Source organism: Halomonas sp. IOP_14 (assembly GCF_021021315.1).
In the GTDB taxonomy this organism is placed as follows: domain Bacteria; phylum Pseudomonadota; class Gammaproteobacteria; order Pseudomonadales; family Halomonadaceae; genus Vreelandella; species Vreelandella titanicae.
Window position 1 is genome coordinate 226,697 of record NZ_JAINWD010000001.1, and the last position, 57,671, is coordinate 284,367.

At 53.2% G+C, this 57,671-nt stretch carries 52 protein-coding genes and 3 tRNA genes (2 of these 55 running past the window's edge); 40 read left to right on the top strand and 15 right to left on the bottom strand.

Going from position 1 to position 57,671, the window contains the following annotated elements; all coding sequences use genetic code 11:
- A protein-coding gene (gene wrbA / locus K7H09_RS01100; RefSeq protein WP_041158170.1) for an NAD(P)H:quinone oxidoreductase crosses the window boundary here: on the top strand, nt 1-81 show its final stretch. The gene continues 519 nt to the left of window position 1, outside the view; the window shows 81 of its 600 coding nt (coding positions 520-600); its start codon lies beyond the left edge, outside the window; the stop codon is at nt 79-81.
- Nucleotides 82-187: 106 nt separating this feature from the next.
- Here wrbA and K7H09_RS01105 read toward each other — a convergent pair whose 3' ends face one another.
- Nucleotides 188-1,216: an SMP-30/gluconolactonase/LRE family protein gene (locus K7H09_RS01105; RefSeq protein WP_041158169.1), complete on the bottom strand. Its 1,029-nt coding sequence runs from the start codon at nt 1,214-1,216 to the stop codon at nt 188-190.
- A gap of 160 nt (nt 1,217-1,376) precedes the next feature.
- Nucleotides 1,377-2,450, bottom strand: a complete 1,074-nt coding sequence (locus K7H09_RS01110) for a tartrate dehydrogenase (protein ID WP_009287642.1) — start codon at nt 2,448-2,450, stop codon at nt 1,377-1,379.
- Nucleotides 2,451-2,606: 156 nt separating this feature from the next.
- On the opposite strand from K7H09_RS01110, the gene K7H09_RS01115 reads away from it, so the two are divergent.
- Nucleotides 2,607-3,548: a LysR family transcriptional regulator gene (locus tag K7H09_RS01115; RefSeq protein ID WP_041158168.1), complete on the top strand. Its 942-nt coding sequence runs from the start codon at nt 2,607-2,609 to the stop codon at nt 3,546-3,548.
- A gap of 11 nt (nt 3,549-3,559) precedes the next feature.
- Here K7H09_RS01115 and K7H09_RS01120 read toward each other — a convergent pair whose 3' ends face one another.
- Complete coding sequence (locus tag K7H09_RS01120) at nt 3,560-4,096, bottom strand: lipocalin family protein (protein ID WP_022522704.1); 537 nt, start codon at nt 4,094-4,096, stop codon at nt 3,560-3,562.
- A gap of 129 nt (nt 4,097-4,225) precedes the next feature.
- On the opposite strand from K7H09_RS01120, the gene K7H09_RS01125 reads away from it, so the two are divergent.
- Together K7H09_RS01125 and K7H09_RS01130 are read left to right on the top strand one after the other, a co-directional pair.
- Nucleotides 4,226-4,654 carry a secondary thiamine-phosphate synthase enzyme YjbQ gene (locus K7H09_RS01125; protein ID WP_039859676.1) on the top strand — a complete coding sequence of 143 codons (429 nt, stop codon included), beginning with the start codon at nt 4,226-4,228 and terminating at the stop codon, nt 4,652-4,654.
- A gap of 77 nt (nt 4,655-4,731) precedes the next feature.
- Nucleotides 4,732-6,978, top strand: coding sequence for a glycosyltransferase (locus K7H09_RS01130; RefSeq protein WP_041158167.1), 2,247 nt, complete (start codon nt 4,732-4,734; stop codon nt 6,976-6,978).
- Here K7H09_RS01130 and K7H09_RS01135 read toward each other — a convergent pair.
- From K7H09_RS01135 to K7H09_RS01145, 3 genes are all read right to left on the bottom strand, one after another.
- Nucleotides 6,960-7,664 carry a TVP38/TMEM64 family protein gene (locus K7H09_RS01135; RefSeq protein ID WP_022522707.1) on the bottom strand — a complete coding sequence of 235 codons (705 nt, stop codon included), beginning with the start codon at nt 7,662-7,664 and terminating at the stop codon, nt 6,960-6,962. The two genes, K7H09_RS01130 and K7H09_RS01135, sit on opposite strands and share 19 nt — an antisense overlap.
- Nucleotides 7,665-7,761: 97 nt before the next feature.
- A complete protein-coding gene (locus tag K7H09_RS01140) occupies nt 7,762-8,700 on the bottom strand; it encodes an ABC transporter substrate-binding protein (protein ID WP_041158166.1) in 939 nt (312 codons plus the stop codon).
- A 64-nt stretch (nt 8,701-8,764) separates the two neighbouring features.
- Nucleotides 8,765-9,946: a TauD/TfdA family dioxygenase gene (locus K7H09_RS01145; protein ID WP_022522708.1), complete on the bottom strand. Its 1,182-nt coding sequence runs from the start codon at nt 9,944-9,946 to the stop codon at nt 8,765-8,767.
- Between the two features lie 137 nt (nt 9,947-10,083).
- On the opposite strand from K7H09_RS01145, the gene K7H09_RS01150 reads away from it, so the two are divergent.
- The 4 genes from K7H09_RS01150 (at nt 10,084) to K7H09_RS01165 (ending at nt 13,652) form a co-directional block, all read left to right on the top strand.
- The gene (locus K7H09_RS01150; protein ID WP_022522709.1) at nt 10,084-10,947 is read left to right on the top strand and encodes a LysR substrate-binding domain-containing protein; all 864 of its coding nucleotides are present in this window, start codon (nt 10,084-10,086) and stop codon (nt 10,945-10,947) included.
- Between the two features lie 104 nt (nt 10,948-11,051).
- Nucleotides 11,052-12,500: an alanine/glycine:cation symporter family protein gene (locus tag K7H09_RS01155; RefSeq protein ID WP_022522710.1), complete on the top strand. Its 1,449-nt coding sequence runs from the start codon at nt 11,052-11,054 to the stop codon at nt 12,498-12,500.
- A gap of 202 nt (nt 12,501-12,702) precedes the next feature.
- A complete protein-coding gene (locus K7H09_RS01160) occupies nt 12,703-13,311 on the top strand; it encodes an FMN-dependent NADH-azoreductase (protein ID WP_041158165.1) in 609 nt (202 codons plus the stop codon).
- 41 nt (nt 13,312-13,352) lie between these two features.
- Entirely contained in the window at nt 13,353-13,652 is a 300-nt protein-coding gene (locus K7H09_RS01165; RefSeq protein WP_022522712.1) for an MGMT family protein, read from the top strand.
- Between the two features lie 160 nt (nt 13,653-13,812).
- On the opposite strand, the gene K7H09_RS01170 is transcribed toward K7H09_RS01165, so the two are convergent.
- A complete protein-coding gene (locus tag K7H09_RS01170) occupies nt 13,813-15,381 on the bottom strand; it encodes a bifunctional GNAT family N-acetyltransferase/carbon-nitrogen hydrolase family protein (RefSeq protein WP_041158164.1) in 1,569 nt (522 codons plus the stop codon).
- A gap of 42 nt (nt 15,382-15,423) precedes the next feature.
- Nucleotides 15,424-16,338, bottom strand: a complete 915-nt coding sequence (locus K7H09_RS01175) for a DMT family transporter (RefSeq protein ID WP_009287651.1) — start codon at nt 16,336-16,338, stop codon at nt 15,424-15,426.
- 180 nt (nt 16,339-16,518) lie between these two features.
- Here K7H09_RS01175 and K7H09_RS01180 point away from each other — a divergent pair, with 180 nt between their 5' ends.
- The 5 genes from K7H09_RS01180 to K7H09_RS01200 all read left to right on the top strand — a co-directional run bounded on the left by K7H09_RS01180 (nt 16,519) and on the right by K7H09_RS01200 (nt 25,047).
- On the top strand, nt 16,519-18,540 hold the full coding sequence (locus K7H09_RS01180) for an NADPH-dependent 2,4-dienoyl-CoA reductase (protein ID WP_039859679.1): 2,022 nt from the start codon (nt 16,519-16,521) through the stop codon (nt 18,538-18,540).
- Between the two features lie 306 nt (nt 18,541-18,846).
- Nucleotides 18,847-19,893 carry a threonine aldolase family protein gene (locus tag K7H09_RS01185; protein ID WP_009287653.1) on the top strand — a complete coding sequence of 349 codons (1,047 nt, stop codon included), beginning with the start codon at nt 18,847-18,849 and terminating at the stop codon, nt 19,891-19,893.
- Nucleotides 19,894-20,186: 293 nt separating this feature from the next.
- Entirely contained in the window at nt 20,187-22,109 is a 1,923-nt protein-coding gene (locus K7H09_RS01190; protein ID WP_009287654.1) for a PrkA family serine protein kinase, read from the top strand.
- Between the two features lie 38 nt (nt 22,110-22,147).
- Nucleotides 22,148-23,434, top strand: coding sequence for a YeaH/YhbH family protein (locus K7H09_RS01195; RefSeq protein ID WP_009287655.1), 1,287 nt, complete (start codon nt 22,148-22,150; stop codon nt 23,432-23,434).
- Between the two features lie 44 nt (nt 23,435-23,478).
- Complete coding sequence (locus tag K7H09_RS01200; RefSeq protein WP_159177036.1) at nt 23,479-25,047, top strand: SpoVR family protein; 1,569 nt, start codon at nt 23,479-23,481, stop codon at nt 25,045-25,047.
- Nucleotides 25,048-25,270: 223 nt separating this feature from the next.
- Here K7H09_RS01200 and K7H09_RS01205 read toward each other — a convergent pair whose 3' ends face one another.
- Complete coding sequence (locus K7H09_RS01205; protein ID WP_022522716.1) at nt 25,271-25,585, bottom strand: high-potential iron-sulfur protein; 315 nt, start codon at nt 25,583-25,585, stop codon at nt 25,271-25,273.
- Between the two features lie 348 nt (nt 25,586-25,933).
- On the opposite strand from K7H09_RS01205, the gene K7H09_RS01210 reads away from it, so the two are divergent.
- The 6 genes from K7H09_RS01210 to K7H09_RS01235 all read left to right on the top strand — a co-directional run bounded on the left by K7H09_RS01210 (nt 25,934) and on the right by K7H09_RS01235 (nt 34,856).
- Nucleotides 25,934-26,209 carry an Lrp/AsnC family transcriptional regulator gene (locus tag K7H09_RS01210; RefSeq protein ID WP_008958975.1) on the top strand — a complete coding sequence of 92 codons (276 nt, stop codon included), beginning with the start codon at nt 25,934-25,936 and terminating at the stop codon, nt 26,207-26,209.
- A 105-nt stretch (nt 26,210-26,314) separates the two neighbouring features.
- A complete protein-coding gene (locus tag K7H09_RS01215) occupies nt 26,315-27,160 on the top strand; it encodes a DNA/RNA non-specific endonuclease (RefSeq protein ID WP_039859681.1) in 846 nt (281 codons plus the stop codon).
- Between the two features lie 211 nt (nt 27,161-27,371).
- Nucleotides 27,372-27,986 carry an NBR1-Ig-like domain-containing protein gene (locus K7H09_RS01220; protein ID WP_230803232.1) on the top strand — a complete coding sequence of 205 codons (615 nt, stop codon included), beginning with the start codon at nt 27,372-27,374 and terminating at the stop codon, nt 27,984-27,986.
- Entirely contained in the window at nt 27,983-30,034 is a 2,052-nt protein-coding gene (locus K7H09_RS01225; protein WP_230803234.1) for a TonB-dependent siderophore receptor, read from the top strand. The genes K7H09_RS01220 and K7H09_RS01225 overlap by 4 nt, the downstream gene beginning before the upstream one ends.
- A 254-nt stretch (nt 30,035-30,288) precedes the next feature.
- A complete protein-coding gene (locus tag K7H09_RS01230) occupies nt 30,289-30,957 on the top strand; it encodes a hypothetical protein (RefSeq protein WP_230803236.1) in 669 nt (222 codons plus the stop codon).
- A gap of 452 nt (nt 30,958-31,409) precedes the next feature.
- Nucleotides 31,410-34,856, top strand: a complete 3,447-nt coding sequence (locus tag K7H09_RS01235) for a nidogen-like domain-containing protein (RefSeq protein ID WP_230803239.1) — start codon at nt 31,410-31,412, stop codon at nt 34,854-34,856.
- A 425-nt stretch (nt 34,857-35,281) separates the two neighbouring features.
- On the opposite strand, the gene K7H09_RS01240 is transcribed toward K7H09_RS01235, so the two are convergent.
- The 3 genes from K7H09_RS01240 to K7H09_RS01250 all read right to left on the bottom strand — a co-directional run bounded on the left by K7H09_RS01240 (nt 35,282) and on the right by K7H09_RS01250 (nt 35,651).
- Nucleotides 35,282-35,368 (bottom strand) — tRNA-Leu (locus K7H09_RS01240).
- Nucleotides 35,369-35,413: 45 nt separating this feature from the next.
- Nucleotides 35,414-35,500 (bottom strand) — tRNA-Leu (locus K7H09_RS01245).
- A gap of 64 nt (nt 35,501-35,564) precedes the next feature.
- Nucleotides 35,565-35,651, bottom strand: a tRNA-Leu gene (locus K7H09_RS01250).
- Between the two features lie 249 nt (nt 35,652-35,900).
- Between K7H09_RS01250 and rnr the strand changes: the two genes are divergently transcribed.
- From rnr to K7H09_RS01295, 9 genes are all read left to right on the top strand, one after another.
- The gene (rnr, locus tag K7H09_RS01255) at nt 35,901-38,318 is read left to right on the top strand and encodes a ribonuclease R (protein ID WP_022522722.1); all 2,418 of its coding nucleotides are present in this window, start codon (nt 35,901-35,903) and stop codon (nt 38,316-38,318) included.
- 2 nt (nt 38,319-38,320) lie between these two features.
- Nucleotides 38,321-39,106: a 23S rRNA (guanosine(2251)-2'-O)-methyltransferase RlmB gene (rlmB, locus tag K7H09_RS01260; protein ID WP_009287665.1), complete on the top strand. Its 786-nt coding sequence runs from the start codon at nt 38,321-38,323 to the stop codon at nt 39,104-39,106.
- 219 nt (nt 39,107-39,325) lie between these two features.
- The gene (gene rpsF, locus K7H09_RS01265) at nt 39,326-39,703 is read left to right on the top strand and encodes a 30S ribosomal protein S6 (RefSeq protein ID WP_007113338.1); all 378 of its coding nucleotides are present in this window, start codon (nt 39,326-39,328) and stop codon (nt 39,701-39,703) included.
- A gap of 33 nt (nt 39,704-39,736) precedes the next feature.
- A complete protein-coding gene (gene rpsR / locus K7H09_RS01270; protein WP_008958980.1) occupies nt 39,737-39,964 on the top strand; it encodes a 30S ribosomal protein S18 in 228 nt (75 codons plus the stop codon).
- A 12-nt stretch (nt 39,965-39,976) separates the two neighbouring features.
- A complete protein-coding gene (locus K7H09_RS01275; RefSeq protein ID WP_133730237.1) occupies nt 39,977-40,828 on the top strand; it encodes a hypothetical protein in 852 nt (283 codons plus the stop codon).
- A gap of 15 nt (nt 40,829-40,843) precedes the next feature.
- Nucleotides 40,844-41,290 carry a 50S ribosomal protein L9 gene (gene rplI / locus K7H09_RS01280; RefSeq protein ID WP_022522724.1) on the top strand — a complete coding sequence of 149 codons (447 nt, stop codon included), beginning with the start codon at nt 40,844-40,846 and terminating at the stop codon, nt 41,288-41,290.
- A 276-nt stretch (nt 41,291-41,566) separates the two neighbouring features.
- On the top strand, nt 41,567-42,955 hold the full coding sequence (gene dnaB / locus K7H09_RS01285) for a replicative DNA helicase (protein WP_009287667.1): 1,389 nt from the start codon (nt 41,567-41,569) through the stop codon (nt 42,953-42,955).
- A 107-nt stretch (nt 42,956-43,062) separates the two neighbouring features.
- The gene (locus K7H09_RS01290) at nt 43,063-43,356 is read left to right on the top strand and encodes a hypothetical protein (protein ID WP_022522725.1); all 294 of its coding nucleotides are present in this window, start codon (nt 43,063-43,065) and stop codon (nt 43,354-43,356) included.
- 185 nt (nt 43,357-43,541) lie between these two features.
- Nucleotides 43,542-43,844: a DUF6482 family protein gene (locus K7H09_RS01295; RefSeq protein ID WP_022522726.1), complete on the top strand. Its 303-nt coding sequence runs from the start codon at nt 43,542-43,544 to the stop codon at nt 43,842-43,844.
- Between the two features lie 15 nt (nt 43,845-43,859).
- Here the strand turns inward: K7H09_RS01295 and K7H09_RS01300 are convergent, their stop codons facing one another.
- Nucleotides 43,860-44,258, bottom strand: coding sequence for a thiol-disulfide oxidoreductase DCC family protein (locus K7H09_RS01300; protein ID WP_138800491.1), 399 nt, complete (start codon nt 44,256-44,258; stop codon nt 43,860-43,862).
- Nucleotides 44,255-45,844 (bottom strand): cryptochrome/photolyase family protein, encoded by a 1,590-nt coding sequence (locus K7H09_RS01305; RefSeq protein ID WP_230803241.1) that lies wholly within the window; start codon nt 45,842-45,844, stop codon nt 44,255-44,257. The genes K7H09_RS01300 and K7H09_RS01305 overlap by 4 nt, the downstream gene beginning before the upstream one ends.
- Before the next feature lie 130 nt (nt 45,845-45,974).
- On the opposite strand from K7H09_RS01305, the gene hemH reads away from it, so the two are divergent.
- The 12 genes from hemH to rloA3 all read left to right on the top strand — a co-directional run bounded on the left by hemH (nt 45,975) and on the right by rloA3 (nt 56,999).
- Complete coding sequence (gene hemH, locus K7H09_RS01310; RefSeq protein WP_022522729.1) at nt 45,975-47,066, top strand: ferrochelatase; 1,092 nt, start codon at nt 45,975-45,977, stop codon at nt 47,064-47,066.
- A gap of 230 nt (nt 47,067-47,296) precedes the next feature.
- A complete protein-coding gene (locus tag K7H09_RS01315) occupies nt 47,297-49,636 on the top strand; it encodes a putative monovalent cation/H+ antiporter subunit A (RefSeq protein WP_027960148.1) in 2,340 nt (779 codons plus the stop codon).
- A complete protein-coding gene (locus tag K7H09_RS01320) occupies nt 49,629-50,060 on the top strand; it encodes a Na+/H+ antiporter subunit B (RefSeq protein ID WP_022522731.1) in 432 nt (143 codons plus the stop codon). Before K7H09_RS01315 ends, K7H09_RS01320 begins: the two co-directional genes overlap by 8 nt.
- Nucleotides 50,061-50,078: 18 nt before the next feature.
- Complete coding sequence (locus tag K7H09_RS01325; RefSeq protein ID WP_022522732.1) at nt 50,079-50,426, top strand: Na+/H+ antiporter subunit C; 348 nt, start codon at nt 50,079-50,081, stop codon at nt 50,424-50,426.
- Nucleotides 50,423-52,027: a Na+/H+ antiporter subunit D gene (locus K7H09_RS01330; RefSeq protein ID WP_230803243.1), complete on the top strand. Its 1,605-nt coding sequence runs from the start codon at nt 50,423-50,425 to the stop codon at nt 52,025-52,027. Before K7H09_RS01325 ends, K7H09_RS01330 begins: the two co-directional genes overlap by 4 nt.
- Entirely contained in the window at nt 52,024-52,497 is a 474-nt protein-coding gene (locus K7H09_RS01335; protein ID WP_022522734.1) for a Na+/H+ antiporter subunit E, read from the top strand. Before K7H09_RS01330 ends, K7H09_RS01335 begins: the two co-directional genes overlap by 4 nt.
- A complete protein-coding gene (locus tag K7H09_RS01340) occupies nt 52,497-52,766 on the top strand; it encodes a monovalent cation/H+ antiporter complex subunit F (protein ID WP_022522735.1) in 270 nt (89 codons plus the stop codon). The genes K7H09_RS01335 and K7H09_RS01340 overlap by 1 nt, the downstream gene beginning before the upstream one ends.
- Nucleotides 52,759-53,163: a monovalent cation/H(+) antiporter subunit G gene (gene mnhG, locus K7H09_RS01345; protein WP_007113321.1), complete on the top strand. Its 405-nt coding sequence runs from the start codon at nt 52,759-52,761 to the stop codon at nt 53,161-53,163. Before K7H09_RS01340 ends, mnhG begins: the two co-directional genes overlap by 8 nt.
- Before the next feature lie 226 nt (nt 53,164-53,389).
- The gene (locus tag K7H09_RS01350) at nt 53,390-53,524 is read left to right on the top strand and encodes a DUF2256 domain-containing protein (protein ID WP_083868814.1); all 135 of its coding nucleotides are present in this window, start codon (nt 53,390-53,392) and stop codon (nt 53,522-53,524) included.
- A gap of 63 nt (nt 53,525-53,587) precedes the next feature.
- Nucleotides 53,588-55,033: a DASH family cryptochrome gene (locus tag K7H09_RS01355; RefSeq protein ID WP_230803245.1), complete on the top strand. Its 1,446-nt coding sequence runs from the start codon at nt 53,588-53,590 to the stop codon at nt 55,031-55,033.
- 86 nt (nt 55,034-55,119) lie between these two features.
- Entirely contained in the window at nt 55,120-56,388 is a 1,269-nt protein-coding gene (locus K7H09_RS01360) for a lytic murein transglycosylase (protein WP_027960149.1), read from the top strand.
- Between the two features lie 41 nt (nt 56,389-56,429).
- Nucleotides 56,430-56,999: a retropepsin-like aspartic peptidase RloA3 gene (gene rloA3, locus K7H09_RS01365; protein WP_051052079.1), complete on the top strand. Its 570-nt coding sequence runs from the start codon at nt 56,430-56,432 to the stop codon at nt 56,997-56,999.
- Between the two features lie 19 nt (nt 57,000-57,018).
- Here rloA3 and K7H09_RS01370 read toward each other — a convergent pair whose 3' ends face one another.
- A protein-coding gene (locus K7H09_RS01370; RefSeq protein ID WP_009287675.1) for a 16S rRNA (uracil(1498)-N(3))-methyltransferase crosses the window boundary here: on the bottom strand, nt 57,019-57,671 show its 3' portion. The gene runs 61 nt beyond the window's last position; only the last 653 of its 714 coding nucleotides appear in the window; its start codon lies off the right edge, out of view; it ends in the stop codon at nt 57,019-57,021.

The following is a 57,671-nucleotide window of genomic DNA, read 5'->3' on the forward strand; positions in this document are numbered from 1 at the left end:
CAACCTGACGAGCGTGAGCTGAAAATCGCCCGTTTCCAGGGCGAGTTGGTCGCGAAAACGGCGGCTAAACTGGCCAGTTAATTAGTTCACTAGCCAAGACATATACGAGTCAGCCATGTAAAAGCCTCGCTGGATATATCCGGCGAGGCTTTTTTGGGCTGGGATATTGGCTGGGATTATAGTCTTACTACGCTCCACGTGCCGCCGTGTAAATTGTGTAGACGGATTGGCTGGCCGTCATAAATAGTCGATTGCGGCTCTTGCCCGCAAAACACACGTTCGAGCAGACTTCAGGTAGCAATACTCGGCCCAGCAAGGTGCCTTCCGGTGAGAAAACCACTACTCCGTCGATACCTTCACCACCATTGGCACTTGACCAGATATTGCCATCCACGTCGCAGGTCATGCCGTCGAAAATCGTGTCTTCGCTGGTCACGATAACTTGCCGGTTACTGACACTGCGACCATCTTCACCCAGCGACCAGCGAATAATTCGCGCGGGTTCGTCGAAATGGGTGGGGGCACTGTCACTGGCGTAGAACCCTTCGCCATCCGGCGTTAATACAATACCGTTTGGCTTATAAATATCGTCGGTCAGCATGATGGGCTCATCCAGGCTGTCATCGACGTAATAGATGGCCGTTTCTAGCTCCAGGTCTCGTTTTTTGCCCTCGTAGTCGAAGTGAGCACCATAGCCTGGATCAGTGAAGATCACTCCACCCGAGGGCAGTGCCACCACGTCATTAGGGGCATTGAGCGGTTTGCCCTGATAGCGCTCTGCGAGCACCGTTGTGCTGCCGTCCCACTCGTAGCGTAAAACGCGTGAGGGATAGTGCTCGCAAGCAATTAGCCGCCCCTGATGATCGAAGGTATTACCGTTAGAGTGGCCGACATTGTCTCTCAATACGCTGACTTGACCAGTGGATTCGTCCCAGCGCATCTGCTTGGCACGAGGTATGTCGCTGAAAACAACATAACGACCTACGGCGTTCCATGCTGGCCCCTCTGTCCACAGACCTCCACTCCAGTGGCGTTCTAGAGGACTGTTAAAAATCATGTAATCACTAAAGCGGGAATCTTCGACTTTCCAGGCATCGATTGGGTATCGTTCCGGGGTGGAACCTTGTGAGCTCTGCAAAGCAAAAAGCTGGGGCGATGTGCCAACAGCGGCCAGGGCGGCCGATGCCGAAAGGAACTGACGGCGTCCAAGTTTCATAGCATTGTCCTGATGGTTGTTTGTTGATGTTGTTATGAGCGAAGTGAAACTGATGTTTCTTCCACCCTCAGGACAAATGTAGAACATAAGCGATTAAAAAACATACATTGGCTGCCCGGTTGGATTCAACCAGACAGCCAATCTTTATGCCATATGTGTGTCAGTGCGAAATAGCGTTGGCAATCGCCTTGCCTAGGCTTGCAGTGGTGCCTTCTCCACCCACATCGCGGGTAAGTACGGTGGCATCCCCTTCGCTCAATACTTCCTCAATGGCCGTGACTATTGCGTCACCGGCTTCTTTGTAACCGAGGTGCTCCAGCATCATGGCGCCTGACCAAATTTGACCGATAGGGTTGGCAATACCCTTACCGGCGATATCCGGCGCGCTGCCGTGTACTGGCTCGAACAAGCTCGGAAAGTTGCCTTCTGGGTTGATGTTGGCTGAAGGGGCAATGCCTATCGTGCCGGTGCAGGCGGGGCCGAGATCAGAAAGAATATCGCCAAACAGATTGCTGCCCACGACGACATCAAACCAATCCGGGTGGAGAACGAAGTTGGCGGTAAGAATATCGATATGAAATTTATCCACCGCGATTTCAGGGTAGCCCTTCGCCATTTCGACCACACGTTCATCCCAATACGGCATAGTGATTGAGATGCCGTTGGACTTGGTCGCGGAGGTGAGCTTTTTACGCGGGCGAGTTTGGGCCAGTTCAAAGGCGTATTTCAATACGCGGTCTACGCCGGTGCGGGTCATGACCGTGTCTTGAATGACCACTTCACGGTCGGTGCCTTCAAACATTTTGCCACCAACGCTTGAGTACTCGCCTTCAGTGTTCTCACGCACCACGTAAAAGTCGATATCCCCGGGTTTACGGCCTGCTAGCGGGCTTTTAATGCCGGGCATGAGCTTGCAGGGGCGCAGGTTGATGTACTGATCAAAGCGGCGCCGGAATTGCAGCAGTGAGCCCCACAGGGAAATATGGTCGGGTACTTTGTCGGGCCAGCCCACAGCGCCATAAAACAGCGCATCAAAACCTTTTAACTGCTCAAACCAATCATCCGGCAGCATTTTGCCGTGTTCCAGGTAATAGTCGCAGCTGCCAAACTCAAAGGTGGTGAACTCAAGATCAAGATTAAAGCGCTTGGCGGTCGCTTCAAGGGCGCGGATGCCTTCAGGCATGACTTCGGTGCCGATGCCGTCACCGGCGATAATGGCAATACGGTGGGTCATAGTGGTTCCTTACCTTGTTAGTTACTTTTTATGCTTGTGAGTCGTGAGTCGTGAGTCGTGAATAGTAAATAGAGTGTAGCGGCTATTTTGATGGAGATAATCAGGCTACCATTCAAGTTATTGTTGCGTGAAAGTGCAGAATGACTGAGGAGCGATATGGCGCACCTGGATGATTTGGCGTTTTTTCAGCACTTGGCGCGGGCGGGAAGCCTGACGGCGACTGCTCGCGAGCTGGGGCTATCGCTCTCGGCTGTAAGCAAGCGGCTAAAACAGTTGGAGGCGCGCCTGGGAGTAGAGCTCGCGGCTCGCACCACGCGGCGATTGACGCTAACCGCAGAGGGTGAGCGCTATTTGGCCCGTGGCGCGCTGATTTTAGATGAGTTGGATGAGCTGGAAAATTCACTGGGTGAGGGAGTCGATCAGGCGCTTAGCGGACGTTTGCGGGTAAACGCCACTTTTGGCTTTGGGCGCCGCCATATTGCGCCACTGCTGTCCCGCTTTTGTGCCGATCACCCCGAGGTGGAAGGGTGGTTGGAGTTAACCAATTTTCCGCTCAATCTGAGCGATCACGGCTTTGATATTGGTATTCGCGTGGGCGAGCCACCGGAGTCCCGCTTGGTCGCTCGGCGTATTCTGGCCAATCGGCGGGTGCTCTGTGCGTCGCCTGCCTACATTGCCCAGGCGCCGTCTTTGCAAGTACCGGCAGATTTACAGCAGCACGCTTGTTTGGTGATTCGCGAGAACGACAGTGATTTCCCCCTCTGGCGCTTTGAACAAGTCGCTCAGCCTGCCAAAGGACTGCCTGGGCAGACACAGTCGATAAAGGTCAGCGGTCGATTAGCCAGCAACGATGGAGAGGTCATTACCCGCCTGGCCTTGGACGGCCACGGTGTCATGCTGCGCTCCTGGTGGGACGTTAACGAGCACCTTGCCAGTGGCGCATTGGTAGCGCTGTTGCCAGGCTGGCAGGGGGTGCGGGCAGATTTTTATGCGGTGTTTGAACAACGTCGCCATGTGCCCGCCCGGCTGCGCGCTTTTATTGACTATGTTCAGCGAGAGATAGCGGGGCGGGTACCAATATTGCCTGAAGGGAGCTAATCAGAAGCTGCTTATCGGCTAGGACAAGCCTCGCTTTGGTTAACATCAATCAGCTCTTCAGTAGGGAACTCCAGCTCGGCTGCTCGCTGACGCAGGCGTCCTTCTGTCGCGCTATCCATTTCCGCTGTACGTGAAAGTATCCACAAGTAGTCGCGGTTAGGGCCTGCCACTAACGCCCACTGGTACTCCTCATCCAGCTCAAGGACGTTATAGCCGCCGTAAAAGGGGCCAAAGAAGCTTACCTTTAAGCGCCCAACGCTTTCATCGTCAATAAAGTAGGCGCGGCCTTCAGCCTCATCCCACTCTTGCTCTTCAAGGTTGTAACCACGGTTGATTACTCGAACACCGCCATCATCGCGCAGGCTGTAAGTAGCGGTCACGCAATCAAGACCGCGTTCAAAGGAGTGATCCAGGCGGGCAATTTCGAACCACTGGCCCAGGTAGCGGTCTAGCTCAAAGTCTGTTACTGGCTGCGTGCCATCCGGAATGCCAGTGCAGCCGGTGAGTAGGGTCATACTAACGATGCTGCTTCCTAGCAGGGTTTTCATTAACGCGCTCCTTGGCGATGATTCGAGGGTGATCGACTATGGTTAGTGCTATCTGTTGCTATTTTGCCATACAGCAGGAGAAGGCGGTGATGGAGTGTTTTCGTTTACATAACAAATAAAGGAGTGTGTATGTGGTGCCAACAAGAGATTCATTTGCCCGAAATGGCGCGCGGCTTTCATTTGATTACGGATGATGTGGCCCGCGCACTGCCTTGTTTAAGTGACTGCCAGGCTGGCATGCTGCATTTACAGCTGATGCACACTTCTGCCTCGTTAACGCTCAATGAGAACACTGATCCGGATGTGCGCCACGATTTAGATGCTTTTCTGCGTCGACTGGTGCCCGAAGATTTACCCTATTTCCACCACACTCTGGAAGGGCCTGATGATATGCCCGCCCATGTAGCCGCCAGCCTGCTGGGTACACAGCTTACGCTAGCGGTGCGCGATGGACGCCTGGCTTTAGGTACTTGGCAGGGCATATGGCTGGGAGAACACCGCAATCAGGCTGGGCCACGTCGATTACTGGCCACCCTAAACGGGTGTGAAGCGCGCTAGCTTGGCGCGCCACCTCGACTCAGCGTTGCTGTATAGTGGTTAATAACCTCATATTATCTTTGAAAAAGCGCTTTTAAATGCCACGACGCTCCTTTCTTCGCCTTTCCCGACAGCGCAGGTTGCGGCTGTTCTTTTTTCTTAATCTTGCTCTGGTGACTGGGCTAATTGCTCACCAAATTTGGTTGTATGTAGCAGAACCCAAATTTGAGTCGGTGCATACCCTTGAAGTGGCGAATATTCGCGAGGTGTTGAAGGAGCGAACCGACTATCGCTTTGCGGTGGTGGGCAATATCAATAACTCGGTGAGCGTGTTTCAAAAGGAGATTGTGCCGCTCATCAATCAGAGCGGCATCGATTTCCTGATTTCCGCTGGGAATGCCGTCAATAGTGGGCAGCAGGAGAGCTACCAGGCGATTTATCAGAGTCTGGAGCAGCTCAATGTCCCTTACTTACTCACCTACGGTGAAAATGAAGATAGTGATTTCGGTAGCTATCTGTTTTACGAATATTTTGGGCCGCACTTTTACTCGTTTGTAGCGGGCAATAGCCACTTTATCTTTCTTGACGGTACCGGCAAGTCCTCTACCTCCTGGCAGCTTGATTGGTTGGAGCGTGAGCTTACGGCCTCAGAAACACAGCATCGGTTTCTATTTGTTGGTTTGCCGCTGCACAACGTAGTGCGCGACGCGCCGCTGTTTGAAGCGGACAATTATCTCAATGATTCTCGCTTAGCCGATGGCATTATGGCGCTGGCAGAGGAGCATGACGTTGACACCGTATTTTCCGCCAACTTAACGCTCTTTTCCCAGCAGACGATTAATGGCGTGGATTACGTGACCACCGGAGGCGCGGGAGGCATCCTCATCGATGCCGATAGCAGCTTTCACCACTACGTCATCGTCAATGTAGAGGGTGAGAATGTCGCTATTGCGCCGGTGCGGTTAAATGTGGATAGCCCTGGCTGGTGGCGGATGGTGAGTAGTGTGGCTTCCACGGTGTATGCATTTTTCTACGTTAGCTATACGCGGTTTTTGCTGATTGTGGGTATGTTGACTCTGCTCGCACTGCGCTTATATCGGCTAATTTTCGAAGATCGCGACTACTATCCTGATTTTGATATCGACCCAACGCCTTTCCTGGGTAAATCTCTGCGCGTAGCGATGATCTCTAATAACTACTTTCCTTTTGTATCGGGGGTATCGGTCTCGGTGGATCGCCTGCGCAATGGCTTATGTGATCTAGGCCACACCATCCAACTGTTAGTGCCGCGCTACCGAGAAACGTGGCAGGACGACAGCTCAATAAAACGCATCCCCACGCTAATGGCATTTGGGCAGAAGGGCGAGTTCCGGTTAACCAATCCGTTCAGTGCGCGTTTTCGTCGTTGCCTGCGTGGGTTTAAGCCGGATGTTATTCATGTTCATCATCCCTTTTGGCTCGGTTCCATGGGCCTGTTTATGGGGCGTCGGCTCAAGGTGCCAGTGATCTACACCTATCACACCCGCCTGGAGCACTACGCCCATTTCGTGCCGTTGCCCGGTGCGCTGTTTCGTAATTTGATTTCCCATACCCTGATCAAGCGCTTCTCTAATCGCTGCCAAGGAGTGATTGTGCCGACTTATTCCGCCGAGGAGTATCTGCGCATGATTGGAGTGAAGACTCCCTCGCTGGTGCAGCCCACAGGCATAGATGTGGCACGCTTTTCTCACGTTGAGGAGAGTGAGTTGGAAGCGCTGCGCGAGCAATTAACTATCGACCCTGCAAGTAAAATATTGATTAGCGTCTCGCGGATTAGTAAGGAGAAAAACATTGGCTTTATGCTGGAAGCCCTCGCCGAGCTTCAGTCACAGGGGCATGATGATCTTCATCTGCTACTGATTGGTGATGGGCCAGACCGGGAGGCGATTCAAAACCAAATTGATACTTTGAAACTGACCTCGCAGGTCACCCTGGTCGGAGCGGTACCGCCTGAGCGCATGGCGCTTTATTACCATCTTGGCGATATATTTGTGTTTGCTTCGACCTCAGAAACCCAGGGTATGGTGATTCTTGAAGCAATGTCGGCGGGGTTGCCGGTCGTGGCGGTGCGCTCAAGCGGTATCGATGATGTGGTGCGCCAAGGGGTCAATGGGTTCAAAACACCGCAAAATCGTCAGGCCTGGGGGCAAAGGGTGGTTGAGTTAAAAGATAACGCTGAGCGACGCCGGGAGTTGGGTAAGCAGGCCAGCCACTTTGCTGAGGAGTTTGATATTGCCAACTTTGCCTCAGCGGTGGCGGGCTTTTACGCCGAAGTGCTGGCCAAATATCACTCGCCTTCGCGGTGAGGCTGTTTTTTTGCCGCTTGGCGGCGGTTAGCATAGCGTTTAAGGCCTATTAACAAGCTAACGCCAGCCGCTAGCCCGACAGCCGCTAAGATGATTTCTTTGGTCGAGGCAGCGGTGAACAGTGCGCCTAGCTGGCTGCCCAATAAGATCACCGCTGCCAGCCCCGGTACGATGCCCAGGGTGGAGCCGATCATATAGTCGCGAAACTTAAGGTGAAAAGCGCCCGCCAGCATATTGGTGAGCGTGAACGGGGCGAGTGGCAGCAGGTTAATCACCGTCATGGTGCGAATGCCGCGCTTGGATAAGTAACCCGATAGGCCACGCAGATGACGCCCGCCATAACGCATAAGCGCCTCACGGCCTAACCAGTGGCCTACCCAGTAAGACACAATCGAGGAGGTCAATGTGCCTAGCGTGGCGTACACCAGCCCCCATATCGGGCCAAACAGTAAGCCAGTCACCACCACCAGTAGGCTAAGTGGAAACATCACCAGCAAGGCGCTGGCATAAGTGGCCATTACCGCAGCAAACATCCAGGGCGCGGTACGCCACTGGCGAATGTAAGCGATAAACTCGCTAAGGCGCGCCTGGGTGAGTAGGTCGTAGCGCTGCAGTACCTGCCACATGACGCCCAGCAGCACGACGATTACCAGCAGGCCTACGCCCTTGCCCAATGTCCGCGACATGCCCACTCCCATCGGCTAAAAAAGCGCTAGCATACGCTAGCCGTCCAATGGGATGAAGGCGCTTTTCCATTAAGTGCAGTTGTTAATCAGCGGTTTATTAGTTGTTGAGCTGGGCTTCAATGACCGGCCAAGCGGGGTCGCCGTCAGTGGTGGTGACGTCTGCCAACATTGCTTCAATGCGTTCTGGGTGGTCGTTGATCCACTGTTCGGCGACGTCGGTAAGATCCTGCTCTTCCTGGCCAAACGCCTGAATCATCCAGCTCTGCTCTTCAGCCGAAAAGGTAAACTGCTCAAAGAAGGTCACTACGTTAGGGGTGGCTTCAGCGTAGCCACTGCGCAGCAGCGTCAACACATCGCTTTCACCGTTGTTCTCACCGAACAGGTCTTCAGGATCTTCCAGGTAGCGCATGGGCAGCTCAAGGTTCATCCAGTGGGGCGTCCAGCCTACCCAGACAATCGGTTCCTCACGGGAGATGGCGTCACGTGCAGCGGAAAGCATGCCCACTTCACTGGTATCGACTACCTGCCAGTCACCTAACCCCCAGGTGTCGTTGTCAATGGCGTTGTGAAGAATCTCACTGGCAGCAGAGCCTGCGCCGAAGCCATAGATTTCACCCTCGAACTGCTCGCGATTTTCGTCTAGATCAGCAAAGCTCTGAATGCCACTCTCATACAGATATTCCGGCACCGCCAGGGTCATTTGCGCACCATCGACGTTATTCGCCACGTCAATCAGTACACCCGACTCCTTGCGGGGATTGAACATCTCACGCTGGGCGGGCAGCCAAGCCCCTAGAAAGGCGTCGATATCGCCGCTTTCGATACCCTGGTAAATCACCTGTAGGCCGATTTCCTGGGTGCTGGTTTCGTAGCCGAGTGGGTTTAATAGCTGTTCGGCGATAGCCGTTTTTACTGTAATGCCGGGCCAGGCGGGCACACCGAAATCGAGGGTTTGGTCGTCGGCGTGAGCCGCCGAGGCAAATAGCGCGGTAGTGGCGAGGGCAATGCCTGAGGCGAGAGGCTTGAGGTGTGTCATAGGATCTCCTTGCTAGGTTTTTGTCTGATAGGTGTTGTTGTTAAACAGTGATTATTGAATACCGCTAAACGTTACGGGCCAGCACGCGGAGGCGTGAAGCCAGCATGTCGCGGTCTAAATAGGTGCCCTGTAAATGGCGTGCGCCGCTGTTGGGATCGAACTCGCGCCGTCCGTGGAGTACGCGACGATTATCAAAAGCGACCATTTGACCAGGGCGAAGGGTGAACTCTAGCTGGTGCGCTTCGCTGTGGAACAGCTTCCACAATAGAGCGTAGGCGCTGTACCAGGCGTCCATCTGCTCTACTGGTAGGTGAAGGGCATCGCGAATCCAGTTATTCAGGCGCATCTCAACCAGATTGCCTGCGCTATCCAGAGTGATCACCGGTGCCCGCATTGAAATATCGTGGGTTTCATCCTGAAAGCGAAAATCAATCGGTGTTTCGCTAAGAATCGTCAGCGCTTCTGGAGACTCCTGGCGCAGAGCTTCTACGACCCGAGCGCCATCAGCAAATAACGATTCGCCGCCGCTGGCACCGTTTTGCAGGCAGTAGAGCAACTGAATGTCTGGCGGTTGGCGCCAGTTGGGTAAATCGATATGCAATGGCAACCCTACCGCGGTATAAGCCGCGTTGTTGGGATTGGGTTTGGAGCGCACATCAAAGCGGGCGCCAAAGTTGGTGGCGCGCAGGGGGCCAATACGTTCAGCTAAGCGGCTTACTTCCTCTTCTACCAATGGGCCGTCGGTAATCAGTGCCAGCCCGTCGCGTAGCATGGCGGTTAGCCAGGCTTTCTCGCCTAGAGGGGTTAAAAAATCGCTATGGCTGATGTGCTCGGGAGTGAAGTTATCGACCCAAGGCTTAGCGTTGGGTACCGCAGAAGTCAGCTCGGCTTCCGGGCGGCGCTGGTAAAGCCAGCCGCTATGAAAGGCACTGACATGACCATCTTGCCATTGCAGGTGTAAGTGCCCATCTAGCAGAGCAACGCTGGGTGGCTCAGTGATGGGTTCAAGCGGCAGGTAGAGCCTTTCCCGGGTCTGCGGATGCCGGCAGGCCGGGCAGGCGCAGTGGTCGCGCAGCCAGAGCAGGGGCAGAGTAGTTTTTTGACCATCTAGCCACTCAAGGGCAATGCCATTGTGGGCAAGCGTCGCTTGAGTGAGTACCGGGCCCGCTTGATAAGGACTTAATTCGCCCATCTCAGGGGTGTTTGCATGGGGGGGCGTTAAGGTGGTCTCTGCTGTGCTGTTCATTAAAACTCCGATTCGCTCCCTCTGTGGCATTACGTAGGGGTGTGCGTTTGTGCCAACCAGGATGCGGAGTAGCCGCAGCAGTGACAAACGATTAATCTGACCCCTAAGACATCATTTAATTTATAGGTCTCTTTTTCATGAGCCAATTACCGCCATTGTTATGGCTACAAGCCTTTGAATCTGCGGCGCGTACCTTAAGCTTTACCGCTGCAGGCAATGAGCTGGGGGTTACCCAAGCGGCCATCAGCCAGCGCGTCAGGCTGCTGGAAGACCGGGTGGGGCAAAAGCTCTTTGTTCGTCATGCACGCAGCTTAACGCTTACCCCCGCTGGGCAGGCGTGGCTGCCGAGCATTCACGATGCGTTTGTGCGTATTAGTGAGGGCACCCTGGAGGTCTTTGGCAGCACCTCTGAGCAGCCAGTGACGCTGCGTGCCACGCCGGTTATTCAGCAGTCGTGGCTGGCGCCGCGTTTAATTGCCTTCCACCGGGCTCATCCCCAGGTGTCGATTCGTGTAGTAAGTGCTATCTGGCCCGATGACTTTGGCCCCGAAGGGGCGGATATCGAGATTCGCTATGGCAAAGGGGAGTGGACGGGCGTTGAAATGCAGCCGCTAGGCGAAGAGCAACTGCTGCCCGTTTGCTCGCAGGCGTTAGCGGACACGCTTACTGCGCCGAGCGATCTGGCTGGGCATACGCTGCTGCACGCTGTCGGTTTTGGCGTGGGGTGGCCGGGGTGGCTGCAGGAAGCGGGGGTTGCTCACCTGGAAGCGCAGTGCTGGTCGCTCACTTGCGATAACCAGGTGATGACACTGGCGCTTGCTAGCCAGGGCGGTGGCGTTGCGTTAACTCACCGACGCTTAATGGAGCAGCGTAGCGATTTGGTGGCGCCTTTTGAGCTCAGTGTGCCCAGCGATGAGCGCTTCTGGTTGGTTCGCCCTAGCCGGCGCCACGTTAGCGACGAATCCGAGCTGGTATGGCGGGGGCTTTGCGATTCAATGTGATAAGTGGTTATTGCTGTTTTAAAGTCTTTTCACCAATTTCCTTGCCATTTTGGTGCAGCCGTGAAAAATGATGCGCTTTCATTGTTTAAAAAGGCGTGATCTTCATGGACTTTACTCTCCCTCCGTTGCTGACATCGCTGGTGGATCGCGGCAACGGCTTGCTCTGGGGCAGCGTGCTGATTTATCTGCTGATTGGCGCGGGTCTCTATTTTACTGTGATGACACGCGGTATTCAGCTGCGCTATTTCGGCCATATGTTTAAGCTGCTGGGCAGCTCCCGACAATCAAACGGCGGTATCTCTTCGTTTCAAGCGCTCTCAACCAGTCTGGCGGCCCGAGTCGGTACCGGTAACCTGGCGGGTGTCGCGGTGGCTATTTATTTTGGTGGCCCTGGGGCCATTTTCTGGATGTGGATGACCGCAATGGTTGGGATGGCGACCAGTTTTGTGGAGTCCACCCTGGCTCAGGCGTACAAAACAGACCACGGCGACAACACCTTCCGCGGCGGCCCTGCGCGTTATATTGAGCGTGGTTTGGGCTTGCGCTGGCTGGCTGTGCTGTTCTCTATCTGTTTGATCATTGCCTTTGGGTTAGCGTTCAACAGCGTTCAGGCCAACTCTATCGCCCAGGCCATGGAACAGGCGTTCGCCATTCCCACCTGGGCCATGGGGTTAGTTTTGATGGCTGTTGTGGCGCCGATCATCTTCGGCGGTTTGAAGTCGATTGCCAAGGTGGCTGAACTGGTGGTTCCGCTCATGGCGCTGCTCTACTTAATTCTGGCGCTGGTGGTAGTCGGGTTGAATATCAGTGACTTGCCTGCAGCGATCATGACCATTGTGCGCAGTGCATTTGGCTTTGAGCAGGCGGCCGGTGGGGCAGTAGGCTACGCGGTATCCCAGGCGATTATGAACGGCATTCAGCGCGGGCTGTTTTCCAATGAAGCGGGGATGGGCTCAGCGCCCAATGCCGCGGCCACGGCCTCTACGCGGCCAGATCATCCTGCTGCCCAGGGCTTTATTCAGATGCTCGGGGTGTTTCTGGATACCCTAGTGATCTGTACGGCCACGGCGGCCATCATCATTATGGCGGGGCCGGAGCTGATGGCGGGCGATGAGAACAACGGCATTCAGTTGACCCAAATGGCGCTTTCCAGCCATGTGGGCGATTGGGGCGGTATGTTTATCGCGGTGGCGATTCTGCTGTTTGCGTTTACCTCGGTGATTGCCAACTACTCCTACGGCGAGTCCAACATTGAGTATCTGGCCGGGCGCCGCGCCCCGGTTGCCGTGTTTATTTACCGCTTAGCGGTGCTGGCGATGATTATGATTGGCTCGGTGGCAAGCCTGGGGGCGATTTGGAACTTCGCCGACCTCTCTATGGGTATGATGGCTATTATTAACCTGGTCGCTATTCTGCTTCTCTCGCCAGTAGCTTTCGCACTCTTCCGCGACTACGAAGCGCAGTTGAAAGCGGGCAAAGAGCCTGTGTTTGATCCCAGCCTTTTTCCCAAGCTGGTTAATAAAGTCGATCCCAAGGCCTGGCCCAAGAAGTAATCAAGCTTAAGAAAACGAGCTATAGTCATTTAATCCACTGGCTGTGCCCCGCTTCGCATTTTGCGTCGCGGGGCTTTTTATTTTATTGGCCGTCGCATGATTCGATTTAATCGAATATAAGTCGGAAAACGTTGCGCTTTTGCTTATTAGAAAGCGCCGTAGAATAGCTTCCAATCCTTCCCTGTACATTTTGGAGCTTTCAATGACGACTCGTGCCCTGGTAATTACCTCTTCTATTCTGGCTGAAAACGGCCAATCCATTGCGTTGGCTAATCGCTTTATCGAGCAGGCGAGCACCCGCAACGATGTAAACGTTACTCAGCGTGACGTGGTGAAAACCTCGCTCCCTCACCTGGATATTAGCGAACTGGGGGCTTGGCAGGTGGCGGCCGCAGAGCGTACCGCTGAGCAGCAGGCGTTAGCCGCGCGCTCGGACGAACTGCTGACTGAGCTGCGCACCAATGATGTGCTGGTCATTGCGGTACCGATGTACAACCTGGGTATTCCTTCACAGCTGAAGGCGTGGTTTGACCGTGTTCTGCGTGCAGGTGAAACGTTCCGCTATACCGAAAACGGCCCGCAAGGGTTGGTAGAAGGCAAGCGAGCGATTATTCTGGCAGCGCGGGGTGGTCAGTACGCGGGTACGGAATTTGACAGCCAAACACCACACCTGAAAGCCATGCTGGGGCTGATGGGAATTAAAGAGGTTGACGTGGTCTATGCTGAAGGGCTGAATTTGGGTGAGCAGCAGCGCGAAGCTGCAATAAAAGAAGCTTTCCAAGCGATCGATCAACTGGTTGAGGGGCTTTAAGCACATTCAGAAGCGCCCTCAAGAAATAAAAGGATAGTCACATGGCTCGGCCGGAATTACTCGAACAGATTTACACTATTGTCGATCAAATTCCGCCGGGCCGGGTGACGACCTATGGCCGCATTGCCGCCATGACCGAAGGCGCGACGCCGCGCATGGTAGGTTCGGCGATGCGTCACCTGCCGGATGGCCACCAGTTGCCTTGGCATCGCGTGATCGCATCGTCTTTGAAGCTTGCCGATCACGGCGGTGCAGAACGCCAGCATCGCAAATTGCGTGACGAGGGTGTTCTGTTTGATGCCAAAGGCCGCGTACCCGCTCACCTAGTCTGGCCTGATTAAGCTTTAAGGCACTTTTAAAACAACAGCGCCGCCCAAATTGGGCGGCGTTATCGTATTTACGAATGCCTTTGATAAATGCGACTCTGTGGCGGGTCTTGGTAATGTGCTTTACACCTCACCCCTCACATTTAACGCCTCACTTTTCCCCACATTTAACCCCTCAATCCTCCAGATTGGCACCTGATTTCCACGACCAGTCGCGCCAGCGTAGGTCAAACAGATCCTTGCGGCGGTCTTTAAGGTTGGTCACCGAACCTTCGGCACGTACTACCGTTAGGCGAGTGAGGTCCAAGTCCGAGAAGAAGATCATCTCGGTATTGGGAGTAGTTTCCGCCAGTACCGCATCGTGGGGGAACGCGAAGTCAGACGGCGAGAACACCGCTGATTGGGCGTACTGGATATCCAAGTTTTCAATCGAAGGCAGGTTGCCGACGCTGCCGCAGAGCACCACGTAGCACTCATTTTCGATCGCCCGCGCTTGACTGCAATGGCGCACGCGCAGGTAACCGTTTTTGGTGTCGGTCCAGAAGGGCACAAACAGAATGTCCATATCCTGGTCGGCCAGCAGTCGGCCCAGTTCCGGAAACTCCACGTCGTAGCAGATCAGTATGCCCACGCGGCCAGCGTCGGTATCGAACACCTGTAGCTCATCGCCGCCCTCGATCACCCAGTCGCGACGCTCTTGAGGTGTAATATGCAGCTTGGCCTGGCGCTCAACGGTGCCGTCACGGTGGAAGAGGTAGGCGATATTGTAGAGTCGGTCATCGTCACCTACTTCAATCATCGAGCCGCCGACAATATTGATATTGTAGGAGACCGCCATACGTGACAGTTCAGACTTAAAACGCTCGGTGAAGCCGGCCAAAAAGCGAATCGCGCCCATTTGATCCTGCTGGGCGGCGCGGTCTTGGAGGCCCATCAACGGCGCGTTGAACAACTCTGGGAAAACGGCAAAGTCACTTTGATAGTCGGAGAGCGCGTCTACGAAGTACTCGATCTGCTGAAGCGCGGCTTCCACCGATGAAAACTCACGCATCTGCCACTGCACCGCACCCACCCGTACTTGGGTCGGTTTGTTGTCGAGCACACTGGCAGCGGGCTCAAACAAAATGTTGTTCCACTCCAATAGGGTGGCGTAACCGCGCGACTGCTCATCTTCAGGCAGGTATTTGCGCAGTAGGCGCTTTACCTGAAAATCGTTGGCCTGCTGGAAAGACAGAATCGGGTCGTAGATCTCTTTGCGCGAGACTTTATCAATGTATTGGGCAGGCGTGAGTTCATCGGCGTGCTGGTGATACTCAGGAATACGCCCACCGGCTAAAATCGCCCGTAGGTTCATTGAGCGACATAGCTCTTTACGCGCTTCATAAAGGCGGCGGCCCAGGCGATAACCGCGGTAATCTGGGTGAATCAGCACATCCAGCCCGTACATGGCGTCGCCATTCTCGTCATTGAGGATGATCTCGCGATGGCCAATCAGGTCATCGTACTTATGCGGGTTGGAAAATTCGTCGTAATCCACCTGAACGGTGAGTGCTACGCCCACCAGAAGGCCATCGTCTTCAATCGCGATTTGGCCGTCGGGGAATTCCTGAATTAATTTGTCAATGGTGCGCTTTGGCCATGCTCCGCCGATATCGCGATAGACGGCGTCCATCAATGCCTTGAGCTGATCGTAGTCATCGCTCATTAGGTTGCGCAGATTAAGATGCAGTTCTTCCAGGGACATATCAGGGCTTCCCAGCGTTAGAAATCGACGGCCATTCTAGCATTATCGGGCGCTGCTCGGCTTATCCGAGGTTAAACCACGTGCTAACGGGCGTGTCAGCGTTTGCGCCATAATGACACCCGCCAGTATCAGCAGCCCACCGGTAAAGTGGAACCCTGCCACTTGTTCACCCAAGAAGGCCATCGCAATCAGTGCGCTAAACAGTGGCATTAGGTTGATGAAAATACTCGATTGATTGGCACCGATCTGGCGAACCGCGCGCATCCACAAAAAGGTGGTGATGATCGAGGCAGGAATGCCCGCGTAGACAATCAGGCCGATATTCTGACTATCAATAGGTGTCATTGGCCCCATCAAATAAGGCGGTAACAAGAACAGCACCGCAAAACAGACCTGGGCGTAAAGCATGACCCAGGGCGGTAAATTCATCGACCAGCGTTTGAGCATCACCCCATATAGCGCGTAGCAAGTGGCTGCTACCACCATCAGCGCATCACCAAGGGCAACCTCTAGCTGTAGCAGCGAGAGCGGATTACCACGCCCTAGCAGAACGGTAACCCCCACGAAGGCCAGCACGCCGCCCACAATGCCGCCCAGGGTCGGCGGCTCGCGAAGAATCAGCGCGCTCAGCAGTACCGTTAACAACGGCACCATGGCGGCGAGAATCCCCATGTTGGTAGCGGTCGTCGTTTCTGCCGCCACATAGGCCAGCCCTTGCCATAGGCCCATGCCGAGTAGTCCAAGCAGCGCTAGCTTAGGCCACTGGCGGCGAATTTCGTCGCGGTGGCGTAACGCTGCAGGGAGTACAAACGGGGTCATCACCGCAAGGGCAAGCAGCCAGCGTAAAAAAGCGATACTGCTTGGCGCGATGGCGCCTACGCTAAGCTGATTAATGGTCATATTGCCCGACCAGATAAGCACGGTGGCGAGTGGCGGCAAAAAATACATCAAGGGCATAGCAACGGTTCCTTATCGTTAGCCGGGTAATGTGACGCGAATTTGCACACTGGGCAAGGGGGAGAACGGCAAACCTGGCAATATTCAGATAGGTAAAGGTCTGTACGTTGCGGCGAGTATGTCATACGCTTGTTTGAATGCGTTTTAACACTGTTACTAATAATACCAAGGAGTACCGTGATGACCCGTGCGCCCGCCTATCCGCACCTTTTCCGCCCGCTGACCATTGGCCATTTGACGCTGCCCAACCGCGTTTTGATGGGCTCTATGCATACCAATTTGGAAGAGGCGCCCAATGGCTTTGAACGCTTAGCGGCATTTTATGCCGAGCGTGCGCGGGAGGGGGTTAGCCTGATCGTCACCGGCGGTATTGCCCCTAATGCGGAAGGCGCCGTATTCCAGGGCGCCCACGCGCTCGTTGATGAGGCGCAGTTGCCAGAACACCGCCAGGTGGCAGACGCGGTGCATGCTGAGGGCGGTCATCTGTGCATGCAGATTCTTCATGCCGGGCGCTACGCCTACTCGCCGGATTTGGTAGCACCTTCGGCTATCCAGGCGCCGATCAATCCCTTTATGCCTAGAGCACTTTCTAGCGATGAGGTTGAGCAACAAATTGCTGACTACGTTCGCTGCGCAAGCTTAGCCAAACAGGCGGGCTACGATGGCGTTGAGATCATGGGGTCAGAAGGTTATCTGATCAATCAGTTTATCTGTCAGCGTACCAACCAGCGTGACGATGAGTGGGGCGGGGCGTTTGAAAACCGGATGCATTTTGCCGTTGAGATCGTGCGCCGTGTTCGCGAAGCGGTGGGTGAACGATTTGTGATTATCTTCCGCCTCTCGATGATTGATTTGGTCGAAGAGGGCAGCACCTGGGAAGAGGTCGTCACGCTGGGCCAGGCGATCGAAGCCGCCGGGGCGAACGTGATCAACACCGGTATCGGTTGGCACGAAGCGCGGGTGCCCACCATTGTGACCAGCGTGCCCCGCGCTGCCTTTACCGAGGTGACCCGGCGGATCAAATCAGCACTATCGATTCCGTTGATTACCACCAACCGTATCAATATGCCTGAGGTAGCCGAGCGCGTACTGGCGGCGGGCCACGCGGATATGGTCTCCATGGCGCGGCCTTTCCTGGCAGATCCCGCCTGGATACGCAAAGCCGAAGAGGGCTTGGCTGAAGAGATCAATACCTGTATCGCCTGTAACCAGGCCTGCCTGGATCACACCTTTGCCGGAAAGCTGACCTCCTGTTTGGTCAACCCCCGTGCCTGTCATGAAACCGAACTGGTGATAGAGCCCGCGCAAACCCCTAAACGCGTCGCCGTGGTGGGCGGTGGGCCCGCGGGTCTGGCAACGGCCGTGACAGCCGCTAGCCGCGGACACAGCGTGGTGCTGTTCGAACAGCGCAGTGAGCTAGGCGGGCAGTTTAACTACGCGCGTAAGATCCCCGGCAAAGAGGAGTTTAATGAAACCCTGCGCTACTACCGGGTGATGCTGGAGAAATATGCGGTAGAAGTACGTCTAAACACTACGGCAAGCGCAGAAACCCTCGCCGCTTTCGATGAGGTGGTCATGGCCACCGGCGTTAAGCCCCGGGAACTCAATCTTCCAGGTCACGACCACGGCAAGGTGTTGAGCTACGCCGAAGCGATTGAATCTCCCGAGCGTGTTGGGCGTAAAGTAGCGGTGATTGGCGCGGGAGGTATTGGTTTTGATGTGTCCGAACTGCTGGCCCACCAAGGCCACCCAGCCTTGGACATTGCCGACTGGTGCGACGAGTGGGGCGTTGATTTGGCAGTCGGCGAGCGGGGCGGTTTAAAAGCGCCGACGGCTCCAGTGGTTCCCCGCGAAATTGTCATGCTCCAGCGTAAAACTTCCAAGCCTGGCAAGTATCTGGGGAAAACCACCGGTTGGGTTCACCGCGCATCGCTTAAGCAGCGGGGAGTGAAAACTCTCACCGGCTGCGAATACCTCAAAATCGACGACGAGGGGCTGCATATTCGCCGCGATGGCGTTGACCAAGTACTTGCCGTGGATAGCATTGTGGTGTGCGCCGGGCAGGAGTCAGTGCGCGATCTACTGGCGCCGTTGGAACGCGCACGGGCGGTGGTACATATAATCGGCGGCGCGGATGAAGCTAGCGAACTGGATGCCAAGCGGGCAATTGAGCAGGGCACTCGATTGGCCGCTAGCCTATAGGCTGGATAGAGTAAATTTCATAAATCCCCATTCACCATGTTCGAGGGTAGGTTGAAGCGAGGGTCTTTCGCCATGGATGGCGAAAGTAGCGTCCATGGACGGATTCACAGCGCCCTCGCGGAAACCTGCCCTCGGCCACCGACGTGTCCCGAGATAGTTCTGTGTAGGTGAGTTGAGCGGGTGACGTTAGCCCATAAATGGCGATAGACTAAATGACTAATCTAGTTATTAAGAATAGCTAGATATTAAAGGCGCGAGTGGCACCCAGCTCGCGCCGTTCGATCGCCAGATAAAAGGACTGTCGTCATGACCTCGGAGTGTAGCCCGCGTTTTTTAGCCAGTGATAACACCTCCGGTATCTGCCCGGAGGCGATGGAATATCTACTAGAAGCCAATCGTTGCGATGACTTGGCCTACGGTAATGATCTCTGGACAGCCCGTGCCGCGGATCGCTTTCGCGAGATGTTTGACTACGACTGCGATGTCTTCTTCGTTTTCAACGGCACCGCCGCTAACTCCCTGGCACTCTCTGCAATGGGACGCAGCTACCACAGCGTTATTTGCCACGAGCTGGCGCATATCGAAACCGACGAGTGCGGCGGTCCAGAGTTCTTCTCTAACGGAGCGAAGCTGCTGACCTCTCCGGGTGCCAATGGCAAGCTAACGCCGGAAGGCATTGAGGCGCTGGTCACCAAGCGCAGCGATATTCACTACCCAAAACCTAAAGTGGTATCGCTCACGCAAGCCACCGAAGTGGGCACGCTCTACTCCCGGGAAGAGCTCATGGCGATTCGTGCCATTGCCGATAAACATGACTTGCGCTTGCACATGGACGGCGCCCGCTTTGCCAACGCTTGCGCCAGTCTAAATGCCACTCCCGCAGAAATTACCTGGCAGGTGGGAGTGGATGCGCTGTGTTTTTCGGGTACCAAAAACGGCTTAGCGTTTGGCGAAGCGATTCTGTTCTTTAACCGTGAATTAGCCGAAGATTTTTCCTACCGCTGCAAGCAGGCAGGGCAGTTGGCTTCCAAGATGCGCTTTGTCTCAGCGCCGTGGTTAGGGCTACTAGAAAGTGGTGCCTGGTTAACCAACGCACAGCACGCCAACGAGATGGCGCGCTACCTATCGGAAGGGCTGCAAGCGCTACCCGGCGTATCGCTCATGTTCCCTACCCAAGCCAATAGCGTGTTCGTTGAGTTGCCGCCCCACGCTATTGAAGCGTTGAAAGCTAAAGGCTGGACCTTCTATACCTTTATTGGCGCAGGTGGCGCGCGTTTTGTATGTGCGTGGAACACCACCGTTGAATTGCTGGATGGTCTATTGGCCGATATTCGCGCGGTACTTGAGCGTTAAAGCCGTCAGTTACTCTCTTTTTTGCCGCTGTTGGGCGCTTTTGACCTAGTGATGTCGCTGCCTAAAGCAGCGACATCACTGCTTTAGCGCTTTGCGTTTATTTGAGATGCTTGGACTAACGCAACTATTCGTCTGAATAATTCTCTTATCTATATCGCTGCTGCGTTGAAGGTTTTAGTCATCACTTTTTGCTAATGCTGACTACGCTAAAAAAGCGACACCTCGTTTGGCACGCCGTTGCGTAACATTTGGCTTGACGGTGACTGCCTGGGGATGGGCCACAGGAGAGTTTCATGAGCATCTTTGATCACGTTCAAGACCGTTTTTCCCGCGTTCAGCAAGAGGACATGAGCCTGGAGGAGTACCTGGCGCTTTGTCGCCGTGATCCGAAGGTTTATGCCAGCGCCGCCGAGCGCATGCTGGAAGCCGTAGGCGAGCCTGAAGTGATCGACACGGCGAAAGACCCGCGTCTATCACGTATTTTTTCCAATAAAGTGATTCGTCGCTATCCAGCCTTTGCCGAGTTTCACGGTATGGAGGAGGCCATTGAGCAAATCGTCTCCTACTTCCGCCATGCGGCTCAAGGGCTTGAAGAGCGCAAACAGATTCTCTATCTGCTTGGCCCTGTGGGCGGCGGTAAGTCGTCGCTGGCAGAGCGTCTTAAGCTGCTGATGGAGCGGATTCCGTTCTATGCCATTAAAGGCTCGCCGGTCTACGAGTCGCCGCTTGGCTTGTTCTCACCCGAAGAGGACGGCGAACTGCTCGAGAAAGAGTACGGTATCCCACAGCGCTATTTGCGCAGCGTAATGTCGCCCTGGGCGGCAAAACGGCTGAATGAGTACGGCGGCGATATTTCCCAGTTCCGGGTAGTGCGTTTGTACCCATCACGGCTTAACCAGATCGCTATTTCCAAAACCGAGCCAGGGGATGAGAACAACCAGGATATCTCGTCGCTGGTGGGTAAAGTCGATATTCGCCAATTGGAGCTTTACTCCCAGGATGATCCGGATGCCTACAGCTTCTCCGGCGGTTTATGCCGTGCTAACCAGGGGCTGATGGAGTTTGTGGAGATGTTCAAAGCGCCGATCAAGGTGCTGCATCCACTGCTTACCGCGACGCAAGAGGGTAATTACAACCCCACCGAAGGCATGGGGGCGATTCCCTTTGATGGCGTGATCCTGGCCCACTCCAACGAGTCGGAATGGCAGGCGTTTCGCAATAACCGCAATAACGAAGCGTTCCTTGACCGGGTTTATATCGTCAAGGTGCCTTATTGTTTGCGGGTTACCGAAGAGATCAAGATCTATCAAAAACTGCTCGAAGACTCTTCGCTTAACGCCGCGCCCTGCGCACCGGACACGCTGCGCATGTTGGCCCAGTTCTCGGTACTGTCACGGCTAAAAGCGCCGGAAAACTCCAATATTTACTCGAAAATGCGCGTTTACGACGGTGAAAATCTGAAAGACACCGACCCTCGCGCCAAGTCGATTCAGGAGTACCGCGACGCCGCAGGCGTTGACGAGGGTATGCAGGGGCTTTCCACCCGCTTTGCGTTCAAGATTCTTTCTAAGGTATTTAACTTCGACAGCACCGAGGTGGCCGCTAACCCAGTCCATTTACTTTATGTGCTTGAGCAGGCGTTGGAGCGTGAGCAGCTGCCATCGGAAGTGTTTGAGCGCTACTTGGGCTTTATCAAAGAATATATGGCGCCTCGTTACGTGGACTTTATTGGTAAGGAGATCCAGACCGCTTACCTCGAATCCTACAGCGAGTATGGCCAGAATATCTTTGACCGTTATGTGACCTACGCAGATTTCTGGATTCAGGATCAAGAGTATCGTGATCATGAGACCGGTGAGTTGCTAGACCGCCAGGCGCTCAACGAAGAGCTGGAGAAAATCGAAAAACCCGCGGGTATCTCGAATCCCAAAGACTTCCGCCACGAGGTGGTCAATTTTGTGCTGCGGGCGCGGGCGCAAAACAACGGTATGAACCCGAGCTGGCAGTCCTATGAAAAGCTCAAGGGCGTTATCGAGCACAAAATGTTCGCCAATACCGAAGAGCTGTTGCCGGTGATTTCGTTCAATGCCAAGGCTTCTCGCTCGGATCAGAAAAAGCACGAAGACTTTGTGGCGCGGATGGTCGATCGTGGCTACACCGAAAAACAGGTGCGGTTGCTATCCGAGTGGTATCTGCGCGTGCGCAAGTCCCAGTAATGGATGGTGTGCTTAAGATGAGCGTTTAAGGAGGTCGTATGACCTACTTTATTGATCGAAGGCCGAACGCGAAACATAAAAGCGCGGTGAACCGGCAGCGCTTTTTGGAGCGCTACCGTAAGCATATCAAGCGCTCGGTTGAAGAGGCCGTTAACCGCCGCTCGATTACGGATATGGAGCGTGGTGAGAACGTTTCGATACCGGCAAAGGATATCTCCGAGCCGGTCTTCCAGCATGGTCCGGGTGGGGCGCGTAATATCGTTTCACCCGGTAATAAAGAGTTTGTCGCCGGTGATAAAATCCGCCGCCCCAGTGGGCAGGGGGGCGGTGGTGGCGCAGGCGAGGGCGGCCCCTCTAATCAGGGTGAAGGCGTCGATGAGTTCGCTTTTACGCTGAGCCGCGAAGAGTTTTTGGAGTTTGTTTTTGACGGTTTAGAACTGCCCCATTTGCAGCGCAAACCGTTGAAATCGCTTGAAGAGGTCAAAATGGTGCGGGCGGGGCTCTCCCGGGACGGTGTGCCGTCGCGGATTAGCATTACCCGCTCTATGCGCGAAGCCTATGCTCGGCGCATTGCTATGCGCGCACCGATTAAACGGGCGTTAAGAGAGGCGATTGATGCCCTGGAGGCCGAAGAACGCAAGGACACGGTGCTGCGTAATCCCACCCGCATTGCCGAGCTGAAAGCCGAAATTGAGCGCCTGGAGAAGCGCATCGCGGGCGTACCGTTTATTGACACCTACGACCTGCGCTACCACCAACTAAGCGCACAGCCTCAGCCTTCCAATCAAGCGGTGATGTTTTGCGTCATGGATGTCTCCGGCTCGATGACCCAAAACCACAAAGACATCGCCAAGCGGTTTTTCCTGCTGCTCTATCTGTTCTTGGAGAAGCACTACGAGAAGGTCGAGTTGGTTTTTGTGCGCCACCATACGGCTGCTCGGGAAGTCAGTGAAGAGGAGTTTTTCTACTCGCGGGAAACCGGCGGTACGATTGTTTCCAGTGCGCTGAACCTGGTGAATAAAATCATCGAAAAGCGCTATCCCGTTGGCCAATGGAATCTGTATGTGGCCCAGGCGTCCGATGGTGATAACTGGGATGATGACTCGAATATTTGCCGCGACTTACTGGTCAAACAGTTGATGCCGCAGCTGCAATACTACGCCTACGTTGAGATCACGCCCCATGACCATCAGTCACTGTGGCATGAGTACGAAAGTGTGGTGAAAGAGTTCCCCGAGCGCTTTGCCATGCGCCAAATTGTGGAGGCGGGCGATATTTATCCGGTCTTTCGTGAACTGTTTAAGCGCCGCTTAAGCCAGTCCTAGTGACCTTGTATACAGGTTAGTGACCGCGTGTAGAGGAGGGGGCTATGAGTGCGACCCGCAAGCGTAAGCCGATTGCCACCGGCTCCGATTGGAACTTCAGTGTACTGGAGCGTTTTGATGCGGAGCTGGCCAGGCTCGCTGATGAGTATCGGCTAGATACCTATCCTAATCAGATAGAAGTCATCACTACCGAGCAGATGATGGATGCCTATGCGAGTGTAGGCATGCCGGTGGGCTATCACCACTGGTCGTTCGGCAAGCAGTTTCTAGCCGTCGAGCAGGCGTACAAGCGTGGCCAGATGGGTTTAGCCTATGAACTGGTGATCAATTCCGACCCCTGCATCGCTTATTTAATGGAGGAGAATACGCTGATGATGCAGGTGTTGGTGATGGCTCACGCCTGCTACGGCCACAACTCCTTTTTTAAAGGTAACTACCTGTTTCGCACCTGGACCGATGCCTCTTCAATTGTTGATTACCTGGTGTTTGCGCGTAAATATATCGCCAAGTGTGAAGAACGCCACGGCGTGCAGGCCGTTGAGCAGTTACTGGATGCTTGCCATGCGCTACAAAACTATGGGGTCGACCGTTACAAGCGGCCCTCGCCGATCTCTGCCGAGGAAGAAGCGAAGCGCCAGGAGGAGCGTGAAAGCTACCTGCAAACCCAGGTGAATATGCTCTGGCGTACCATTCCGGAGGCACCTATCAGCGATTCACCGCTGTCAACGGGGTGCCTGCATGCTGACGATGACCCATTGGGCTTGCACAGCGGCGGCCACTATCCTCCAGAACCTCAAGAGAACCTGCTCTACTTTATTGAAAAAAATGCGCCGCTGCTGGTGCCCTGGCAGCGTGAGATCGTGCGGATTGTGCGCAAGTTGGCACAGTATTTTTATCCTCAGCGGCAGACCCAGGTAATGAATGAGGGCTGGGCGTGCTTTTGGCACTACACGCTGATGAACCGGCTCTACGATGATGGCAATGTCGATGAGGGATTAATGCTGGAGTTTCTACAGTCTCATGCGGCGGTCATTAACCAGCCAGCGTTTGATCATCCTCACTTCAGTGGGATTAACCCCTATGCCCTTGGCTTTGCAATCTTTATGGATATTAAGCGGATCTGCGAAGCACCCACCGATGAGGATCGCGAGTGGTTCCCTGATATTGCAGGCACTCCGTGGCGGGAAACGCTGGAGTTTGCGATGCGCAACTTCAAGGATGAGTCGTTTATTCAGCAGTTTTTATCGCCGAAGGTGATGCGTGACCATAAGCTGTTTTTGGTGGTGGATGACGATCAGGTGGAGACCCTTGAAGTCGCAGCAATTCATAACGAACAGGGCTACCGCCAGGTTCGGGAAGCGCTTGCCACTCAGTACGCGCTCTCTGTTCGCGAACCCAATATTCAAGTGGTTGAAGCGGCTATTCGTGGGGATCGCTCGCTAACACTCCATCACGTGCAGGATAGTCGCCGCCCATTAGGCCGCAGTGTTTATCCGGTGATTCGCCATCTACAGCAGCTATGGGGCTTCCCTGTTCATCTTGTCTCTTTGGAAGAGGGACGGGTAACGCGGCGTTTTCATTGGCCGGTAGAGGATGAAAGCCCGGCTTCTTAGGGTTTGTACGAAAAGTCGGCGAGCGAAGACTAGACAAGGCAAAAATCAACGAGAAAGCAGAGTTTACGGGGTGTAAATGAGCATTTCGAGGCGATTTTTAACGCAGTATTGTTGAGCGCAGGCAGTTTTCGTACAAAGCCTAGCTGCTAGTGTGTCTTAAACAAAACTACCCCGCTCAAATGGCGGGGTAGAGGTGCTTATACGACTATCAAGTTTTAAATGCTTAAGCCTGAGCAGTCCAGGATTGGCACCAGCCAGCGGGTGCTACGCTATTCTCTGGAAATAGCTGGCAACCCTCAGTGTCTGCATTAAAGAACATGCAGTTATCGCAGCGTTCGCCCTCTTCATAAGCGGGATGATCGCTGGCCTCACTGGCGTCTTCTACATAGTTAAGCGCTTGGGCGTTGCTTGCGGAAGGATCAAGACGCGGCAGCTCTTGGGCGAAAGCAGTTTTAGAAAGAATGCCAGCTCCCAGTGGAAGGGCTGCAAGACCCAACATGCTGTTGCGCATAAAGTCACGACGGCTCTTATTAGCCATGATTTCTCCTTATCGTCACGGTCTGACGTTTGGTCACGTTGTTGGGTGGTTATCCACCTCTTTGTGCTCCGCGTAGTCTTATAAGCCGGAGCTCTCTGCTACATCTTTCAATCAGTTGTATTTTCGACCTACTATTTTTTTCAACCTACTACAATTTAGGCCAGCCGTTTTCAACCCTATTCTTAAACTACATGCTAGCGGATGTATAAGGGTTGTGCGAATAGTGCTGCTGGAATAGCGACAATTGGTCACGCTGTCGCCGGGTGCTGCGCTCGCTTCCTCGTCGCTGCTATACTCTGCCCAGCTTTGACACTACTTTTATGACCATTTTCTCTTAAGGGGCGCGCCATGCAAAACGCAGTCATTTTAATCAATACCGATAAAGGCCAGGTCAAGGCCGTGGCCGAGCGCTTGGCCGATGTAGAGGGCATTAGCGAGGTGTACTCCACCTGCGGCCGCTACGACTTAGTGGCCATTGCTCGCACCCGTGATTTTGAAAGCTTGGCTGAATTGGTGACTGAGCGCCTGAACGCCGTAGAAGGTATCAGCGATACAGAAACCCTGAATGCCATGCAGGTTCACTCCCGCCACGATCTTGAAACCATGTTCTCTTTGGGTTGGTAGCCCTTTATTATTTGGTTACACGCAAAGCGTTCACGAACGCAGTGAAAATGAAAAAGCGCTAATGTAAGCATTTAACAAGGGGAAAGTCTGTTGGGAACATCGCTTTTGAGCTGGCGTCGACAGGGGCGACGCCTGGGCATTGCTGTGCTTTTTGTGGTAGTTGGCACAGGGCTGTGGGAGTTTCAGGAGCGCCAGCATAAAGATGCTTACACCTGGATGGGGGTGCCAACGTGGGAGGAGTTTCGCCCCACTACGATGCACCGAGTGCTGCGCAATGATGGCTACTTGGTAGGCTGGTCCGATGTGCGGGTCAATCCGCTATGGGTAAGTTATCAGGTTGAAGCAGTAGACGACTCGAGCATCGGCCCAAGGCCAAATTTTCAAGCCGATTGGCGCACGCTATGGCCGATAGGCACCGACAGCTACGCCGGTAGCGGTTACGACCGAGGCCATTTAGCACCAAACTACGCCATTGCAGCGGTGCATGGGCGCAGCGCTCAGGTCGATACCTTCCTAATGAGCAATATGTCTCCGCAACGGCCCAATCTGAACCGACAGCTCTGGCAGCGGTTAGAAGAAACGGTGATGGATCACTTTGCGCCACGCTTTGAAAGGTTGCAGGTGATTACCGGCCCCATTTACCCAGAACACTTTATGGATAACGTGTTCAACCGGGTGGGGCTGGTCGAAGTGCCTTCGGCTTTTTACAAGATCATAGTGGCGCCCCACAGCGAGGCACCATTGGCGTTGGCGTTCATCATGCCACAAGACGTTCGGGGCAATGAGCCACTGGATGACTATTTGGTGACCATCGATGAGATTGAGGCACGCACAGGGCTTAACTTCTTCCCCGACCTGACACCACAGCTTGAGGCTGTACTGGAAGGTGAGCTGCGTATACAAGGGTGGGCGCTGGAAGATGTAGCAAAGCGGCCGGGGCGGTATCAATAGTTGTCGAATGCCTTTTGTATCCAAGCCATATCGTTCCGCTTTTCTATTTCTCACCCTAAATTAATGACATCTAATTTAGGCTTAATTAAAATTAATTTTTATTGAATTTTGCTTTAATTATCATGATAATGGCTTAAAGGATGATTTCAAAAAAACCTCTTGGGTGTGCGATCAGGAAGGTCAAGCACATCTAATTGTAAGGCTATCCTTTATGAGTGGGAGACGGTTTTCAACATCGTTAAATGAACTAATTGAACAGTCTAATCTCACCAAAACCCAGTTGGCCGAGCGGGCAGGTATTTCTCGTGCAAGCCTGTATAACTTGCTCAGTGGGGACGTGGCAGAGAGCAAGCTTTCAACGTTAATTCGTCTCTCTTCGGCACTCGGTGTTCACCCGCTCGACATTATTCATCCCTACTTTCATAAAAGCATGCGCGGTAGGCTGGCGACTACTCACCAAGCGGGCACCGCCTTTATCGAGGATGTTACGTACCCGGATTACTCATCTGTGATGCCGCATCAAACCTTTGTAAAAACATGGGCGGTCATGAATACAGGCAAAGTCCCTTGGGAAAACTTATTTTTAGTTTGTCAGGATGCACCTGTCGAGGTGGGGGGGATGGCCATGGGACTCCAGCCGGACCAACCTCGTATCGCCATTCCCAACACGCTACCAGGCGAGAAAGTTTTGTTGTCCGTTACGTTAACCGCCCCAGGGTTACCTTGTACCGTTAAATCCGAATGGAAAGCCGCTGATGCCAACGGCAAGCTATGTTTTCCAGGCAAACTGCCGCTCTATTGCATTGTTAAGGTGTGCTCATTGTGACATTAAATAAACCCACCATGGTCAAGCCTAGGCAAGCGCTGTTAACCATTGGAAATACTCTCGTTGTATTCGCCGTGTCCGCAAATGACAACCAGAAGCCCGTCGAGCTAGCGACCCAAATTGTTTATGCCCCAGTGTTAGTGAATCAAGAGGTTGGCCTCACTACAACTCAAACTCCATTCCATCAAACGCAAAATACCCTAAGCATTGATTTTTTAGACCGTTTCAATGCAAATTCTGTGGTAAGCCTGAGTGACTATGTGCCAGGCGTTCAAGCCAGCCGCAATGGTGCAGGGATGGGGGAAGACTACTCGATACGGGGGTTCCCGCTAGGTGGACGTTTGTTATTGGATGGAGTACTGGATAACCAGAGCTATTATGTGCGCGATCCGGCCACCTACGAGCAGGTAGACTTTATCAAGGGCCATAACAGCGCATGGTATGGCGCTGGGGTGCCAGGGGGCTCGGTCAATTTTATTCCCAAAAGGCCGCAATACCAGCCAAGCACTAGCGTTACTGCTGGCCTGGGTAGCGATGATTATCAAGCGCTGGTGGTGGATTCTACCGGCCCGCTAGCACCACACAGTGCTTGGGCTTACCGCACGGTGCTGGCGGCTCGTCATCTTAATAGCGATAAGCAAAACGTAGACTCAAGCCCGGTAACGTTGCTCAATAGCGTAGCGTGGCAGGGAGAGAGCACCGAGCTTAATGGTAGCTGGGAGTATAGTCGCCAGAATTATCCCTACGATTTTGACAATGTCTATGCTCAGGGCTCGCCAGTTTATGATGTCTCCTATGTGCATCCCGCCTCATTCGCGAAAAGCGAATACCACCGTTTTGAACTGCAAAGTGACACTCAACTTGCATCTAACCTTCGTTTAGAAGGTATTTACCGGCGCATTACCAGTCAACGTGAAGAGAAGCGGGTTGGCTTTTGGTTTATGGCCGATGAAGACAGTCCCTTGCCAGGCTACTACCGGGAAGTGGATGAAAACTTTACCCAAAACACCGGTCAGCTTAGCTTGCATTACGACTACGCACTGGGCGGGCTGCGCCATGAAACCGCCGTGGGGCTGGCATACCATGAAACTCAGTCAACTTATGATGACGCCGTTTCATCATACGATTTTAGTTTGAATATTTATCAGCCGGATTTTGACGTCTCACTACCCAGTCAAGACCAACTAACCCCATTGAGTGGCGATATCGACTGGCAGGAATCTGCGCTATTAATGAGTCAGAAAAGTCAACTAACCGATACGCTTGACCTCTCTTTAGGCGCACGTTATACGGATTATCGTTTAACCAATGTGAGCGGAAACGCCAGCACAAGCGAAGCGGATAACCGCACGTTGAGTTATTCCGCTGGCTTGGCCTGGGCGCTTGATGACCAGCTAACTTTACGCGCCAGCTATAGTCAGTCGTGGCTGGCTAATCGAGGGCAGGATAAAAACGCTAATTACTTTGACCCCAGCCGTGGTGTTCAGCACGAGCTGGGGCTTAACTGGCAGCCGACTCCCTCCGCCACGCTGGATATGGCGCTGTTTAACATTCGCCAGAACAACCTGCTGGTACGCGACCTGGAAATAGCTGAACGCTATGTGCTGGCGGGGGAGAAAACGGTGAAAGGCGCTGAAGCCAATCTAAGCATTGAATTGAATGATCAATGGCAAGCCACTGCCGCCACAACGTACATGGAAGCCAGACTGGAGAAAACCAACGACGCCAATGAAGGCAACCGCTTTCCCAGCGTTCCCACCCACCAGCACTCCTTGCTGCTGCATTACCAGCCGATCAGTCAGCTAACCCTCACGCCGGGTGTGGTTTACCAAGGCAGCCGCCCCGGCGACCGGGCTAACAGCTTTTATGTGGATAGCTACACCCGCTACGACCTAAGCGCCCACTGGCAGGCGATGCCCGACCTCTCAATACAAGCCAGCATTCAAAACCTCACCGATATTGACTACGTCATCAGCAGCGCCGCCGACGATTTCTTGCGCTTTGGTGATCCTCGCACGCTGCGCATTAGTGCCACCAAGCAGTTTTAGGCCTGCACTGCCGCTTGTTTTAACTTTTTAGCGGCAGTGTCCAACTGGTTAGACACTCTTCTTGGTAGTTTTTCTTAACCGTCAACGAATTCACATTGCTGGTGTGAATGCACAGGTTACACCAAGCGATAGAAAAGTGACGTAGGTGCTTTGGCAGTGGCGTTATGCCGCTAAACATAATGACAAGCCTTTCGTCACATCCAACAAGCCTGCCATTGAGCAGGCGATGATAAAACAGCAAGGGACACATGATGATGAAAAGAACCGCAAGCGTTATTGCAACCGTAGCGCTGGTCGCTACGACTCATGCTCACGCCTTTGAGCCTCGGGTATCTGTGGGGGCTGTGGCGGGTATGACTGGCTTAGGGGCCGATGTTTCCTGGCGCTTTAATGAAAATCTCGCGGTGACCGGGCGCTATACCGATGGTCTAAGCTATGACACCGATTTTAATCAGGATGGCGTCAATTACGATACCGACTTTGACCTAAAAGCCTCTAGCGTTAAATTGGATTACTTTCCCTTTGCTGGCAGGTTCTTTCTTTCGGCAGGGATTATGATGCCGGATATTGATGCCAGCGTAACAGGTAACCCGCAAGATGGCTCGGTGTATGAACTTAACAACCGAAGCTACAACGCTAGCGAGATTGGCTCGGTGATTGGTAATGCTACCCTTACTGACGGTGTTCAACCGTATGTGGGCGTTGGCTGGCGTAGCTCCCATAAAGCGGGTCTGGCGTTGTTTTCTGAGCTTGGGCTAGTGGCTACCGATACGGATGTATCGCTAAGGACGAGCAGTAATCTTGAGTCCGTCGACCCCGTCCTTCAGCAAGATATCCGCGCAGAAGAACAAAAACTCAAAGACGACATTGATAAGTTGCCTGTGTTCCCAGTGGCTGTGTTTGGCATTACTTATACGTTTTAACTGGAAGAGTAATCACTAAGAGCTAGGGTGAAGGGGGGATGTCACCCCCTTTCGTGGTCAATGGGGTCAGAGTCATTGAACCTTATCTGATCCAGACGCATCTCAGTTCGAAGCCGTCGCAGATGATGCCTGTTCCTGTGTTATATAGATAAAGGGGCTGCACTTACTGCACTGGCGCACATTGGTAACCCATACACGACCCGTCTATCCAGGTAAGCATTCAACGCCTCACCGATCTCACCTACGTTGCCAGCAGCACCGCCAATGATTTCCTACGCTTTGGCGATCCCAGTACCCTGTGCATTAGTGCCACCAAGCAGTGCTAATGCTAGTGCATTTTTTAATTTTTTGCGTCAGTGTCCAGCCGGTTAGACATTTGGCTTGTTACTCTTAGACTTGCGGTAATTTTATGGGCTTTTTTTATAAGCTTATTTATATATGAGGATATAAAAATGAGTAATTCGTCAATATTTCGGCACCCCATAGGTGATGAAAGTAAGCCCTTTAATGAGTGGTCAATTTCTTCTGATTATTTGTATCATTGGGAGGATTCTACTATAGGGGGAGATCGCAATTATCATACTGGGGTTGATTGGAATTGGGGGGGTGGGGACGATGACCTTGGTGCTTCCGTATATGCGATTGGTGACGGTGAAATAATTTATTCAGGTTTTTTAAGTGACGCTTGGGGTAATGGTGTTATTATTCGACACGATTTGCCTGGATCGATTTCAGATGGACATGACGATGGTTATGTTTATTCTTTTTATGCTCATTTGCAAAATCTAAACCATAGTCTTTTGAATTCAGGCGAACATCAGCGCCTTAACAATGAGGGCAGTTTTATTGACGTTAGTATAGGAGATAAAATTGCCGAAATTGGTCCTTATAATGCTTATGAAGGAGCTACTTCCCATCTTCATTTTGAAATGCGATGGAAGAATGACTTTGTTCAAAACGAATGGGGCTGGATTTATGGAGCTTCTGAAGATGATGCGGCTCGAAGAGCAACGGAAAGAGGGTGGCTGGATGCATATGATTTTATTCAAAATTTAATTGAAGAAGGGGTGGACTATCCTGCAGATCAAACTACACATGGAAATATTGTTGTAAGGGAACCCGAAGAAGATCAAGCATGGGGTATGCTAGAGGAAGAAGGCGACTCCGATTGGTTTAGAGTTGAGCTTGAGGCGGGCGTTGAGTATGCATTTGCATTACGCGGCGAACATAGTTTCGAAAATAACTTAGGTGGCATGCAAGATACAGCGACGCTTGCTGACCCAACGCTTGCAATTCGTCACGCTGACGGTAGACCGCTGCCATGGGACGATGGGGGGGTGGTAGCGGATGATGGAGGCGGTGGCCCAGATGTTCTCGCTCGATTTACTCCTTCAGAAACTGGTACCTATTATTTGGATGCTTATTCTAATACCGGTGCAACGGGTTCTTATCGACTAAGCAGTATCATTATTTCAGAAGAGCCAGAAGTACCTGAAGAGGAAGAGCAAGTGCCCTTTAACGGGACTTCTCTTATTTCGGGCCTTGGTGGCGAAGCAGGGTTTGGAGAAAATATTCTCCAGCGTAATGATGATCGCTCAACTGATGAAATTGACATCACGTCAATCTTCGAAGAAGGCTTGAACTTTTTTGGGCGTGAGTTTGATAGCCTTTGGATCAATAACAATGGTAGCGTCACTTTTAATGGTTCGAGAGGAGCCTTTACGCCAACAGTGATTACTGAGAATTCTGGTAACCCAGAAATTACACCATTTTTTGCTGATATAGACACCCGGAGTGGAGAGGTCACTGCAACGCCTAGTGGGAATTCTACGGGATCAAACCTTGTTTATTATGATTTTGACACCGCAAACGACAGGTTAATCATTACGTGGGATGATGTTGGCTATTATAGTAATAAAACTGACAAGTTAAATGCTTTCCAGTTAATTCTTTCGGATCAGGGCAGCGGCGATTTCGACATTGAATTTCGCTATGAAAATATTGATTGGACTACAGGAGACGCAAGTGATGGGAGTAATGGGCTAGGCGGTATCGTAGCGCGTGCTGGCTTTACCGCTGGTACTGGTGATCCCGATGCGTTTTTTGAATTACCCGCATCCGGCGATCAAGAGGCCATCCTGGCACTTGACGAAGTTGAGGGAAATACTGGTCAGATTGGGCAGTGGTTTTTTCCTGTTCGTTCGGGAGGGATTGCGAGTGCTGATATTCCTCCTCTTCCGAGTCCAACGGCCATTGGGGCGGTATCCGGTGACCCACATTTAATGACGCTAGACGGGGTAGGGTACGATTTTCAGGCAACCGGTGAATACGTGCTTTCGCGAGGGATTGAAGAGCCGGGGTTTGAAATTCAAGCCCGGTTCGTGCCGATTGGCGAGAATGCAAGTTCGACATCTGCAGTTGCAACGTCCCTGGGGGGCGTTAATGTAATGATAAATACTGCTAACGATGCACCGCTATTTGTAGATGGCGTCGAAACTGATATCGAAGATTTTTCGTCGTTGAACGTCGGGAATGACAAAATCTTCAGGGAAGATAATCGCTATACGTTTGTGTACGCTGGTGAGGACGGTGTGGTTAATGACGGCGATAGCCGCCTTGTTGTTGATGTGTTGAATGGTCGTCTCGACTTCCAAGTGCGCCTGAATTCAGATCTTGCCGGATCTGTCGAGGGGCTTCTTGGCGACGGTGATGGTGATCCATCTAACGATGTTACCTTCATGGATGGCACTGTTCTTGAGCGGCCCTTCGTATTTGAAGATATCTACGGCCAATACCGAGATGACTGGCGTGTTTCAGATGAAGCTAATAGCTTATTCACTTATCTAGGTGATGAAGATCTCGAAAGTTTTTATGACGAAAGCCACCCTAACGATGTTATCAGTAGTGATGTTCTTGATGCAGATATCCGAGCTGAGGCTGAGCTGCTGGCCTCTGAGGCTGGATTAACGCCTGGGACTACAAGTTTCAACAATGCTGTCCTTGATTATGCTCTAACCGGTGATGCATCTTTCATCGATTCGGCTCTTGCAGCACCCCGTGTGACCAGGGAGGACTATGTTGAGGTGATTTCGCCAGAACCGCAGCCTGAACCAGAGCCACAGCCTGATCCAGAACCGCAGCCTGAACCAGAACCACAGCCTGAACCAGAACCCGATGCCGTGCAAAATACTACGCCCGTTGCGAACAACGACGACCTGGTAGGGCGTTTCGGTTGGTTGGTAAGTGGCAACCTGTTGGCGGATAACGGTAACGGTGCTGATCTGGATGCTGACGGTGACGAGATTGTCATTACCGCCATTGATGGACTAGACGTGGTTTTTGACAGCGCTATGGAACTGGAGTCTGGCGCAACGGTTACCTTGCAGGAAAACGGTGATTTCGTTTATGACCAGGGTTCTGCGTTTGAAGCCTCGGCCGGTGAGGTTGCTGTGGATACCTTCGAGTATGCCATTGAAGATAGCGAGAGCGCTCAATCAGCAGCAGTGGTATCTGTCGATTTAGGCGAAGTGACGGATAGTGTTGAGGTGTCGGTGATTGAGGCGCTTTATCAAGTAGCATTTGATCGCGAGGCGGATGCTGGCGGGCTGGATTACTGGGCCGGTATTCGTGAAGGGGGCAGTAGCGTGTTGGATATTGCTGATTTCTTCTTCGAGTCTGACGAATTTGTCAGCGAGTACGGTGATAGCATTGGTGATGATGACTTTTTGACCTTGCTATACCAAAACGCCTTTGATCGTGCGCCAGATACCGAAGGGCTTGAGTACTGGTCTGAGGCGCTGGAAACTGAACAAGTGGATCAGGGTGATGTAATGGCCTACATTGCTTCGTCCGATGAAATGCAGACTAAATATCTGGCGGAAGGTTTTATCTTCGCCTGATGGCACAGCTCTGGCAGTGACATAAGCGGCTTCTTTTTCTCGGGGGGGTATCTTGAGAAGGGTGGCCGCTTTTTTATTGCACCAATATCAGCAGTATTTAATAGAGACGTTCACCTATGACTACATGCCTGTTCGGAAGCTAATCCGAATTAAAAATGACGCTGGTGTCAGGATAGTGGTTGTGAGCTTTGCTAACTACATTGAGAGTCTGATGCCCATAGGCGTTGCTAATGGTCACAAAGAACTGCAGAGTGCTTGTGAGCACGATTGACAAATGTAGCCGCCTACAGCAAAGAGTTGAACCCTTGAGGGAGATGAAGAGCGTTGGAATACACTATTTTACTGAATGTTAATCAGTATTAGGGGGGGGAATTCAAAAAGAGGGGGAAGCTAAACAATGATGCGGACATGGCCCATGTAAGTCATGGTGCCCAGGAGAGGACTTGAACCTCCACGTCCATACGGACACTAGCACCTGAAGCTAGCGCGTCTACCAATTCCGCCACCTGGGCGCATCATCTAACGCTTGAATTAACTACTTACTGTTTGTGTTCGTATGGTGCCCAGGAGAGGACTTGAACCTCCACGTCCATACAGACACTAGCACCTGAAGCTAGCGCGTCTACCAATTCCGCCACCTGGGCGAACACAAACCTTGCCTTGCTTAACACCGTACTGCTCATACTAATAGATAGCATAAAAGCAGTTTGGTGCCCAGAAGAGGACTTGAACCTCCACGTCCATACGGACACTAGCACCTGAAGCTAGCGCGTCTACCAATTCCGCCATCTGGGCAAGTGGCGCGTATAATACCGGGGTGATGGTTAAATGCAAGACCCCTAACGTGCTTTTTATAACGCAAATTGTATAAACAACGTCTAAGACGGTTGGGTGATTGAACGTGCAGCGCTATACTGCGCCTATGACTAAACAAAACCCTATTCATTTCAGCCTATCAAGCGTTGAAATATCCAGCCCGCAACGCAACGCGTTTGCGCCTTTTTTATGCCTCTCGCAAATGACGCCATCAAGGATGTTGATCGCATGAAGTATTGGACGTTAAGTGATGATCCGCACGCCGAGCGCGAGGCGCATAAATATGGCAACCCAGCACCAAGCAGGGAGTATTTGCTTGCAGCCTTAGAAAGCTATGGCAAGCCGATCACTCACGAAAATATGAGCCGCATGCTGGGGCTGGAAGACGAAGAGCTTATAGAAGCCGTCAGGCGCCGCTTGGCGGCGATGGAACGCGACGGTCAGGTGCTGCGTGACCGTCGTGGCGCCTATGCGCTGATCGACAAGCTCGATCTGGTCAAAGGCAAGGTGCTGGGGCACCGAGACGGCTTTGGTTTTCTGCTGCGCGATGATGGCAAAAAGCCAGATCTGGTATTGCCCCCGCGCCAAATGCGCCGCGTTTTTCACGGTGACCACGTGCTGGCGCGCATTAGCGGCCGCGATCGCCGTGGTCGTGATGAGGCGACCATTGCCGATGTGATTGCACGCAACACGCAAACTATCGTCGGCGTTTACCGTAGTAATACTCCTGAGTTTGGCATTCTGATACCGGAAAATCCGCGGATTACTCAGGAGGTGATTATTCCTCATAGTGCCTGCGGTGGTGCTAAAGATGGCCAGGTGATCTCGGCCAAAATCGTTCAGCAGCCGGCCACCCGTGTACAGCCGGTGGGTGAAGTGATCGAAGTGCTGGGTGAGCGTATGGACCCCGGTATGGAAATTGATATTGCGATTCGCAGTTACGATATTCCTGCAGAATTCCCGCCTGAAGTGCTTGATCAGACCGCCGGTATTTCGGCAGAAGTGTTAGAAGGGGATAAGCAACACCGCGTTGATTTGCGTGATGTACCGCTGGTTACCATCGACGATGAGTCTGCCAAAGACTTTGATGACGCCGTGTGTGCCTGGAAAACCAAATCCGGCAGTTGGAAGCTGCTCGTCGCCATCGCGGATGTTTCCCACTATGTACGCCCCGGTACGGCTCTTGACGATGAGGCGCGGACTCGGGGCAACTCGGTTTATTTCCCCGGTCAAGTGGTGCCCATGCTGCCGGAGCTGCTCTCCAACGGGCTCTGTTCGCTTAACCCTCATGTGGATCGCTTGGTCATGGTTTGCGAGATGAATATCTCGCAAACCGGCGCGATTAGCCGCTACCGCTTCTACGAAGCTGTGATGAACTCCCATGCTCGCCTGACCTATAACAAGGTGGCCGCCATTCTTGATGAGGAGAGCGAAGAGGGTGAAGCGCTTCGGGCAGAACACAGCGAGCTTGTTAAGCCGCTGAAAAATCTGGAAGAGCTTTACTATTTGTTACGAGAAGCGCGTGTTGAGCGTGGCGCAATTGATTTTGATACTACTGAAACGGCGATCATCTTCAACGACGAGCGCAAAATCGAAAAAATCGTTCCACGTAGCCGTAACAATGCTCATAAGCTTATTGAAGAGTGCATGCTGGCCGCCAACGTGGCGACTGCTCGCTTTCTGGATAAACATGATTTGCCTGCGCTCTACCGAATTCATGAGCGGCCAACGCCAGAACGCCTAGACAAGCTGCGCCTCTTCTTAAACGAGCTGGGGCTTTCTGTTGGCGGTGGTGATATGCCGACGCCACAGGATTATCAGGCGCTGCGTGAGGCGATTGCTGATCGCCCTGACTTCGATATCATCCAAACAGTCATGCTGCGTTCGATGAATCAGGCGGTCTATTCGCCACAGAATGAAGGTCACTTTGGCCTAGCTTATCAAGCCTACGCTCATTTTACTTCGCCGATTCGCCGCTATCCTGATCTGCTGGTACACCGTGCTATTCGTTCGGTGATCCGCGGTCCGCGCCAGACCAACACGGTGTTGCGCGTGGAGGGTGCGCCGGTTGAGCCGCCCAGCAAGTGGTGTCCGTATACCTTCGAGCAGATGCTTGAACTGGGTGAACACTGCTCAATGACTGAACGTCGCGCCGATGAAGCCACCCGTGATGTAGAGAGTTGGCTGAAGTGTGAGTTTATGTCTGACAAGCTTGGCGAGATGTTCGAAGGTACCATCGCGTCGGTCACTCAGTTTGGTCTGTTTGTGCGTCTGGATGAGTTCTTCGTGGAAGGCTTGGTTCACGTGACGTCGCTGCCTTCGGATTATTACCACTACGAAGCTGAGAAGCACCGTCTTAAAGGTGAGCGCACCGGCACGACCTACCGTTTGGGCGATGGTCTTACCGTCCAAGTGGCGCGTGTCGATATGGACGATCGTAAGATTGACTTTGGGCTGGGTGATGAAAAGCCGCGCCCACGCCGCCAGCCGCGTAAGAGCCGCGGTGGGGAAGGGGGCGCTGGTGCTAAAGGTGGTGGTGCTAAGGCATCTGGTAACAAACCATCCAATAGCGAGAAGCCTGCTACGCGTCGCGGCCCACGCCGTACGCGAAATGGCCCACGCAAACCATCACCGAATAAGGGCTGAGTATGAAGTCGGCGTCTTCACGGCGGGGCCCCAAGACCCCTGATGGTTTGGATCAGGTATATGGCGTTCATGCATTGCAAAGCTTGTTAGACAGAGGCGAAGCGCCCCGAGAGCTTTGGGTGCAGCAGGGGGCAGGGAGCCGCTTAAAAGAGCTGATTACCCAGGCCCAGGCGCATGGTGCTCGAGTAAAAGAGCAGCCCCGGGATTTGCTTGATCAGCTAACCCAGGGGGCGGCTCATCAGGGAGTGGTGGCGTTTTGTCCGCCGTTAACTCCTGAAGGTGAAGAGTCGCTCTGGCTTAAGCTACGCGCCTGGCCCTCGAATACACCACCGCTGTTGCTGATTTTGGATGGCGTGACGGATGTGCATAACTTTGGTGCCTGCCTGCGTAGCGCGGATGCCGCCGGTGCCCACGGCGTGATTGTGGCGAAAGATAAAGCCGCACCGCTCAATGCAACGGTGCGTAAAGTCGCTTGTGGCGCCGCCGAAGTGGTGCCGGTTTATCAAGTGACTAACTTGGCTCGCACCCTGGCCAAGCTAAAAGATGCCGGTGTCTGGATAACCGGTACGGCTGGTGAAGCTGAGGCCAGCGTTTTTGACATTGATATGACCGGCCCCACCGCGCTGGTGATGGGGGCGGAAGGCAAGGGCATGCGGCGCTTGACTCGCGAAGCCTGCGATAATCTTGCCAAGCTTCCCATGGCGGGGGAGGTCTCTAGCCTTAATGTCTCGGTGGCTACTGGTATTTGCCTGTTCGAGGCTGTCCGTCAGCGCCAGCTTGCAAGTTAACCGCCGTGCTACTAAGATACACGCGCCCGTTTGTCTGCAAGCGGGTGTTAGCTGTCGTTGAAGTATTAGCTTTTGCTGAAATGAAAAGTTCTGTTTGATGCCCCTGTGGCCGCCTAGCGCGGTGGCGGAGCACTTCAGTTAACTCCTTGCTTCCCTGTCGTCGTTTATTGCGTTAAGCAATGGCACACAAAGGAAGCTGTCAAACCGCAAGGAGATCCCATGCGTCATTACGAAATCGTGTTTATGGTCCACCCGGATCAAAGCGAGCAGGTGCCGGCAATGGTCGAGCGCTACACCAGCATCGTTACCGAAAACAGCGGCACTGTGCATCGTCTAGAAGATTGGGGCCGTCGTCACTTGGCTTACCCAATCAACAAGATCCACAAAGCCCACTACGTGCTGATGAACGTTGAATGTAGCGGCGAGACTCTCGACGAGATCGAGAACATCTTCCGTTACAACGACGCCATTATCCGCAGCCTGGTTGTTCGCTGCAAAGAAGCTGTTACTGAAGCTTCCCCGATGATGAAACCGGCAGAAGAAAAACGTCCGCGTCGCGAAGAAAAACCGCGCGCTGAAGAAGAAGAAACTGCCTGATTTTATTCACTGCACGTTTTAAGGAGCTAGTCCATGGCACGTTTTTTCCGTCGCCGTAAGTTTTGCCGCTTCACCGCTGAAGGCATCAAGCAGATCGATTACAAAGATCTGGACACGCTGAAGGCTTACATCACCGAAACCGGCAAGATCGTTCCAAGCCGTATTACCGGCACCAAAGCACGCTATCAGCGTCAGTTGGCGACCGCTATCAAGCGTTCGCGTTATCTGGCACTGCTGCCCTACTCCGATAGCCACCAGTAAGCGTTTAACGTGATGCTGGCACTAGCCCGATGGCTAATGCGGGGCACGCCTTACGCTGCAGGCGGGGCGGCCTTGGCAACGCTAGTGCCTTGGCTGTTCTGGTTAGGAGCAGCCATCGCTGCGTTGATGACGCTGCGCAGAGGTTTTGCCCCTGCGCTACCGGTCATCATCGCCGCAGCACTACCAGCCGGTTGGTGGTGGGCTCAGGGTGATGTGATTCCGCTTGCCAGCTTACTGCTGGTTACGCTGATGGCCGTTATCCTGCGCGAGAGGATGCGTTGGGGGGAAACCTTGATTGTGGGGACGTTGGTCGCCGCCGTCATGGTTCAACTCGGCATCTTCAGTCCGCCAGGTGGCACTGAGCTAATGCTTGAGCAGTTGCGAGAAGGTTCAGAAGAAGTGGATCGCATGCTCACGGAATTTGCCAATCAAGGCTACGATACTCAAACCATTGCCGCACTGGTGGTGGGTGGAGTAACCGGGCTTGTGGTGCTGTTGGCAGCCATAGTGTGCTTGGCACTTGCGCGGAGTTGGCAAGCTGGGTTGTACAACCCAGGTGGCTTTCGCGAAGAGTTTCACGCACTGCGCTTGACCCCTAAAGAGCTAGCCGTGCTGGTCGTCATTGGGGTGATAGGTATGCTGCTAGGCGCTCATGCGCTGGCGATGCTTGGTTGGATTCCGCTGTTGGTAGCTGGCGTTGCGTTAGTGCACGGGTTTATTGGAATAAAGGGGATGAACGGGCTGTGGCTGGTAGCATTTTATGTGCTACTGATCACGACCTGGCCCACGATTCTCATTGTGCTGCTGTTGGGGCTGATTGATACATTCGCGAACGTTCGCGCACGCCTTGCCCGCAGCAACTGACAAGAGGTTTACGAGATGGAAGTCATTCTGCTCGACAACATTGGTAAGCTGGGCGGCCTGGGTGACAAGGTCACCGTGAAGCCTGGTTATGGTCGTAACTACTTGGTGCCTTACGGCTTAGCCGTACCGGCCACCAAAGACAACATCGAAGCGTTTGAAGCACAGCGTGCTGAGCTCGAAGCGCAAGCCGCTGAGCGTAAGGCAGAAGCCGAAGCGCGCGCTGAGCAGCTAAACGACATCGAACTGTCTTTGGTTTCCAAAGCAGGCGATGAAGGCAAGCTGTTTGGTTCTATTGGTCCGCGTGACCTGGCCGACGCGATTTCCTCTGCTGGCATCGATATTGCCAAAAGCGAAGTCCGCATGCCAAATGGCCCAATTCGTCAAACTGGCGAATACGACATCACTCTTCACTTGCACGCTGAAGTGGATGCCGTTGTACGCGTAGTGGTAGTTGCAGAGTAATTGAGCGAGTAGTTAAGTTAGTAACGACGTAAAGTCGTTACTAACGGCAGCTAATACAGCTGCCTCAAAAGGCGCGGGGTTTCTCCCGCGCCTTTTGTTTTTCCGGGTATCCGCTAGTTCTGGATATTCGCTATTTTTTGGGCGTTGCCAAAACTATCCAGCCCATCCCCCGCTGGGTATTTTAAGACAACGCCTTGATCATGTTGGTAGTCGCACCGCATGCGGCTAAGATAAGCATCTTCACCGGCTACGCAGTAGTGTTTAAAGGAGCTCGCTATGCAGGACCAGCCTTCTGCTGATACAGAAACGGCAGCGCTAAAACTGCCGCCGCATTCATTAGAGGCGGAGCAGTCGGTACTAGGCGGGCTCATGCTAGACAACCAGGCCTGGGATAACGTTTCAGAGCGGTTGGTCGCTGATGACTTCTACCGCTATGAGCACCGTTTGGTGTTCAACGTGATGATTCATCTGGCTGAAGCCGGTCAGCCGCTGGATGTGGTGACGCTTTCTGAAGCGCTGGAAGCGCGTGATCACTTGGATACCGTAGGCGGCCTGGCGTTTTTGGCAGAGCTTGCTCGTAACACGCCCTCTGCCAGTAATATTCGCGCCTATGCTGATATCGTGCGTGAGCGGGCAACGCTGCGCAAGCTGATCCGTGCGGCTAATCAAATTGCCGATAGTGCCTTTACTCCCCAGGGGCGCCCGGCTGATGAATTGCTTAACGAAGCCGAGCGGTTAGTGTTCCAGATTGCCGAGGAGCGCCCCAAAACGGGCGGCCCCATTGGCATGAGCGATCTATTGACCAAGGCGGTGGATCGTATTGATGAGCTGTTTAATCTGAAAGGTGAAATGACCGGGCTTTCCACTGGTTTTCGTGATCTGGATGAAATGACCACCGGGTTGCAGCCATCCGATATGGTGGTCATCGCCGGTCGACCCTCGATGGGTAAAACGACCTTCGCTATGAACCTGGTTGAACATGCGGTGATTTCCAGCGACAAGCCAGTCATGGTGTTCTCCATGGAGATGCCCGCAGAGTCGCTCATGCTGAGGATGCTGTCTTCCCTGGGCCGAATCGATCAAACCCGTGTGCGTACCGGGCAACTGGAGGACGAGGATTGGCCGCGTTTAACCTCAGCGGTTAATCTGCTCAAAGATAAACAGCTGTTTATCGACGACACCGCGGCCTTGTCGCCTAACGAAATGCGCTCAAGGTTGCGCCGTGTGGTGCGTGAACATGGCAATATCGCACTGGTCATGATCGATTATCTTCAGTTGATGCAGATCCCTGGCTTTAGCGAAAACCGCACCGGTGAGATTTCCGAGATTTCGCGCTCCTTGAAGGGGTTGGCGAAAGAGTTTAACTGCCCTGTGGTAGCTCTTTCTCAGTTGAACCGCTCCTTGGAGCAGCGCCCCAACAAACGCCCGGTTATGTCGGATCTGAGGGAATCTGGTGCGATCGAGCAGGATGCCGACGTCATTGCCTTCGTTTATCGCGATGAGGTCTATAATCCAGATAATCCCGACAATCAGGGGATTGCTGAGTTAATTATCGGTAAGCAGCGTAATGGTCCTATTGGCACGGTGCATATGGCCTTTATCGGCAAATATACCCGCTTTGAGGATTTGGCCCCGGATAGTTACGGCCAAGCGTTCGGCGACTAAGTTAATGATGACTGGTTTGTGATGACAGGCTAGTGATAAGTAGCTTGAGGATGGGGGGCGAGTTCGTATAATGCCTCACCCACGATATGTAAAAACGGGAGCAGCAAATGGCAGGTGGATTTCGGCGCGGTAACCGGCAGCGTCTTCCTAAGTTAGAAGGTCGCGGTGAGCTAGAGGCGATAGAGCGCGAAGGCCCTTTTAAAGAGTGGCTAGGTATGCCGGATCTTTATCGCTACCATTTAGTGGTCGCAGGCGAGAAGTATAGTTACCAGACTGAAGATGGTGAGCTGCCTGTGACGGTGGGAGATAAGGTCGTGTTCCGCTACAAAGAGACTAAAGGCGGCAACTGGATTGACCGCAATTCGCTTGGCAAAGCGATCGACCCCTCTGAATATCAATGATCGATTGATATCTTGACCTGCCGGTCAGGAACTCTCTTGCGATATTGACCTCCTAGCTATTAATGTCTAGTTATTGCTTATTGTCATTACATTGCAATGACAGGGCAATAGAAGTGTCATGGGGCGCAGTCATGCTGTGCCCTGATGACATAACGTATGAAATAGCCAAATAATAGGAGGGAACCATGGAACTTAAGGATCTTAAGCAATTTGTCGCCAATCACGACAATTTTGAAATTCGCGTGATTACCCATTCGGGCAGCCGTTTTTATCAGATTGAGCTGGAAGACGTTGAAGGCGAGCGCCATATGCTGACGCAGCGTACCAAGCCGATGCTGTTTCGCTCGCTGGATGATGCCTATATGGATCTCAAGCGCGCCGGGATTCATCGCGCTTACCTAGTACAGCATGTGCCCCACGATGAAGTGATAGGCCGCGACGCGCACTATAGTGAGCCGCTCACATCGCGTATGCCGCTTGTTTTTTAACGCTGCTCTCACCCATCAACGTTTAGCCTGACGCTTTTCCCACCACTGCCCAAGCCGAATTCGGCGACGGGCAAAAAATCGGTAACCGGCATTCATTATGCCGTGTACTCCCGGTAAGCACGAAAACCTCACCAGCCGCCGATAGCCCAACACTGCATAGAGGGCACGGCTGGCATCCATGCCGATGTACCATCTCCCTTGACTATCACGCAGGTGCAACTGGCCCATCATGGCGTTAAATTCTTGCCCATACGCCTGAGCGTTAAAATCACGGGCCTGGATATCTACCAGCGCGATGTGTTCCCGATGGCGATGCTTTTCCAGCCACGCGACTTCCTGTTGGCAAAAGGGGCAGTGACCATCGTGAAATAGCATAACTGGCGGTGCAGCATGTAGTGGCGTGTAGCGGCTCATGGTGACTCCTGGTTGGTATTGGCCGAATAACCTGCTGTGTGGTAGGGCTGCCCGTAGTCAGGCGATGTTTCCAATTGATCCAAAAAGTGCTCAGCCTTTTGGCGGATAGCCTCGCGCTTCTCATCGGCCATGCGGTTGAGGGAGCCGTAAATCAGCTTCATACGAGGGTTCTTACTCAGGCGCTCAGCGTTGGTTTCGAGAAAGTGCCAGTAAAGGCTGTTGAAAGGGCAGGCTTTTGGCCCCGTGACCTGCTTGGGTGAGTAACGGCAGTGCTGACAATGGTCGGACATTTTGTCGATATACTTGCCCGACGCACAGTAGGGCTTCGAGCCCATTAAGCCGCCGTCGGCATGGAGCACCATCCCCAGCGTATTAGGCAACTCTACCCACTCACTGGCATCGGCATAAACCGCCAAGTACCAGTCGCATAGCGCCTCAGGTTTAACTCCGCATAGTAAGGCGAAATTGCCTGTCACCATCAGTCGTTGAATATGGTGGGCGTAGCTATTGTCGATGGTCATCTGAATAGCGCGCTGTAGGCAGCGCATATCGGTATCCGCGTCCCAGTAAAACGCGGGCAGATCGCGCTCAAAACCTAATTGATTAGCGCTTTTGTAGCTAGGCATCTGTGTCCAGTAGAGCCCTCGCACGTACTCGCGCCAGCCAAGTATCTGGCGGATAAACCCTTCGACGGCGTTGATCGGCACATCTCCGTCATAGTAGCGCTGCTCGGCGGCTTCGCAGACTTCATGGGGCGACAGCAGGCCGATGTTCATCGCAGCTGAGAGGCGCGAGTGATACAAATAAGGTGCAGAGTCACTGATTGCATCTTGATAGCGGCCAAAATCAGCCAATCCATGGTCTATAAAATGGTGTAAATCCACCAGCGCTTGTCGACGAGTGACTGGCAGGTTGAAATTATCCAGAGACCCCATATGGTCGCCAAAATGGCGCTTGGCATCGTTTAGCGCTTCTTGGGTGATCGCATCCTGGCGATGTTGAGGTAGCTCAGGGAAATCCAGTGCGGCTTTGATAGGCTGGCGATTGTCGTGGTCAAAATTCCATTTGCCGCCAACGGGTTCGTCGCCCTCCATCAAGTACCCGGTGCGCTTGCGCTGTTCCCGGTAAAAGTACTCAAGGCGTAGCTGTTTGCGGCCGCTTGCCCATTGGCTAAAGTCATCGGGTGTAGTGAAAAAGCGCTCGTCCTCAAGAAGTCGCCACGGAATCGTTGCGTTTTCGCGCTGCTGCATCGTCTCCCAAAGCCGCCATTCGCCAGGTCGGGCAACGCGTATCTCATCGCAGCCATACTGTTGTGCGATGCGTTCAGCTTCTTCAATAAGGGAGTGGCAGTTATCTGCATTATCCAGCGCGCTGTAGTGCACTTGAAAGCCTTTTTCGCGCAGTGCCTGGGCAAAGTGACGCATGGCAGCCAAAAAGAGGCCAATTTTATGGATATGATGGGGAACATAGCGCGCTTCCTCGGCAACTTCGCACAGGGCAACCACGGCATTGGCGGGCGCGTCTTGCAGCGTTGTGAGTGAAAACGAGAGCTGGTCGCCGAGCACTAAAAGCAAAGGCTTGGACATAAGTTGGCCTGTAGTTATACAAATAATGCCGATAGTATAACTTTATGCCGCCACTTTGCCGAAAAGTGATAAGATTTAATTAATTGATAGATGTACTGAGCACCATCGTTATTTTTCAGGAGCATGAGTAATGACCGAGAATGTCGTCAAGGATCAGCCGGGCGAGGGCCGCTTGGCCCATGCACCCAGCGAGCATCCGCCGGTAGCGCGCGCCAAGGTGGGTGTTGTGCTGGCAAACCTGGGAACCCCGGATGCCACCGACTACTGGTCAATGCGTCGTTACCTTAATGAGTTTCTTTCTGATAAGCGTGTGGTCGACTATGCCGGTTGGAAATGGCAGCCGTTGCTACAGCTGATTATTTTGACCAAGCGTCCGTTCTCATCGGGCAAGGCCTACCGGGGAATCTGGAATAACGAGAAAAACGAAAGCCCGCTGCTAACAACGACGCGCGCCCAGACCGAGAAGATGACCGCACGGTTAAAGGCGCTTTATGGTGACGATGTCGAGGTCGATTTCTGCATGCGCTACGGTAATCCCTCGACGGAAAGCGTGCTGACGCGATTAAAAGAGAAGGGCTGCGAGCGAATCGTGTTTTTTCCGCTATACCCTCAGTACGGTTCTCCCACCACGGCGACGGCGAATGATCAGGCGTTTCGCACCCTGATGAAGATGAAGTGGCAGCCTTATATACGTACGGTGCCCGCTTATTTTGAACATCCTGCCTACGTTCAGGCGTTGGCCAACTCGGTACAAGAAGCCTACGACGGTTTCTCGACCCGGCCGACCAAGCTGGTGGCCAGCTACCATGGCGTTCCCGAGCGCTACCTGATGGAGGGTGATCCTTACCACTGTCAGTGCCAGAAAACGACGCGCCTGCTCCGTGAGAAGCTTGGTTTTAGCAAAGAGGAAGTGGATACCGCTTTCCAGTCGCAGTTTGGCCCTGAAAAATGGGTCGGCCCACAAACCGTTAAGCATGTGGCAGAACTCGCCGAGCAGGGGCATAAGCACATTGCGATTATGTCGCCTGCCTTCTCTTCCGACTGTGTTGAAACCTTGGAAGAGATCGAAGAGGAGATTCGCGATAGCTTTATGGAAGCGGGTGGCGAAACGTTCAGCTATATACCTTGCCTGAATGATCGCGATGACCATATTGAGGCACTGTTAGCAGTCATCAACAATGAATTAGCAGGATGGCTATCGGCCCCAAACCCTAGCGTTTAGCTAGCTACTCGTCATAACTGAAAGCTAATAGCAGCCGCCCTGCGAAATTAATCGCTGTGCGGCTGTTTGCGTTTAAGCGTTTGACTGGTCAGTCAAAACTGCCTGTTATATGGTGTACAACTTTAGAATCACTATTATTCAACGCTGGCATATTATTGGCAAAGTAAGGTGTCTAACCGCTAGCGGCTGTCTTGGTGGTGAGCCTTTCGTTTTTCAGGAGGTTTCGCTTGATACAATTTGCCGTTTTAATGGGGTTCGTACTGGCGGCGCTATCGCCAATGTTAAACCACTGGTTCGGCCAGCGTGCCAGCCTAGTATTGGCTCTATTTCCTGCCGGATTGGCGGCGTGGTTGGCACTTCAAGCCCCTGAGGTCATTGAGAACGGTAGCCTGCTTTTAGAGTGGCAGTGGGTGCCTTCTCTGGGAATCAGCCTTACCTTCCTGTTGGACGGTCTATCGTTACTCTTTGGGTTATTGATTACCGTTATGGGGGCCTGCGTGCTGGTATATGCCGGCGGCTACCTTAAAGATCACCCTGATCTTGCCCGATTTCACATCGCCTTGGTCGCCTTCATGGTGTCGATGCTGGGGCTGGTACTAGCTGACGGCCTATTAACGCTATTCGTTTTTTGGGAATTGACCAGCATTACCTCCTATTTGCTGATTGGTTTTAACCACGCTGATATCAATGCACGTAAATCAGCGCGGCAGGGCTTATTCGTTACCGTGGCGGGTGGGTTAGCATTAATGGCTGGGCTGGTGCTGCTAGGGATTGCCAGCGGTAGCTGGTCGCTGGCGGAGATTCTCGATCAGGAGGCTGACCTGCGTGAACATGCACTCTACACGCCTATGCTGATCTGTTTGCTACTGGGTGCCTTCACCAAATCGGCTCAGTTTCCGTTTCACTTTTGGTTACCCAACGCCATGGCCGCGCCGACTCCGGTTTCGGCTTACCTGCACTCGGCCACCATGGTGAAAGCGGGTATTTATCTGCTGGCACGCTTACACCCGGAGCTGGGTGGCACTGCGATGTGGGTTGGCGTTCTTTCCGTGGTCGGCGCAACCACTATGCTGGTGGGTGCGTTTTTAGCGATTCATCACACCAATATCAAAAAGCTGCTCGCTTACTCGACCATTATGGCGCTGGGCACGCTGACGATGCTATTGGGCATCGGCACCGAGTACGCGATGACCGCGTTTGTTACCTTCCTGCTCGCGCACTCGCTGTATAAAGGGGCGCTGTTTATGGTCGCCGGTATTCTCGATCATGAGACCGGCACGAAAGATGTCACCCAGATGGGCGGGTTACGCTCAGTGATGCCGCTGACTGCCACCATTGCGTTGGTGGCTGCGCTTTCGCTTGCCGGTGTGCCGCCGCTACTCGGTTTTATCGGTAAAGAACTGATGCTTGAATCAGTTCTCGGTGCCGATAGCTTCCGAACACTACTGGTGCTGTTCGCCTTTCTGGCATCTATTTTAACTATCGCCGTTGCTTTCATTGTGGCGCTACGTCCTTTTTACGGTAAGCGTCACCAAACCCCGCTTGAACCACATGAAGCCCCGCCTGGTATGCTGCTTGGGCCCGCGTTGCTCGCACTAGGGTCTCTCCTGTTAGGCTTGATGCCCGCTGTGCTGGGTGCTGATGCGTTGTTAACGGCAACCGCCACTGCTATATCCGGGCAAACAGTAGAAGTGGCGCTGTCGCTTTGGTATGGCATTAACGTCGCGTTGATAATGTCGATCGTTAGCCTTGGTTTAGGCTTTTTGCTGTTTAGGCGTTGGGACAGCGTGCGTGGCAAGCTCTCTGTATTGGCACCGGTGATGCGCCATGGCCCCGAGGCTGGGTATGAAAGCATGATGAATGGCATTGTGCACTTCTCAGAGTGGCAAACTCGGCTGCTCCAAAACGGCTATATGCGTAACTACATTTTAGTGATGTTAGCGACGCTTATTGCACTGATCGGTAATTCAATTCTATTACGCCATTCGCCTGTGTTTGCCGTTGACCTGGATGTGCGTTTTCACGAGGTAGTCGTGGCTGGCACTATGGTGATGGGGGCACTGTTTGCGACCATTTCTCGATCGCGGCTGGGGGCAGTGGTTTCCGTGGGCATCATGGGTTTTTCCATTGCATTGATTTTTGTTCTGTTCAGTGCGCCAGATTTAGCGATTACCCAACTGCTGGTAGAGACCTTAACGGTTATTTTGCTGGTACTGGTGCTGTTTCGCCTGCCACGCTTCTCGAATCTTTCCACCAGCTTGGAGCGCATACGCGACGGCGTGGTGGCCGCTATGGTGGGTATCTTGATCTGCCTACTGATTATGACCTCCTGGAGCATTCAACAGTTTGAGCCCATTTCGACCTACATGATTGAGAACAGCGCGCCTTTGGCGTATGGCCGCAACATCGTTAACGTCATTTTGGTCGACTACCGTGCCCTGGATACCTTAGGTGAGATGTTCGTGTTAGCGCTTGCCGCCATCGGCGTGATCGCCATGTTAAAGCTACGCAATAACACCAAAACCACCGACAGCAGTAAAGTAGCTGCCAAGGAGCCTTACGATGGTTAAGTCAGGCACGATTATTCTTAATACCGCCGCACGGTTTTTAATGCCGCTGCAACTGATGTTTTCTATTTTCCTATTGCTGCGGGGGCATGACGAGCCGGGCGGAGGATTTATTGCCGGCTTGGTAGCGGCAGGGGCGTTTACGCTGTATCTGTTTGCCTTTGGTGTAAGTGCCACCAAAGAAGTGCTGCGCATGGTCGACCCCCGAGACCTGATTGGGGTTGGGCTATTGCTGGGAATGATCTCGGTAGTGCCTGCCTGGTTTATGGGGCAGCCATTTCTGACAGCCCAGTGGTGGACTATCCCGGTTATCGACTTTAAAGCTTCCACGCCGCTGATTTTCGATGTAGGCGTCTATTTTGCTGTGCTGGGTTCGGTCACCGGCATGGTGATGACGCTTATGGAGGTCGACAAGGATGAACCTTGAGTTAACAGGAGGCACAGCATGGAACCATTAATGGCAGTGGCGATTGGCCTGCTGTATGCGACGGCTATTTTTATGATGTTGCGCCGCTCTATCGTCAAATTGGTGATTGGCTTGATGCTGCTCTCTAATGCCGCCAATTTACTGATTTTTACCACGGCGGGCATGACCCGTGGAGCACCTCCGCTTATCCCTGAGGGGATGATGCTGCCGCCCAGCGGGGTAGCCGACCCCTTACCCCAAGCGGTTGTGCTGACGGCCATTGTGATTGCCTTTGGGGTGCTTGCCTTTGCCGTGGTATTGATTCGACGCGCCTACGAAGTCGTTAAGGCTGATGATCTCGATAAGATGAAGGATACTGATACGTGAGGCCTGAAGTTGCTCTTCCCGTCCTCTTGCCCCTGCTAACCGGGGCAGTTTCCTTGTTGTTTTGGCGCGCGCGCCCCATGCAGCGCTTTTTGGCGGTGGCAGGTAATGTTGCGCTACTCATGGTTAGCCTGTGGCTGTTTGTATCTACGTTGTCAGATGGCTATGTCACCATGCAAATGGGTAGCTGGCCAGCTCCCTTCGGGATTACCTTAATAGCCGATCTGTTAAGTGCGGTGATGGTGTTAATGACCGCTCTTATCGGTTTGGCAATGGGTGTTTACTCGCTGGCCACCACTGGCCGCGGCCACGAAAAATTTGGCTACTATCCGTTAATGCACCTGCTGCTCGCCGGGGTGATGGGGGCCTTCTTAACCGGCGATATCTTTAACCTCTATGTATGGTTTGAGGTAATGCTGGTGGCCTCTTTTACGCTGCTGATTCTGGGGGGAGAACGCGCGCAGATGGAAGGGGCGATTAAGTACGTCACCTTGAACCTGTTGGCATCGGTCATCTTCCTGACCGCGGTGGGGCTACTCTATGGCATGGTGGGTACACTCAACATGGCCGACATTGCGTTGCGCATGGATGAGGCAGAGCACACCGGTATGGTGGAAGTGCTTGCGGTCATGTTTATGGTGGCCTTCGGCATCAAAGCCGCCGCCTTTCCGCTATTTTTCTGGCTGCCAGCCTCGTATCACACCCCGCCTGTCGCTGTTTCGGCGCTGTTTGCCGGGTTGCTCACCAAGGTGGGGGTGTATGCGATGTTCCGTGTCTTCACCCTGATGTTCGATCAAACCATGGGCTATCTCCAGGAGATTATGCTCTGGGGTGCTGCCTTCACCATGGTAACAGGCGTGCTCGGTGCCGCCGCCCAGCATGAGTTTAGGCGAATCTTGTCGTTTCATATCGTCAGCCAGATTGGCTATATGATCTTAGGCTTAGCTCTTTACACACCTTTGGCGATCGCCGGTGGCGTGTTTGCCATCGTGCATAACATGGTGGTGAAGACCAATCTCTTCTTGATCAGTGGTATCACCCACCGTTTGCAGGGAACCTACCAGCTTAAAAAAATGGGCGGGCTGTACCGAGATCGCCCTTGGCTTGCCGTGGCGTTCTTTCTTTCTGCCTTCTCGCTGGCGGGGATACCGCCGCTGTCAGGCTTTTTTGCCAAATTTGTAATTGTGCGTGCGGGCCTGGAAGTTGAAGCCTATGTGGTGACCGGTATTGCACTGGCGGTGGGATTAATGACGCTTTATTCCATGGTGAAAATTTGGAATGAAGTGTTTTGGAAGTCGTTACCCGAAGATAACGACGTGCCTGCGACTGCCACGCCCACTGGTGACGACGGTCGGCTGTTAAAGCCTAGCCTGTGGATGATGTATTCGCCCGTTATGGTGTTGGCGTTATTTTCTCTGCTCATTGGTGTGCTTGCAGAACCTATTATGTGGGTGATGATGGGTATTGGTGATCAACTGTTTGAACCTTCGGGATATATCGAAGCCGTATTGGGTGCTTCAGCCAGTGCAGACGATGTTCTGCTGCAGCCAACGGGGGCGGCAGAAGATCAACCTGAGGCGGATGCTGGGGAGGCAGCGCAATGACCGGAGCCATTTGGAACCTACTGCTAGGCCTTGCTTGGGTACTGTTAAGCGGTGATTTTAGCGGCTTAAACCTCCTTGTCGGGCTAATATTTGGCTACATTACGCTGATACTCATCGAACCTCAGCTTGATTCCCTAAAAGGCTATCCTGCGCGAGTACCGCGTTTTATCGGCTTTATTGGTTTTTTTCTAAAAGAACTTGTTCAAGCCAACTTGCGTGTCGCTTTTGATATTGTCACCCCCCCTTGGCATATGAAGCCTGGGGTCATTGCGATGCCGCTTTCCGCGCGTACCGAAATGGAAATTACTCTGGTAGCCAATCTGATTTCATTGACACCAGGAACGTTGAGCCTGGATGTATCAGATGACCGTAAGGTCTTGTATATCCACGCGATGTTTTTAGACAATGAAGAGGAGCTACGGCGCAACTTAAAAGAGATGGAGCACCGGGCTTTGGAGCTATTTCGCTAATGGATACCGTCATTTTAATAAGCCAAGTCATCATGAGCTTGGCGCTTATCTTTACTTTTGTGCGTGTAGTGCGCGGGCCGAGTTTGCCTGATCGGGTGGTGGCGTTAGAGCTTTTTTCTACCACCGTGGTGGGATTGGTCGGGGTTTATGCCATCAAGTCTGACGTGGCTAGCTTTCTGGATGCCGCCATTGTGATCGCATTAATGGGGTTCTTAGCGGCAATTGCGTTTGCGCGCTTTTTGGAAAGGGGAGGCCCAAGGGATGATTGATTTCATAAAGGGCGCGTTAATCATTGGTGGTGCACTATTTATACTGCTTGCCTCAGTCGGATTGCTGCGGTTGCCCGATTTGTTAACCCGCATGCATGCCACTACCAAGGCCGCGGCGTTAGGCGTTATCTTAATTATGTTGGCAGCGGCCATGCACTTTGCTGAAGTGGGGATCGTGGCCCGCTCATTTGCCATCATCGTGTTTATCCTGATGACCGCCCCCGTGGCGGCCCACGTGATTGGCCGTGCCGGGTACTTTGTTGGCTCGAAGCTGTGGAGCGGTACCGTAAAGGATGAGTTGCGCCCGAACTATGATCCCTTAACCCATGAGCTTAAAAGCGGCCTGGAAACCCAGGAAAACGCCAAGCGCCAACCCCGCGAGACTGACCCTGACTAGGCTTGACTAGAGCAAATCACAGCGTAGTAGCCATTGAATAACCGCTGCTAAGCCACCTTCGGGTGGTTTTTTTTGCGTCTGGAGATGGGGTGTATTAAGACACGAGTAATTAGTTCGCCCTTAACAAATAATGTACAATAAAAAATCATGTACAATAATTGTACTGTATAAGATAATGCGTTCATGTTTTACCCCATGCCCCGCAGAAATGTGATTAAACGTGACCATGCGACGCAAACAACACCTGCCACAGAAAGACTGTGCTCAATGCCAGCGACCGTTTCTCTGGCGGAAAAAATGGGCACGCTGCTGGGACGAGGTGCGCTACTGCAGTGAGCGGTGCCGTCGTAGTGCCAAGTAGCCAAGCAAGCCACGGTGATAGCACCAAGTTCTGGGCAGGAATGTACCCCTAGGAGGCACAAGCATGTACAGCACGATTGATATTGTCTGGCTGCAAGACGACCTGCGTATTGCTGATAATCCTCTTTTACACTTTGCCTCTCCTCCTAGTTATCTGATGTGTATCTACGTGTTAGATGAGCGATGGTTCTTGCCATTATTTGACGGCGAATCAACGCCGCGTATTGGGCCTGCGCGGTTGCGCTTTTTATGGCAAAGCTTAATGGAGTTGCGTGGTGAGCTCCTAAAGCGTGGCAGCGATCTGCTGGTGCGCATTGGCAAGCCCAGTGATGTGGTGATTGAGTTGGCGTCAAAGCTAAACGCACGAGAGGTGCGTGTTGCTGACCATGCAGGGGTTGAGGAATTCGCGCATATTCAGGCGGTTGAGCAAGGCCTGCCTAGTCAAACGGCCCTCAATTGCATAGAGAGTGGGCGACTCATTGATCGAAAGGCGCTGCCTTTTGAGCGGGAAGCGCTGCCTGGGAGTTTTTCTGCCTTTAGGCGCAGTGTGGAGAGCGAATGTGCTGTGCCTGCCAGCCGCTGCGCTCCAATAACGTTGCCCCCTTGGCCCGAGGCGGCAAGGGGATTTCCGCCGCTAAAAGCCGTCTGTGAGCAGAGCGCTACCTGGCAGCCCGATCCTCGCCAAGGTTACGCTTATAGGGGAGGAGAGTCAGCGGCTCATGGGCGTCTGAATGATTACTTGTGGCGTCAACAGGGCGGTGAAACCTACAAGAAAACCCGCAACGGGCTATTGGGGGCTAATTTTTCAACCCGCGTTTCACCCTGGCTGGCGCGAGGTTGCCTGTCAGCTCGTCAAGTCTATGAGGCTGTGAAAGCATGGGAAGCGGAAAACGGCAGTAATGAGTCAAGCTACTGGATTAGCTTCGAACTGCTCTGGCGGGAGTATTTTATCTGTGCCGCTCAGTTGGAAGGGACGAAAATGTTTGGCTCACGCCAGACTGACCAGCCGTGTGCCGCTTTCGATGCCTGGCGTAACGGCACCACGGGGTTGCCGTTTGTGGATGCCGCTATGCTGGAACTACTCCACACTGGCTGGCTATCCAATCGTGCCCGGCAAAACGTGGCCAGCTTTTTAGTTAAAGACTTAAAGGTAGATTGGCGTTTGGGGGCGTTATGGTTCGAGCACTGCCTGATTGATTATGACGTGGCCAGCAACTGGGGCAATTGGCGCTATATTGCTGGTGTTGGGCGCGATCCTCGCCAAGATCGTTACTTTAATGTGCTTAAACAGGCGGGCCATTACGATCCCCAGGGGCTCTATGTTGCTCACTGGCTGGAGCAGCTCGAAACACTGCCCAATGGCCTGGAGCGCCATCAGCCGTGGCGTGCAGACCCCTTGAGGTTTGATGCTCCCTGCGTTGTGCCCGAGCAGTGGGAGCGATGGCTAATTCCTCGCTGTGAAGTAGGCACTTTAGCTGAGTCGTCCGCCGTGGAGAGCGTTATAAAGTAATTATCACCTTCGGCCAGACCCTAGTATCTACCTCTTTTCTAGGCCATCATTCCAGATATGCCAAGGACTGCCTAAGGATCGATATAATGTCTGGTAATTTCTCTATTGGGCGGCGCTGCAGCCCTCTTTTGTGTGTTTCCATAGTCGCAGCGCTAAGCGCTCCTTTCGCGGCAAGCGTAGCGGTCGCTAACCCTCAGCTAATGTCAGAAGTCGATACCCAGGCTGCTTCTGAGGTTAGCTATGCTAATTTTCAGCAGTGGCTTCGAGATTTTCGCCAGTACGCTGCAGGCCAAGGGGTCAGCGAAGCCACATTAAGCAACGCCCTGGATGGCGTTCGTTATCGTGAGCGTGTGATTGAACTCGACGGCTACCAGCCCGAATTTGTTCGCCCTATTTGGGAGTATCTGGATACCGCGGTTTCATCCACGCGTATTACTAACGGTCAAGAAAAGCTGGCTGATCACCGTGACACTGCTCAGCAAATGGAGCAGCGCTATGGGGTGCCAGCAGAAATAATCGTCGCCATTTGGGGCATCGAAAGTAACTATGGCAGTAATTTTGGCGATTTTTCGACGTTGGAGTCCCTGGCCACGCTGGCTTACGATGGTCGACGCCGTGACTTTGCTCGAGGTGAGCTGCTCGCGGCGTTACGGATTATTGATCAAGGTGATATCGCTGCTGAAGACATGAAGGGCTCCTGGGCTGGGGCGATGGGACATACTCAGTTTATTCCCAGTAGCTTCGAAGCCTATGCCGTCGATGGCGACGGTGACGGTCGGCGCGATATTTGGGACAGCATCCCTGATGTCATGGCATCAACGGCCAACTATCTTGACCGAGCCGGATGGCAAACCGGTCAACCCTGGGGTATTGAGGTACGCCTGCCCGAAGGGTTTGATTACGCCCAGACCGAACGCCGCAGCAGTGCCGAGTGGCGCAACCAAGGCGTACAGGCGCAGCAGGGCGAATTGCCGAACTTCGATAGCGCCGCTATCGTGGTACCCGCTGGCGCTAATGGCCCTGCATTTTTGGTAGGTGCTAATTTCCGTGCGATTTTACGCTATAACAATGCCACCAGTTATGCACTGGCCGTTGCGACTTTAGGCGATGCGATCGCTGGACGCGAGGGCATTCAGCACAGCTGGCCCCGGGATCAAGCGCCACTTACCCGTGACAATGTTCAAGAACTTCAGCGCGCATTGAACCGGGTAGGATACTCTGTAGGCGGCGCGGACGGCATTATGGGGCCCAACACCCGGCAAGGTTTGCGGAACTTTCAGCGTGATCAAGGGTTGATACCGGATGGGTTTGCGACCCAGGAGCTACTTGAACAGCTACGCCAGCGTTCGCAGTAAGCAGTGTTAAAAGGGTGCTTCTACTTTCCAAGGATGATGTTATGCAGTTGATAGGTAAGATGTTTTTTAACAGAGTGATGTTAGGTGCCGTGTTGTTAGGTTCTGGTCTGTCTGCTTCCATGGCGATGGCAGATGATGACCAGGTATTCGGCTGGGTTGAAAAAGCCACCCTGCAACCCTGGGATATCGAGGTAAAAGCCAAGCTCGATAGCGGAGCATTAACCTCTTCATTAGATGCTCGCGATATAGAGATGTTCGAGCAGGATGACGAGGAGTGGGTGCGCTTTCGTTTGAAGCTTGAAGATCAAGGAAGCGGAGACGTATTCAGCGACCAAATTGAGCGGCCGCTTTATCGAGAATTGGCTGTTCGCGGAGCAGGCGGCCGCGACGAGCGTCCCGTGGTGTTGTTGGAAGTGTGTATGGGCGACACCATTTACGAAGAGCAGTTTAGTCTACGTGACCGTGAAGAAATGAACTATCCGCTGCTGCTCGGTCGTCGTACCATTAGCCACCTTGGCTTGCTGGATGTGCGTGAAACCTTCTTGCAGGAGCCCGAGTGTGGGGAAAACGCCACCGTTGTGCCCCACGACCCAGAAGATGAACAGTCCTAACTTACCTATCGATCAACGCTTAAAACAGCCGTGATAGAAGCGCGGTCACGGCTGTTTCAACGCGTAAAATGCGCGGGCCTAGATGCATACCCTCGCAACCTGCTAGCATTAGTTGCTCTACCTCCCAAGCAATAAAACCGCCCTCAGGGCCTACCAATAGCAGGGTAGGTTCACTTATGCCTCTTGGGCAGGCGTTGGGCATGCCAGGATGGGCTACGAGTCCGCGGCGTTCGCTGAGTAAGCCAGGCAGTTGCTGCTCCAAAAAAGGACGAAAGCCTTTGCTCAGGGTGACCGATGGTAGCTGGGTGTCGCGGGCTTGCTCTAAGCCGAGTAGCAAGTGCTGGTGGATTTTCTCCGGGCGTAACTCAGGGGATTGCCAGTAGCTCTTCTCAACCCGTTTAGTATGTAGCAGGGTGATCTCTTTGACGCCTAGTGCCGTCACATGCTCTAACGTACGCGCCAACATACGGGGACGGGGCAGAGCCAATGCCAAATGTACGGGTAACGGTGGCGGCGGTGGCTCATCAAGGTTTTCTAATTGGAAATACGCGCGCTCAGCGTTGAGCTCTTTTAGCATCGCTTTGCCCATGGCGCCGCCTTGCACACCCACGGTGAGCCGGTCGCCAGGTGCCGATCGATGGACATCACGAAGGTGTTTTAGTCGGCGTGGAT

Coding starts and splice junctions, on each gene's coding strand:
- K7H09_RS01105 (WP_041158169.1), bottom strand. CDS start 1,216: ATGAAACTTGGACGCCGTCAGTTCCTTTCGGCATCGGCCGCCCTGGCC.
- K7H09_RS01110 (WP_009287642.1), bottom strand. CDS start 2,450: ATGACCCACCGTATTGCCATTATCGCCGGTGACGGCATCGGCACCGAA.
- K7H09_RS01115 (WP_041158168.1), top strand. CDS start 2,607: ATGGCGCACCTGGATGATTTGGCGTTTTTTCAGCACTTGGCGCGGGCG.
- K7H09_RS01120 (WP_022522704.1), bottom strand. CDS start 4,096: ATGAAAACCCTGCTAGGAAGCAGCATCGTTAGTATGACCCTACTCACC.
- K7H09_RS01125 (WP_039859676.1), top strand. CDS start 4,226: ATGTGGTGCCAACAAGAGATTCATTTGCCCGAAATGGCGCGCGGCTTT.
- K7H09_RS01130 (WP_041158167.1), top strand. CDS start 4,732: ATGCCACGACGCTCCTTTCTTCGCCTTTCCCGACAGCGCAGGTTGCGG.
- K7H09_RS01135 (WP_022522707.1), bottom strand. CDS start 7,664: ATGTCGCGGACATTGGGCAAGGGCGTAGGCCTGCTGGTAATCGTCGTG.
- K7H09_RS01140 (WP_041158166.1), bottom strand. CDS start 8,700: ATGACACACCTCAAGCCTCTCGCCTCAGGCATTGCCCTCGCCACTACC.
- K7H09_RS01145 (WP_022522708.1), bottom strand. CDS start 9,946: ATGAACAGCACAGCAGAGACCACCTTAACGCCCCCCCATGCAAACACC.
- K7H09_RS01150 (WP_022522709.1), top strand. CDS start 10,084: ATGAGCCAATTACCGCCATTGTTATGGCTACAAGCCTTTGAATCTGCG.
- K7H09_RS01155 (WP_022522710.1), top strand. CDS start 11,052: ATGGACTTTACTCTCCCTCCGTTGCTGACATCGCTGGTGGATCGCGGC.
- K7H09_RS01160 (WP_041158165.1), top strand. CDS start 12,703: ATGACGACTCGTGCCCTGGTAATTACCTCTTCTATTCTGGCTGAAAAC.
- K7H09_RS01165 (WP_022522712.1), top strand. CDS start 13,353: ATGGCTCGGCCGGAATTACTCGAACAGATTTACACTATTGTCGATCAA.
- K7H09_RS01170 (WP_041158164.1), bottom strand. CDS start 15,381: ATGTCCCTGGAAGAACTGCATCTTAATCTGCGCAACCTAATGAGCGAT.
- K7H09_RS01175 (WP_009287651.1), bottom strand. CDS start 16,338: ATGCCCTTGATGTATTTTTTGCCGCCACTCGCCACCGTGCTTATCTGG.
- K7H09_RS01180 (WP_039859679.1), top strand. CDS start 16,519: ATGACCCGTGCGCCCGCCTATCCGCACCTTTTCCGCCCGCTGACCATT.
- K7H09_RS01185 (WP_009287653.1), top strand. CDS start 18,847: ATGACCTCGGAGTGTAGCCCGCGTTTTTTAGCCAGTGATAACACCTCC.
- K7H09_RS01190 (WP_009287654.1), top strand. CDS start 20,187: ATGAGCATCTTTGATCACGTTCAAGACCGTTTTTCCCGCGTTCAGCAA.
- K7H09_RS01195 (WP_009287655.1), top strand. CDS start 22,148: ATGACCTACTTTATTGATCGAAGGCCGAACGCGAAACATAAAAGCGCG.
- K7H09_RS01200 (WP_159177036.1), top strand. CDS start 23,479: ATGAGTGCGACCCGCAAGCGTAAGCCGATTGCCACCGGCTCCGATTGG.
- K7H09_RS01205 (WP_022522716.1), bottom strand. CDS start 25,585: ATGGCTAATAAGAGCCGTCGTGACTTTATGCGCAACAGCATGTTGGGT.
- K7H09_RS01210 (WP_008958975.1), top strand. CDS start 25,934: ATGCAAAACGCAGTCATTTTAATCAATACCGATAAAGGCCAGGTCAAG.
- K7H09_RS01220 (WP_230803232.1), top strand. CDS start 27,372: ATGAGTGGGAGACGGTTTTCAACATCGTTAAATGAACTAATTGAACAG.
- K7H09_RS01230 (WP_230803236.1), top strand. CDS start 30,289: ATGAAAAGAACCGCAAGCGTTATTGCAACCGTAGCGCTGGTCGCTACG.
- K7H09_RS01235 (WP_230803239.1), top strand. CDS start 31,410: ATGAGTAATTCGTCAATATTTCGGCACCCCATAGGTGATGAAAGTAAG.
- rnr (WP_022522722.1), top strand. CDS start 35,901: ATGAAGTATTGGACGTTAAGTGATGATCCGCACGCCGAGCGCGAGGCG.
- rlmB (WP_009287665.1), top strand. CDS start 38,321: ATGAAGTCGGCGTCTTCACGGCGGGGCCCCAAGACCCCTGATGGTTTG.
- rpsF (WP_007113338.1), top strand. CDS start 39,326: ATGCGTCATTACGAAATCGTGTTTATGGTCCACCCGGATCAAAGCGAG.
- rpsR (WP_008958980.1), top strand. CDS start 39,737: ATGGCACGTTTTTTCCGTCGCCGTAAGTTTTGCCGCTTCACCGCTGAA.
- K7H09_RS01275 (WP_133730237.1), top strand. CDS start 39,977: ATGCTGGCACTAGCCCGATGGCTAATGCGGGGCACGCCTTACGCTGCA.
- rplI (WP_022522724.1), top strand. CDS start 40,844: ATGGAAGTCATTCTGCTCGACAACATTGGTAAGCTGGGCGGCCTGGGT.
- dnaB (WP_009287667.1), top strand. CDS start 41,567: ATGCAGGACCAGCCTTCTGCTGATACAGAAACGGCAGCGCTAAAACTG.
- K7H09_RS01290 (WP_022522725.1), top strand. CDS start 43,063: ATGGCAGGTGGATTTCGGCGCGGTAACCGGCAGCGTCTTCCTAAGTTA.
- K7H09_RS01295 (WP_022522726.1), top strand. CDS start 43,542: ATGGAACTTAAGGATCTTAAGCAATTTGTCGCCAATCACGACAATTTT.
- K7H09_RS01300 (WP_138800491.1), bottom strand. CDS start 44,258: ATGAGCCGCTACACGCCACTACATGCTGCACCGCCAGTTATGCTATTT.
- K7H09_RS01305 (WP_230803241.1), bottom strand. CDS start 45,844: ATGTCCAAGCCTTTGCTTTTAGTGCTCGGCGACCAGCTCTCGTTTTCA.
- hemH (WP_022522729.1), top strand. CDS start 45,975: ATGACCGAGAATGTCGTCAAGGATCAGCCGGGCGAGGGCCGCTTGGCC.
- K7H09_RS01320 (WP_022522731.1), top strand. CDS start 49,629: ATGGTTAAGTCAGGCACGATTATTCTTAATACCGCCGCACGGTTTTTA.
- K7H09_RS01325 (WP_022522732.1), top strand. CDS start 50,079: ATGGAACCATTAATGGCAGTGGCGATTGGCCTGCTGTATGCGACGGCT.
- K7H09_RS01335 (WP_022522734.1), top strand. CDS start 52,024: ATGACCGGAGCCATTTGGAACCTACTGCTAGGCCTTGCTTGGGTACTG.
- K7H09_RS01340 (WP_022522735.1), top strand. CDS start 52,497: ATGGATACCGTCATTTTAATAAGCCAAGTCATCATGAGCTTGGCGCTT.
- mnhG (WP_007113321.1), top strand. CDS start 52,759: ATGATTGATTTCATAAAGGGCGCGTTAATCATTGGTGGTGCACTATTT.
- K7H09_RS01350 (WP_083868814.1), top strand. CDS start 53,390: ATGCGACGCAAACAACACCTGCCACAGAAAGACTGTGCTCAATGCCAG.
- K7H09_RS01355 (WP_230803245.1), top strand. CDS start 53,588: ATGTACAGCACGATTGATATTGTCTGGCTGCAAGACGACCTGCGTATT.
- K7H09_RS01360 (WP_027960149.1), top strand. CDS start 55,120: ATGTCTGGTAATTTCTCTATTGGGCGGCGCTGCAGCCCTCTTTTGTGT.
- rloA3 (WP_051052079.1), top strand. CDS start 56,430: ATGCAGTTGATAGGTAAGATGTTTTTTAACAGAGTGATGTTAGGTGCC.